The 57,671-nt window shown below is 43.4% G+C and carries 50 protein-coding genes, 1 tRNA gene and 1 pseudogene (1 of these 52 running past the window's edge); 36 read left to right on the forward strand and 16 right to left on the reverse strand.

Annotation, left to right across the window (positions count from 1 at the left end; genetic code table 11):
• A partial coding sequence (locus AB6E54_RS16355) for an aldo/keto reductase family oxidoreductase (protein WP_372168958.1) occupies positions 1 to 738 on the forward strand: 738 nt, incomplete at its 5' end.
• 3 nt (positions 739 to 741) lie between these two features.
• Positions 742 to 1,139 (forward strand): annotated as a pseudogene (locus AB6E54_RS16360) (GlcG/HbpS family heme-binding protein).
• A 111-nt stretch (positions 1,140 to 1,250) separates the two neighbouring features.
• Here the strand turns inward: AB6E54_RS16360 and AB6E54_RS16365 are convergent.
• Together AB6E54_RS16365 and AB6E54_RS16370 are read right to left on the reverse strand one after the other, a co-directional pair.
• Positions 1,251 to 2,624: an L-cystine transporter gene (locus AB6E54_RS16365; protein WP_102333253.1), complete on the reverse strand. Its 1,374-nt coding sequence runs from the start codon at positions 2,622 to 2,624 to the stop codon at positions 1,251 to 1,253.
• 184 nt (positions 2,625 to 2,808) lie between these two features.
• Positions 2,809 to 3,504: an NAD-dependent epimerase/dehydratase family protein gene (locus AB6E54_RS16370; protein WP_102333254.1), complete on the reverse strand. Its 696-nt coding sequence runs from the start codon at positions 3,502 to 3,504 to the stop codon at positions 2,809 to 2,811.
• A 703-nt stretch (positions 3,505 to 4,207) separates the two neighbouring features.
• Between AB6E54_RS16370 and AB6E54_RS16375 the strand changes: the two genes are divergently transcribed.
• From AB6E54_RS16375 to AB6E54_RS16425, 11 genes are all read left to right on the forward strand, one after another.
• Entirely contained in the window at positions 4,208 to 4,819 is a 612-nt protein-coding gene (locus tag AB6E54_RS16375) for a flavin reductase family protein (protein WP_017065519.1), read from the forward strand.
• A 43-nt stretch (positions 4,820 to 4,862) separates the two neighbouring features.
• Positions 4,863 to 5,927, forward strand: a complete 1,065-nt coding sequence (cobT, locus tag AB6E54_RS16380; RefSeq protein ID WP_108194207.1) for a nicotinate-nucleotide--dimethylbenzimidazole phosphoribosyltransferase — start codon at positions 4,863 to 4,865, stop codon at positions 5,925 to 5,927.
• Positions 5,927 to 6,733, forward strand: coding sequence for an adenosylcobinamide-GDP ribazoletransferase (locus AB6E54_RS16385; protein WP_108194206.1), 807 nt, complete (start codon positions 5,927 to 5,929; stop codon positions 6,731 to 6,733). Before cobT ends, AB6E54_RS16385 begins: the two co-directional genes overlap by 1 nt.
• A gap of 9 nt (positions 6,734 to 6,742) precedes the next feature.
• The gene (gene cobU, locus AB6E54_RS16390) at positions 6,743 to 7,363 is read left to right on the forward strand and encodes a bifunctional adenosylcobinamide kinase/adenosylcobinamide-phosphate guanylyltransferase (protein ID WP_017059154.1); all 621 of its coding nucleotides are present in this window, start codon (positions 6,743 to 6,745) and stop codon (positions 7,361 to 7,363) included.
• Positions 7,364 to 7,372: 9 nt separating this feature from the next.
• Positions 7,373 to 7,990, forward strand: a complete 618-nt coding sequence (gene cobC, locus AB6E54_RS16395; RefSeq protein WP_017059155.1) for an alpha-ribazole phosphatase family protein — start codon at positions 7,373 to 7,375, stop codon at positions 7,988 to 7,990.
• Positions 7,991 to 8,129: 139 nt separating this feature from the next.
• Positions 8,130 to 9,926 carry a M3 family oligoendopeptidase gene (locus tag AB6E54_RS16400; protein WP_372106245.1) on the forward strand — a complete coding sequence of 599 codons (1,797 nt, stop codon included), beginning with the start codon at positions 8,130 to 8,132 and terminating at the stop codon, positions 9,924 to 9,926.
• Between the two features lie 278 nt (positions 9,927 to 10,204).
• The gene (locus AB6E54_RS16405; protein ID WP_017059157.1) at positions 10,205 to 11,233 is read left to right on the forward strand and encodes a succinylglutamate desuccinylase; all 1,029 of its coding nucleotides are present in this window, start codon (positions 10,205 to 10,207) and stop codon (positions 11,231 to 11,233) included.
• 133 nt (positions 11,234 to 11,366) lie between these two features.
• Entirely contained in the window at positions 11,367 to 12,362 is a 996-nt protein-coding gene (gene btuC, locus AB6E54_RS16410; RefSeq protein WP_017070911.1) for a vitamin B12 ABC transporter permease BtuC, read from the forward strand.
• Positions 12,349 to 13,107, forward strand: coding sequence for a vitamin B12 ABC transporter ATP-binding protein BtuD (btuD, locus tag AB6E54_RS16415; RefSeq protein WP_136974865.1), 759 nt, complete (start codon positions 12,349 to 12,351; stop codon positions 13,105 to 13,107). Before btuC ends, btuD begins: the two co-directional genes overlap by 14 nt.
• A gap of 58 nt (positions 13,108 to 13,165) precedes the next feature.
• Positions 13,166 to 13,525, forward strand: a complete 360-nt coding sequence (locus AB6E54_RS16420; protein ID WP_017066163.1) for a DUF6559 family protein — start codon at positions 13,166 to 13,168, stop codon at positions 13,523 to 13,525.
• A 375-nt stretch (positions 13,526 to 13,900) separates the two neighbouring features.
• The gene (locus tag AB6E54_RS16425) at positions 13,901 to 15,367 is read left to right on the forward strand and encodes a lytic polysaccharide monooxygenase (protein WP_372058528.1); all 1,467 of its coding nucleotides are present in this window, start codon (positions 13,901 to 13,903) and stop codon (positions 15,365 to 15,367) included.
• A gap of 224 nt (positions 15,368 to 15,591) precedes the next feature.
• Here the strand turns inward: AB6E54_RS16425 and AB6E54_RS16430 are convergent, their stop codons facing one another.
• The 3 genes from AB6E54_RS16430 to AB6E54_RS16440 all read right to left on the reverse strand — a co-directional run bounded on the left by AB6E54_RS16430 (position 15,592) and on the right by AB6E54_RS16440 (position 17,542).
• Positions 15,592 to 15,825 (reverse strand): hypothetical protein, encoded by a 234-nt coding sequence (locus tag AB6E54_RS16430; protein ID WP_171733535.1) that lies wholly within the window; start codon positions 15,823 to 15,825, stop codon positions 15,592 to 15,594.
• 59 nt (positions 15,826 to 15,884) lie between these two features.
• Positions 15,885 to 16,604, reverse strand: coding sequence for a hypothetical protein (locus AB6E54_RS16435; RefSeq protein ID WP_372079384.1), 720 nt, complete (start codon positions 16,602 to 16,604; stop codon positions 15,885 to 15,887).
• 98 nt (positions 16,605 to 16,702) lie between these two features.
• Positions 16,703 to 17,542 carry a LysR family transcriptional regulator gene (locus AB6E54_RS16440; RefSeq protein ID WP_017068280.1) on the reverse strand — a complete coding sequence of 280 codons (840 nt, stop codon included), beginning with the start codon at positions 17,540 to 17,542 and terminating at the stop codon, positions 16,703 to 16,705.
• A gap of 193 nt (positions 17,543 to 17,735) precedes the next feature.
• On the opposite strand from AB6E54_RS16440, the gene gntH reads away from it, so the two are divergent.
• From gntH to AB6E54_RS16460, 4 genes are all read left to right on the forward strand, one after another.
• Positions 17,736 to 19,361 carry a guanitoxin biosynthesis MBL fold metallo-hydrolase GntH gene (gene gntH / locus AB6E54_RS16445; protein WP_017068281.1) on the forward strand — a complete coding sequence of 542 codons (1,626 nt, stop codon included), beginning with the start codon at positions 17,736 to 17,738 and terminating at the stop codon, positions 19,359 to 19,361.
• A gap of 125 nt (positions 19,362 to 19,486) precedes the next feature.
• The gene (locus tag AB6E54_RS16450) at positions 19,487 to 20,002 is read left to right on the forward strand and encodes a hypothetical protein (RefSeq protein ID WP_017068282.1); all 516 of its coding nucleotides are present in this window, start codon (positions 19,487 to 19,489) and stop codon (positions 20,000 to 20,002) included.
• Positions 20,003 to 20,187: 185 nt separating this feature from the next.
• Positions 20,188 to 20,697, forward strand: a complete 510-nt coding sequence (locus AB6E54_RS16455; RefSeq protein ID WP_017070904.1) for a hypothetical protein — start codon at positions 20,188 to 20,190, stop codon at positions 20,695 to 20,697.
• Positions 20,698 to 20,812: 115 nt separating this feature from the next.
• A complete protein-coding gene (locus tag AB6E54_RS16460) occupies positions 20,813 to 21,301 on the forward strand; it encodes a GNAT family N-acetyltransferase (RefSeq protein WP_102333262.1) in 489 nt (162 codons plus the stop codon).
• Between the two features lie 156 nt (positions 21,302 to 21,457).
• Here AB6E54_RS16460 and AB6E54_RS16465 read toward each other — a convergent pair whose 3' ends face one another.
• Positions 21,458 to 22,033, reverse strand: a complete 576-nt coding sequence (locus AB6E54_RS16465) for a nucleoside triphosphate pyrophosphohydrolase family protein (RefSeq protein WP_017059167.1) — start codon at positions 22,031 to 22,033, stop codon at positions 21,458 to 21,460.
• 213 nt (positions 22,034 to 22,246) lie between these two features.
• Between AB6E54_RS16465 and AB6E54_RS16470 the strand changes: the two genes are divergently transcribed.
• Complete coding sequence (locus tag AB6E54_RS16470) at positions 22,247 to 23,317, forward strand: diguanylate cyclase domain-containing protein (protein ID WP_372106246.1); 1,071 nt, start codon at positions 22,247 to 22,249, stop codon at positions 23,315 to 23,317.
• 28 nt (positions 23,318 to 23,345) lie between these two features.
• Here AB6E54_RS16470 and AB6E54_RS16475 read toward each other — a convergent pair whose 3' ends face one another.
• Both AB6E54_RS16475 and AB6E54_RS16480 read right to left on the reverse strand, forming a co-directional pair.
• Positions 23,346 to 23,912: a DUF1415 domain-containing protein gene (locus AB6E54_RS16475; RefSeq protein ID WP_372106247.1), complete on the reverse strand. Its 567-nt coding sequence runs from the start codon at positions 23,910 to 23,912 to the stop codon at positions 23,346 to 23,348.
• Positions 23,913 to 23,997: 85 nt separating this feature from the next.
• On the reverse strand, positions 23,998 to 25,197 hold the full coding sequence (locus AB6E54_RS16480; RefSeq protein WP_372106248.1) for an MFS transporter: 1,200 nt from the start codon (positions 25,195 to 25,197) through the stop codon (positions 23,998 to 24,000).
• A gap of 110 nt (positions 25,198 to 25,307) precedes the next feature.
• Here AB6E54_RS16480 and AB6E54_RS16485 point away from each other — a divergent pair, with 110 nt between their 5' ends.
• A complete protein-coding gene (locus AB6E54_RS16485; protein WP_017065533.1) occupies positions 25,308 to 26,180 on the forward strand; it encodes a LysR family transcriptional regulator in 873 nt (290 codons plus the stop codon).
• Between the two features lie 88 nt (positions 26,181 to 26,268).
• Here the strand turns inward: AB6E54_RS16485 and AB6E54_RS16490 are convergent, their stop codons facing one another.
• Complete coding sequence (locus AB6E54_RS16490; protein ID WP_016786183.1) at positions 26,269 to 26,505, reverse strand: glutaredoxin family protein; 237 nt, start codon at positions 26,503 to 26,505, stop codon at positions 26,269 to 26,271.
• Positions 26,506 to 26,642: 137 nt separating this feature from the next.
• Here AB6E54_RS16490 and AB6E54_RS16495 point away from each other — a divergent pair, with 137 nt between their 5' ends.
• On the forward strand, positions 26,643 to 27,140 hold the full coding sequence (locus tag AB6E54_RS16495) for a YgjP-like metallopeptidase domain-containing protein (RefSeq protein WP_102569356.1): 498 nt from the start codon (positions 26,643 to 26,645) through the stop codon (positions 27,138 to 27,140).
• Positions 27,141 to 27,144: 4 nt separating this feature from the next.
• Positions 27,145 to 28,467, forward strand: a complete 1,323-nt coding sequence (gene rlmF / locus AB6E54_RS16500; RefSeq protein WP_017068287.1) for a 23S rRNA (adenine(1618)-N(6))-methyltransferase RlmF — start codon at positions 27,145 to 27,147, stop codon at positions 28,465 to 28,467.
• A gap of 90 nt (positions 28,468 to 28,557) precedes the next feature.
• Here rlmF and pilW read toward each other — a convergent pair whose 3' ends face one another.
• Positions 28,558 to 29,325: a type IV pilus biogenesis/stability protein PilW gene (gene pilW / locus AB6E54_RS16505; protein WP_017065536.1), complete on the reverse strand. Its 768-nt coding sequence runs from the start codon at positions 29,323 to 29,325 to the stop codon at positions 28,558 to 28,560.
• A gap of 168 nt (positions 29,326 to 29,493) precedes the next feature.
• Positions 29,494 to 30,435 carry a homoserine O-succinyltransferase gene (metA, locus tag AB6E54_RS16510; protein ID WP_017059174.1) on the reverse strand — a complete coding sequence of 314 codons (942 nt, stop codon included), beginning with the start codon at positions 30,433 to 30,435 and terminating at the stop codon, positions 29,494 to 29,496.
• Positions 30,436 to 30,710: 275 nt separating this feature from the next.
• On the opposite strand from metA, the gene AB6E54_RS16515 reads away from it, so the two are divergent.
• Both AB6E54_RS16515 and AB6E54_RS16520 read left to right on the forward strand, forming a co-directional pair.
• The gene (locus AB6E54_RS16515; protein WP_017070899.1) at positions 30,711 to 31,079 is read left to right on the forward strand and encodes an ATP-binding protein; all 369 of its coding nucleotides are present in this window, start codon (positions 30,711 to 30,713) and stop codon (positions 31,077 to 31,079) included.
• Positions 31,080 to 31,157: 78 nt separating this feature from the next.
• Complete coding sequence (locus AB6E54_RS16520; protein WP_372106249.1) at positions 31,158 to 31,580, forward strand: DUF3859 domain-containing protein; 423 nt, start codon at positions 31,158 to 31,160, stop codon at positions 31,578 to 31,580.
• A 108-nt stretch (positions 31,581 to 31,688) separates the two neighbouring features.
• Here the strand turns inward: AB6E54_RS16520 and AB6E54_RS16525 are convergent, their stop codons facing one another.
• The gene (locus AB6E54_RS16525) at positions 31,689 to 32,795 is read right to left on the reverse strand and encodes a M20/M25/M40 family metallo-hydrolase (protein WP_017059177.1); all 1,107 of its coding nucleotides are present in this window, start codon (positions 32,793 to 32,795) and stop codon (positions 31,689 to 31,691) included.
• Between the two features lie 261 nt (positions 32,796 to 33,056).
• Here AB6E54_RS16525 and AB6E54_RS16530 point away from each other — a divergent pair, with 261 nt between their 5' ends.
• Positions 33,057 to 35,021 (forward strand): diguanylate cyclase domain-containing protein, encoded by a 1,965-nt coding sequence (locus AB6E54_RS16530; RefSeq protein ID WP_372106250.1) that lies wholly within the window; start codon positions 33,057 to 33,059, stop codon positions 35,019 to 35,021.
• A gap of 153 nt (positions 35,022 to 35,174) precedes the next feature.
• On the opposite strand, the gene AB6E54_RS16535 is transcribed toward AB6E54_RS16530, so the two are convergent.
• Positions 35,175 to 35,360: a hypothetical protein gene (locus AB6E54_RS16535; protein ID WP_017059179.1), complete on the reverse strand. Its 186-nt coding sequence runs from the start codon at positions 35,358 to 35,360 to the stop codon at positions 35,175 to 35,177.
• A gap of 273 nt (positions 35,361 to 35,633) precedes the next feature.
• On the opposite strand from AB6E54_RS16535, the gene AB6E54_RS16540 reads away from it, so the two are divergent.
• Both AB6E54_RS16540 and AB6E54_RS16545 read left to right on the forward strand, forming a co-directional pair.
• The gene (locus AB6E54_RS16540; protein WP_372106251.1) at positions 35,634 to 36,302 is read left to right on the forward strand and encodes a DUF2726 domain-containing protein; all 669 of its coding nucleotides are present in this window, start codon (positions 35,634 to 35,636) and stop codon (positions 36,300 to 36,302) included.
• A gap of 264 nt (positions 36,303 to 36,566) precedes the next feature.
• Positions 36,567 to 36,643 (forward strand) — tRNA-Val (locus AB6E54_RS16545).
• A 200-nt stretch (positions 36,644 to 36,843) separates the two neighbouring features.
• On the opposite strand, the gene AB6E54_RS16550 is transcribed toward AB6E54_RS16545, so the two are convergent.
• The 3 genes from AB6E54_RS16550 to AB6E54_RS16560 form a co-directional block, all read right to left on the reverse strand.
• Positions 36,844 to 38,871: a hypothetical protein gene (locus AB6E54_RS16550; RefSeq protein ID WP_372106252.1), complete on the reverse strand. Its 2,028-nt coding sequence runs from the start codon at positions 38,869 to 38,871 to the stop codon at positions 36,844 to 36,846.
• Positions 38,872 to 39,027: 156 nt separating this feature from the next.
• Entirely contained in the window at positions 39,028 to 39,855 is an 828-nt protein-coding gene (locus AB6E54_RS16555) for an HNH endonuclease (protein ID WP_372106253.1), read from the reverse strand.
• A 323-nt stretch (positions 39,856 to 40,178) separates the two neighbouring features.
• Positions 40,179 to 41,033, reverse strand: a complete 855-nt coding sequence (locus tag AB6E54_RS16560) for a WYL domain-containing protein (RefSeq protein WP_372106254.1) — start codon at positions 41,031 to 41,033, stop codon at positions 40,179 to 40,181.
• Between the two features lie 221 nt (positions 41,034 to 41,254).
• Here AB6E54_RS16560 and AB6E54_RS16565 point away from each other — a divergent pair, with 221 nt between their 5' ends.
• The 10 genes from AB6E54_RS16565 to AB6E54_RS16610 all read left to right on the forward strand — a co-directional run.
• The gene (locus tag AB6E54_RS16565; protein ID WP_372106304.1) at positions 41,255 to 44,914 is read left to right on the forward strand and encodes an ATP-binding protein; all 3,660 of its coding nucleotides are present in this window, start codon (positions 41,255 to 41,257) and stop codon (positions 44,912 to 44,914) included.
• Positions 44,911 to 45,549 (forward strand): hypothetical protein, encoded by a 639-nt coding sequence (locus tag AB6E54_RS16570; protein WP_136974917.1) that lies wholly within the window; start codon positions 44,911 to 44,913, stop codon positions 45,547 to 45,549. Before AB6E54_RS16565 ends, AB6E54_RS16570 begins: the two co-directional genes overlap by 4 nt.
• Positions 45,549 to 46,847: a hypothetical protein gene (locus tag AB6E54_RS16575; protein WP_372106255.1), complete on the forward strand. Its 1,299-nt coding sequence runs from the start codon at positions 45,549 to 45,551 to the stop codon at positions 46,845 to 46,847. Before AB6E54_RS16570 ends, AB6E54_RS16575 begins: the two co-directional genes overlap by 1 nt.
• Complete coding sequence (locus tag AB6E54_RS16580; RefSeq protein ID WP_372106256.1) at positions 46,844 to 47,689, forward strand: hypothetical protein; 846 nt, start codon at positions 46,844 to 46,846, stop codon at positions 47,687 to 47,689. The genes AB6E54_RS16575 and AB6E54_RS16580 overlap by 4 nt, the downstream gene beginning before the upstream one ends.
• Positions 47,690 to 48,014: 325 nt before the next feature.
• Positions 48,015 to 49,661 (forward strand): N-6 DNA methylase, encoded by a 1,647-nt coding sequence (locus tag AB6E54_RS16585; RefSeq protein ID WP_372106257.1) that lies wholly within the window; start codon positions 48,015 to 48,017, stop codon positions 49,659 to 49,661.
• Complete coding sequence (locus tag AB6E54_RS16590; protein ID WP_372106258.1) at positions 49,651 to 50,976, forward strand: restriction endonuclease subunit S; 1,326 nt, start codon at positions 49,651 to 49,653, stop codon at positions 50,974 to 50,976. The genes AB6E54_RS16585 and AB6E54_RS16590 overlap by 11 nt, the downstream gene beginning before the upstream one ends.
• A gap of 169 nt (positions 50,977 to 51,145) precedes the next feature.
• Positions 51,146 to 52,828 carry an SWIM zinc finger domain-containing protein gene (locus AB6E54_RS16595; protein WP_102398486.1) on the forward strand — a complete coding sequence of 561 codons (1,683 nt, stop codon included), beginning with the start codon at positions 51,146 to 51,148 and terminating at the stop codon, positions 52,826 to 52,828.
• Between the two features lie 132 nt (positions 52,829 to 52,960).
• On the forward strand, positions 52,961 to 56,257 hold the full coding sequence (locus AB6E54_RS16600) for a type I restriction endonuclease subunit R (protein ID WP_372106259.1): 3,297 nt from the start codon (positions 52,961 to 52,963) through the stop codon (positions 56,255 to 56,257).
• Between the two features lie 11 nt (positions 56,258 to 56,268).
• Complete coding sequence (locus tag AB6E54_RS16605) at positions 56,269 to 56,664, forward strand: (deoxy)nucleoside triphosphate pyrophosphohydrolase (RefSeq protein ID WP_372106260.1); 396 nt, start codon at positions 56,269 to 56,271, stop codon at positions 56,662 to 56,664.
• A 12-nt stretch (positions 56,665 to 56,676) separates the two neighbouring features.
• Positions 56,677 to 57,671, forward strand: the 5' portion of a protein-coding gene (locus tag AB6E54_RS16610; RefSeq protein ID WP_372106261.1) for a DNA/RNA helicase domain-containing protein. Its footprint extends 799 nt past the window's final position; the window shows 995 of its 1,794 coding nt (coding positions 1-995); the start codon lies at positions 56,677 to 56,679; its stop codon lies off the right edge, out of view.

Genomic DNA, 57,671 nt, shown 5'->3' on the forward strand with positions numbered 1-57,671 from the left:
GATCTGCGTGAACAGATGTTCATTCAATCTAAGTGTGGGATTCGTTTTGAAGGCGAGGGCAATGTTGGTCGTTATGATTTCTCGGCTGATTGGGTAGGCCAATCGGTAGACGGTATTCTCAATCGATTGAATACTGAAAAGCTTGATGTGCTGTTATTGCACCGCCCTGATCCTTTGATGGAACTCGATGAGCTAGCAAGAACGTTAGAGAACTTAAAAGCGAAAGGTAAGGTCGATTATTTTGGTGTGTCGAACATGAACAGCCATCAAATTCAGTACCTGCAATCTGCGCTTGGGCAACCCATCGTCGCGAATCAAGTTGAGATGAGCTTAGCCAAATTGGATTGGTTGAATGATGGGGTGATGATTAACTCGCAAGGGCACCATCAATCAGACTTCGCCGCAGGCACTCTTGAACATTGCCAATTGAATAACATCCAACTGCAAGCTTGGGGCTGTTTGGCACAAGGCCGATTTGCTGAGCAAGGTTTGTATTCAGAACATGAAAACGTGAAAAAGACAGCGCACTACGTGGCTCAGTTAGCGAACCAATATGGCGTAGAAAGTGAAGCGATTGTGTTGGCATTTTTGCTTCGTCACCCTGCTCGTATCCAACCTGTAATTGGCACCACAAATCTAGAGCGAATCAAAGCTTCGGCAGTCGCGACTCAGATAAACCTGTCTCGTGAAGAGTGGTACAACCTATACGTGTACTCACGTGGTCAAGCACTGCCATAAGGAATGAATATGTTGAATCAAAAGATCGCGCAACAACTGGTGTCTAACGCTCTAGACATTGCTGAGCGTAATCAACAAGCAATCGCGGTGAGCGTGTGTGATACGCACGGTGAGTTACTGGCGTTTATTCGCATGGATAATGTGAGTGTTCAAGCCGGATTGTTAGCACAGAACAAAGCTATACATCTGCAAGAGATAGACAGCCAAGCGGTAACTTAGGTGCTTGGGCGAGAGAAACTGGTAAAGACTTAAGTTACTGGACTGACCCAAAGATCACTGGCTTTAAAGGCGGTGTTCCCATTGAATTAAATGGGCAGGTGATTGGCGCTATTGGTGTCAGCGGATTAAGTGAAGACGACGATGAAGCACTTGCCGAAAAAGTCATTCAACTTGTGTTCTAAGCTGTTGCTCGTGAAGTAATGGAAGTTAGAAGTAACAGATAATAAAAAACCGATGCATGTGCATCGGTTTTTTGCTTAACGAGACCCAAGTGATTGAATCAATCGAACCCATTAAGCGTTCGCTTGTTCCAGATCTTGTTGCTTGTCTTTCTTACCCAATAGGCGGCTTGTGATCGTACCGGCTGTCATTGCACCAGATACGTTAAGCGCCGTACGTGCCATATCGATAAGTGGCTCGATAGAGATAAGCAGTGCTGCGATAGTTACAGGAAGACCCATAGCTGGAAGTACGATAAGCGCCGCGAACGTTGCACCGCCACCTACGCCAGCAATACCGAATGAGCTCACTGTGATAATAGCAATCAGAGACAGAATGAAGTTGATGTCCATTGGGTCGATGCCCACTGTAGGCGCAACCATGACTGCTAGCATTGCAGGGTAGATACCCGCACAACCGTTTTGACCAATCGTCGCACCGAAAGAGGCAGACAGGTTAGCAATCGCTGGTGGCACGTTTAGCTTAGTGATTTGAGCTTCAACGTTCAGTGGAATTGTTGCTGCAGAACTACGAGACGTGAAAGCGAACGTCAGTACAGGCCAGATCTTTTGGAAATACTCTTTCGGGTTTACACCAACAAAAGAAACCAACACACCGTGTACAACGAACATCAGTAGAATCGCAACGTAAGATGCAACGATGAAACCTAGTAGGCTGAGGATGTCAGAAGCACTTGATGTTGCAACTACCTTCGCCATTAACGCTGCGATGCCGTATGGCGTTAGTGCCATGATCATCTTAACTAAGCGCATAACGATAGATTGTGCCGCTTCAACAAACGTACGGATCGGAGATTCTAGTTCTTCTTTCTCTGCCATCACTTTACGAGCAGCGATGCCCGTTAGCACACCAAAGATAACCACAGCGATGATAGACGTAGAGCGAGCGCCCGTTAGGTCTGCAAATGGGTTAGTCGGAATAAAGCTAATCAGCATTTGTGGAATTGTTAAGTCTGAAACGCTACCGATGCGGCTTTCAAGTGTTGCGATACGTGCTGTTTCGCGAGCGCCTTCTGTTAAACCTTCAGCAGACAGGCCGAATGCTTGCGTTACAACAATACCAACAATCGCAGAAATCGCGGTTGTTGCTAGCAGTACAGAAATAGTGATACCAGAAATCTTGCCCAGTGAACCGCCTTTTTCAAGCTTCACTACAGCCGCAATCATTGAAACCAAGACTAATGGCATGATTACCATTTTAAGCAATCCAACGTAACCACGACCAACGATGTTTACCCAGTCTAGTGTCTCTTTGATGATGGGATTGCCTTCACCAAATAGCAGCTGTAGACCAAGGCCAAATGCACTACCAAAAACTAAACCGAGTAAAACGAGGCGAGAAAGTGTGTTTTCTTTTTTCTGCTGTCCGTAGAGAAAAAAGAGGATACCAGTGAATACCGCTAAGGCAGCGATAGCTGAAAGTGACATTTGTTTTCCTTATGAATAACTCTAAATCAATTAGGCACCTAGATGTATAGGTGTCAGTACTGCTGCTAAAATAACGTTCTGTTACAAAACGTAAAATAAGGAAAAGTAATTTATTAGAACGATTAGTAATATCCACTCAATGGGATGGGGGGATATTCAACATTGTGATGAATAGGTGAGCTTTTTAGCGATATTTTGCCAATAAATTGAGCATGTCACTTGACGAGTAAATTTCGGTATTTTTGAAATTATTTTCGAATAATCGGAACAACATTGCCTTCGCGACGTCTTCCGCTTGAATAGGGCGTAGGTTTTTGAACTGACCAAACATAAAGGGAGAGACTAAAGGAAAGATGCTTTGCAGGAGTTTTTCATCAGCTCTAGGTTCATCACGCTCACCCACCAGAGGCCCAGGGCGTGCGATGAAAAGCTGCTTGAAGCCAATACGTTTTAAATTTTGTTCCATTTGTCCTTTACAGCGAAGGTAGTGCGAATAGGAATCTGGTGAAGCGCCATAGCTAGAAACGACCGCTACGCGTTGAACCCCAAGAAACTTCATCGACTGTGCGACTTGGCTAACCAGTTCCACATCGATTTTGCGAAGCGCTTCTTTTGATCCTGCCTTTTTCTTAGTCGTACCTAAGCAGATAACGCCAAGATTAGGCGTCGCATACGTGTCATCCCAACTGGTAACTTGCAGGTCGCTGTGAATGAGTGTGTGGAGCTTGTTGGAATCAAACTGTGAATCTAACGCTCGGCGAGATAGGGCATAGATATGATCAACGGCGGGTTCATCGATGAGCAACTTCATCACATGATGACCAATTAACCCGGTTGCACCAGCCACCACGACCGATGTTTTGTCTCCAGAAATGCTCATTTTAATCCCTTCTTCACTCCACAAGTGCTTGTTTAATATAAACAGTGTTTGAATTTTAAGCGAATAAAAGTTTGTTAAACGAGTGGTCAGTAGTATGTGGGGAGTCGCCTGTTTATGGAAAAAGAGATGATTTAGTTTGGCTCGACGCATAAGTACGGTCTGAAGCATAAGTACGATATGAAACATAATGGCGGTGGGAAAGATAAATGCGGTTTGAAACTTAAGTTAGGCGTTAAACATAACAAAGCCCGCTGGGCGACGGGCTTTGTTACTTTTCTTGCTTCTTACTAGGTAAAGGACAGTGGGATTTTCCTTACCTTTTTGCTAGCTTTCTTACTTGATTTATTTGGTTTTCTTTTACTTGAATTTGGAATCATTACACCTCCTAAATCGTTGTTCTGTTTTGTCTTTCTTCGTGTAGCGTCAGTGTTGTGGGCATTCACTGTATGGGTACTTATCAATGGAGAGATTAATAAGTAATTTAGATAAGGCATAAACGATGCCAAAATGTAAGTTATTGATAAATCTATTATCAGTATTGTTTGTGTTTTAGGGTTCGTCAATTTGACTGTCAATCTGAGAAAAAACCAGTGTGATCTGTTTAAATTAAGAACACTCTCTGCGGTTTCTGCCACATAGCCATAGATACAGCCTTGCTTAACACGTAAACTGAGTCGTAATTCACATAGACCAAGGACGTGCTATGAACCTCAAGCTTGATACTCTTGCTCCCACTCAGATTTATCACCTGATGACACAAACCGTTGTTCCTCGCCCGATTGCGTGGGCATTGACGGAATCTTCTGACCAAGAGTACAACCTCGCGCCTTTCTCTTATTTCACGCCTGTTTCTAGTAATCCGCCGTTACTGATGTTATCGGTTGGGAAGAAGCCGTCCGGCGAAATCAAAGATACCACTCGTAATGCCCTAGAAACGGGTAAGCTAGTGATTCACATTGCTTCTTCAAGTTCTGCCGAAACCATGACGGCGACAGCAGCTACCCTTGAACATGGTGATTCGGAAGTCACCGCGAATAACATTGATCTGGTTGAATTTGAAGGCTTCTCTTTACCGAGATTGAAAGAGTGCGCGGTCGCTTTTGGATGCACCTTGTACGAAGTAAAAGAGGTTGGAGAAGTGCCACAAAGCCTTATCTTTGCTCAAGTCGAAACCGTGTACATTTCCGAAGACGTGATCGACAAAGACAGTGAGCGTCTTAAGATCGACGCGTTAGCACTTGATCCTTTATCTCGATTGGGTGGCGGTGAATACGCCACGCTTTCCAATGTGTTTTCTGTCGCACGCCCTAAGTAGCAGCCCTATATCAACGTACCCAGAATAAGCGTTTTTAAAAACTATGTTAGATACCCAATACTCGCAGTACATCCAACACCGAATTGACCAAAAAACCAAGCCACTTGGCGCACTTGGCTTACTAGAAAAAGTCGCACATCAACTGGCTTTGATTCAGAGCCAAGGCAAAGAAGCTGCGGTTGAACACATCGAATTGAATAAGCCAAGTATCATCATTTTTGCTGGCGACCATGGCATTGCTGACGAAGGCGTGAGTATTGCTCCAAGCGCGGTAACACAACAGATGGTGTTGAACTTCTTAAGCGATGGCGCGGCGATCAATTGCTTCTGTGCGGTGAATAATATCGATATCACGGTAGTCGACACGGGGATATTGTTGCCTGTGGAATCAGACAGTGACATGTTGATCTCTCAGCGTTTGGGTACGCGAACCAATAACTTTGCCAATGAAGCGGCAATGAGTTTAGAAACGGTTGAACGTGGGATTGAACTGGGTACAGATCTTGTCTCTAGAACCATTTCGAATGGCACCAATATCATCATGTTTGGTGAAATGGGTATCGGAAATACCAGCAGCGCATCAGCGATCTTAAGTGCATTAGCGAATCGTGCTGCAGCGGAGTGTGTTGGCCTAGGCACTGGCATCAACAATGAACAGCTTGCACGTAAAGTGGCTGTGGTTGAGCAAGGTGTCGCGCGTTGCAAAGATTTAGATGCGAAAGAAGTTAAAGAGCTTACAGATCTTAAAGATATTAAAGAGGTACTCGCACAAGTCGGTGGCTATGAAATCGTTCAAATGGTCGGTGGCTTCCTTGGCGCTTACCAAAACAGAACACCAGTGTTGGTCGATGGCTTTATCGTGTCGGTTGCGGCGTATGTCGCGACTTTAATTGAACCAAACTGCCGAGACTATATGATCTTCGCACATCGCTCTGAAGAGTCGGGGCACAAAATTCTTTTAGAACTGCTCGACGCTGAGCCACTGCTCGATCTTGGATTGAGATTAGGTGAAGGCACAGGTGCTGCGCTAGCTATGCCAATCATTCGTGCGGCAGCCGAGTTCTATAACAATATGGCGAGCTTCGAAAGTGCTGGAGTCACGGTTTAATGAGTGATGTACCAGAAAGATCGTTGAAAGATCGAGTCACCCATCAGTGGGAGCTTTTTGCGCTGGCGATGGGTTTCTTTTCTCGCTTGCCAATGCCGAAAAACACGCCCTATTCATCAGAGCGAATGAACCGTTCTGGTCGCTACTTTTCAACGGTTGGTTTGTTGCTTGGTGTTCTGTGTGGCGGTGTGTTCTTGCTACTTGATGTGGTACTGCCGAGTGCAGTAGCGATCTTTTTGATGATGAGTTTTAGCCTGATGCTCACTGGCGCATTCCATGAAGATGGTTTGACTGATATGGCCGATGGCATTGGTGGCGGCATGACCCTAGAACGCCGTTTGACCATCATGAAAGACAGTCGAATCGGTACTTATGGTGCGTCTGCTCTGATTATGGCTCTGCTTGGCAAGTGGGTGCTGTTGAATGAACTCATAAGCATGACGGGACTGTTTATGGTAATCGTGACCAGTTATACCTTTAGCCGCGCGATTGCTGCATCGCTAATTTACGACATGCCTTATGTCAGTGATTTAGATACCAGTAAAAGTAAACCATTGGCCAACAAGCAAACCAAAGGCGAACTTGTCTTCTTGTTGCTGGTAGGCGTGCTGCCTAGCCTGTGGTTTGGTCTTGAATTCGCTTTGGTTTTATCTGTCGTCGCCTATCTGTTCAGAACAGGTTTTAAAACGTGGTTAACGGCTCGAATTGGCGGCTTTACTGGGGACTGCTTGGGTGCGGCTCAACAGTTAATGGAGTTGCTGACTTACCTTGTATTCATTACTGCATTTTACAATGGCTTTCTATAACGGCTTCCTATGACCAACACGAATGAAACTATTCAAGCTAATCAAATTAATCAAGCAAGTCAGCGAAACAGCCATTTGGTATTGGGCGGGGCTCGTTCTGGTAAGTCTAGTTTTGCAGAGCAACAAGCATTATGTGCGCTTGAAGCATGTTCAAATGGACGCCTCAATTATATTGCGACAGCGACATATCTTGATGATGAAATGCGAGAACGAATCGCGCACCATCAACAACGTCGTGGCGAGCAGTGGATCGAGCATGAAGTACCCGTCGAATTAGCCGAAAAACTGCAGTCTTTTGAGAAAGAAGATGTGGTATTGATTGATTGCCTAACCTTGTGGTTGAACAACATCATCTTTGAACTGGGTGATGACGCAACTAATGAACAGGTTGAAGCCGTGGTTGAAGTATTGGTCAAAAGCGTCGAGCAAAGTCCGGCGCAAATTATCATGGTCTCTAACGAAGTCGGTTTAGGTGTGGTGCCGCTGGGTAAAGTGTCTCGCTTGTTTGTGGACAATGCAGGACGAATGAACCAAGCGCTAGCTCGCGTCGTTGAGCGCGTCACGCTGGTTGCTGCCGGATTGCCGCTGCACTTAAAACCATCTAATCACTTGCTTGATATTCAAGGCTAGGTCGCACACATGGTCAATGGAACAACCAAAAACATCTATTTGTTAAGACATGGCAAAGTCGAAGGAAAAGCTGCGCTCAATGGTTTATCTGATGTGCTGGTCAACTCTGATCTTCAAGAACAGATATGTGAGGCACTAACTACACAAGACATTACCTTTGATAGCGTGGTTAGCTCTCCACTAAGACGATGTGGTGATCTCGCGAGCTTGTTTGCAGAGCGTATGTCTGTGCCTTTATCAGTTGCATCGGGTTTTCAGGAAATGAACTTCGGTGAAGTAGATGGTGTCCCATTTGATGAACTTGAAGACAAGTGGGGAATGTTAGAAACCTTTTGGAAAGACCCTGCTAATCATCAATTAACTGGCGCAGAAAGTTTACAGAGCTTCCACGACAGAGTAACTCAAGCTTGGTCGCAACTTTTGAATGATTCAAGTGACAACATATTGTTGGTTACTCATGGTGGTGTGATTCGCATACTGCTAGCGCACTGCCTTAATATTGATTGGAAAAACCCGAGTTTGTACTCGAAGTTATCGATAGAAAACGCATCGATAACGCATATTCAAATCACTCAGTTTGCGCAGAGCTTTATCAGCGTTAAATCGATAGGGATACCTGTTCTCTGAGTGTTCAAAAAACACAGTTTAAGAATTAACAATCTTTTAGATCTGTAAATAGAAACAGAAATATAAATAGAAGTATAAAGCGGCGTTCACAGCCGCTATACCTGATTGGTATTACTACCTACGTGAAAGGAATTTAGTCATGACAACACCAAGTTGGGATCTAAGCATTGCTTATAGCGATCTTAATGATGCAAAAATCGAACAGGACATTGAACTCATTCAGCAGTGCATTGAGCTGTTGAACCTACACGTTGAAAAGCGTCATATCATTCTAGCGATGCAAAACGCGATTCAGACTTCAGAAGCGGCAGGCACATTACTGAGTACAATCAACACCTTCGCTAATTGCCACGCATCGGTCGACGCGACACACACAGAAGCGAAAGTATTGCTTGGTCGTGTAGCGAAGCTGAACTCTGAAATGTCTCAAGCGTTCAGCCCTTACGAAGATACGCTAATTCACGCAGAACCAGAATTTATTGATGCAGTATTAGAGCATGATAGTGCGGACGTAGCAGGGCAGCGCTTTGCGATTGAAAGCTCTCGTAAGTTATCAAGCAGCCGACTCAGTGTTGCTGAAGAGCAGTTATTGGCAGCGATGAAGGTTGATGGTCGTGACGGATGGGGTCGTTTATACGATAACCTAACCGGATCTTTAAAACTGTCGCTAAAGCTGGACGGTGAAGAGGAAGCCCTAGGCTTTTCACAAGCCGCGAGCCTGTTGTACGGCAGCGAATTCGACAAACAAGAACCAGCATGGCGCGCGGTTCAAGGTGCGATGAAAACGCACCAAGAGTCTTTTGCTTCGATTCTAAATGCATTGGCGGGTTGGCGACTGACTGAAAACAAAAAGCGTTCGAAGATTAGCGATGTGCATTTCCTAGCTCCAAGCCTACACGGCAGCCGCATTGTGCCAGAAACGCTAGACACCATGATGTCAGTAGCGAAAGCTAATCGAGCTGTTGGTCAGAAAGCAGGTTTGTTAATGGCAAGAGTTCACGGGCTAGATGAAATGAAGCCTTGGAATCACTTAGCTGCGATGCCGCCGCTGGGTGACGCTGAATCTAAGGTTTACCCATTTGATGAGGCGATCGACGTGATCAAAACTGCGTTCGCTGAAGTAAATCCAGAGATGGCTGATTTTGTCGCTTTGATGGTTGATAATGGTTGGATTGATGCCGCACCAGCAGCCAACAAACGTTTAGGCGCTTACTGCACCAAGTTTGCTGCTACACGCACTCCGCTTGTGTTCATGACATGGAGCGGTAGCCGCTCAGATTTAATGACATTGGCACACGAGTTAGGCCACGCGTTCCACAACTGGGTGATGAAAGACATGCCGTTGTGTCAAACACGCTACCCAATGACGCTGGCAGAAACCGCTTCGATCTTTGCTGAAAATATCGTTCGAGACCATTTGTTAAAACAAGCACAAACACGTAATGAGAAACTTGAAATGCTGTGGGAAGAGCTTTCTTCTTCTTTGGCATTAATGGTGAACATTCCCGTTCGTTTTGAGTTTGAAAAAGCCTTCTACGAGCAGCGTGAAAAAGGCGAGCTAACGGCTCAGCAGCTGTGTGACTTGATGGAAACGACTTGGAAAGAGTGGTATGGCGATGCAATGACAGAAGCTGACCCTTACTTCTGGGCGAGCAAACTGCATTTCAGCATCTCTCAAGTAAGCTTCTACAACTACCCATACTTGTTCGGTTACCTGTTCAGTAAAGGTGTTTACGCTCAGCGCGATGCGAAAGGTGAGCAATTCTACGGCGATTACGTTTCGTTGCTTCGTGATACGGGCAGCATGATGGCGGAAGAAGTCGTTCAAAAGCACTTAGGAATGGACCTGACTCAAGCTGATTTTTGGCAACAAAGCATCGACATGGTCAAAGTTCAAATCGATGAATTTGAAAGATTGCTCGATCAGGAAGATTAATTGATCTCAATCTGTTCATAGCAGGTAAGAGCTGTGTTAGCTTACGTGGCTCTTATCTTGCTGGCATAACCTGAGATAAGCCGAAACAACCAAAAGTCTCTTTAAATAGAGAAAGTTATTTGGAACAGATGTCGGTTAGTAAAGTCAGCAGGTAATATAAAAATATATGGGTAGTATTTGTGAGTGATAACGGAGTTTCTGTTGATAAGTGCGATCCTAGCAACACAATTTCTATGTACAATTTATTAACATACGGCCGTGCAATTAAGGAGTAGCGCATGACGAAGACCCTCTTTCGCCAATCATTTCTTTTTGACAGCCTAGATCTTGAGCAAGAAGTGTTTGCAGGACAGACCGTACTGAGTAACGGTGTTCAAATTAAGCTTCATCAACGCGGTGTCTTGGAAGTGATTCCCGCGGATTTTAATTCTGAAACCAAGAACATCATTTTTTCAACCGGTGTTCATGGCGACGAAACTTCACCAATGGAGCTGATCGATAAGCTCATTGAGGATATTGAAACAGGTTTCCAAGTAGTAAACGCGAGATGCTTGTTTATCATAGCTCACCCAGAAGCCACTAACGCGCATACTCGTTTTCTTGATGTGAACATGAATCGTCTGTTTGATGAAAAGCAGTACGAGAGCAATCGAGAAGTGGATATCGCGAAGAACTTGAAGTTCTTGGTGACTGAGTTTTACAAAGAAACGGAACCTGCCACTCGTTGGCATCTAGATTTGCACTGTGCAATCCGTTTATCTAAGCATTACTCGTTTGCAGTGAGCCCTAAAGTTCGCCACGAAGTACGCAGTAAAGAGCTGTTTGATTTCATTAACAGTGCGCACGTGGAAGCAGTGTTGTTGTCAAATGCGCCAACCAGTACATTCAGTTGGTACAGTGCTGAAAACTTCGAAGCGCAAGCACTGACAATGGAACTAGGGCAGGTCGCGAGAATTGGTGAGAACCAACTTGATAAGCTAACGGCTTTTGACTTGGCGATGCGTAACTTGATTGCTGAAGTTGAGCCAGAGCATTTACCTAAGCGAACCATCACTTATCGCGTGAGCAGAACCATTGTTCGTTTACATGATGACTTCGATTTCATGTTCTCAGATTCTGTAGAGAACTTTACCGCGTTCAAGCACGGTGAAGTATTCGGTCATGATGGTGATAAACCGTTAATGGCTAAGAATGAAAACGAAGCGGTGGTGTTCCCTAATCGTAATGTTGCTATCGGTCAACGAGCAGCCTTAATGGTGTGTGAAGTTGAAACGCGATTCGACCATGGTCAGCTTGTGTACGATTAATATCGACTCGGGTTTAAACGACGAAAACAACCGCTCAACTGGTTGAAATATCAAGGTTCACATTACGGTGTGAGCCTTGAGTTTATTTGGGGATACAGGTAAGGTTACGCGAACATTTTCAAAGTAGCTTGATATGGATTTCCAACAACTTCTTCACCAAAAACAGCGCAAATGGACTAGAGCCATTTATCTGATGGCAGCACTGCTTGTCGCGCTGAGTGCTATTTACCTAATGGTTGGCGATCTCTTCATTTCCCCTCTGGACACCTTGTCCACGTTAGAACAAAAACTACTGATTGATTTACGCTTACCTCGATTATTAGCAGCTATTGCTATCGGGGCAGGGCTAGCAGTATCTGGCGCAAGCTTACAAGTCTTATTGGGTAACGTATTAGCAGAGCCCGGTGTGCTCGGCATTTCTGGTGGTGCAAGTTTGGCGATGGTTATCGTGCTGTTCTTCTTGCCGTTTGCTCCCACACCAGAACTGTTCATGATTGCCGCCGTTTTAGGCTCGCTCTGTTTCACCGTGATACTGGTGAGCATGGTAAAAACGATGCGACTCACCACGGCTAAATTACTGCTAGTGGGTGTCGCGTTAGGCATTCTTTCTGGCGCGATGGTGACATGGGCGTTCTATTTTAGTGATGACTTAAGTCTACGCTTATTGATGTATTGGCTGATGGGCAGCTTAGGTGGCGTCACTTGGTATCAACACTCGCTCACGTTGGTGATGATCCCCGTGATTATTTGGCTGTGCCTGCAAGGTAGTAAGCTAGATAAGTTAATGATTGGCGAAACGCATGCCGCACAGTTAGGCGTAAACGTACCGAGATTGCGCTGGCGTCTAATTTTCGCCGTGTCTATTTTAGTCGGCTGCGCGGTAGCTTTAGGTGGCGTGATCAGCTTTGTTGGCTTGGTTGTGCCACACTTATTGCGTTTAGCGATTGGTACTGATAACAAATACCTTCTTCCTTTGTCTGCCGTTGCTGGCGCTGCGTTGTTGGTGTTTGCTGATATCTGTGCAAGAACCTTATTAGATTCCGCAGAGCTACCTTTGGGTGTGATGACCACCAGTATCGGTGCGCCTATCTTCATTTGGATGTTAATTAAAAATCATGATTCAAATTAAGAGCCTGAGCGTTGGCGCTCGTTTATTACCACTATCATTTGAGCTCAAGCAAGGGCAGGTGACTCACGTTATCGGCCCGAATGGCAGCGGTAAAAGTACCTTACTCGAATCGATATCTGGCATTGGTGATGGTTACAAAGGTGATATCAAGATCGACGGGCAGGATTTGTCGGAGCTGTCTTTACAAGATTTATCATTGCATCGTGCTTACTTGTGCCAAAGCGCAAGGCCAGCCTTCAACTTAGAAGTGTTCCAATATCTTGCATTGTCACTGCCAAGCTCCTCACACGGCCTTGATGCTGAAATCAACGCAGCTTTGGAAGAAATCAGCCAGATGCTAGACATTGCAGACAAACTTCATCGCTCAATTCAGACACTGTCTGGTGGTGAATGGCAACGCGTACGTTTGGCGGGAATGTGCCTGCAAATTTGGCCGACACTTAACCCATACGCGAAGCTGCTGATCCTCGACGAACCCGCAGCTCCGTTGGATATTGCTCAAGAAGCCTTGTTGTACAAGCTCATTGAACGAGTGGCAGAGAAGGGCATTGCTGTGATCATGGCTAACCATGATTTGAACAGAACACTAAGACACGCAGACCAAGTGTTGTTGCTCGATAAAGGTGTACTTCAAGCATCAGGCTCAGCTGATCAAGTGCTTACCCCTGAGCAGCTAGAGTCCGTGTTCAACACCGAAGTCAAAAGTATCTCAGTCGACAATCAGACCTATCTTTTGTTTGGTTAAAAGACTAATTAGTTAAGCTGCTCATTGGGTTTAAGGCGAGTTAGTACAGGAAGCAAATATGTTTAGATACATCCAAAGAAGAAGAATCAAAAAGGTGATTAAGTCATTGTCTGCAAAGATGGTGAAGAGCTACGGAAGCCGTGATTTCTTCTCTATTGGGCAGGTTGAAACAAGTTCTCGTGAGTTGAGTAAACGCCAACAACAGATTGCTTTAGCCTTGTTTGCGGATCCACAAGATCTTGCTGTTGAATTAGCTCCAACTATTCAGTTGCTGCGTAATGATGTGTCTAATGACTTCTTTGGCGGAGAAGACTACACAGCGCGAGATGTACTTAATCTATTGGGTGGCGGCGGTTGGAAGGGCGGTCGTATGGACGATGACATGTCACATCGCATGGGCATGCATAGCCGTTATTAAATATCTTCTTACTACCTAACGCCTTTATATCCCCAAAGCGGCTTAATCATAAAGCCGCTTTTTTATTCATTCCGAATAATGTTCCCTCAATCAACATAGAATACTGAAACGTCATAATTCGAAGCAACATCATCTATCTACAACGCATTTGTTTGAGTTGTGTGATGCTGATTCCTATCAATATAAAACCCGCTGTTATTGATAAAATTGACGTATATATTTTTCGTTGTTCTTTAAGTCAGAAACTATAAACCTTCGAATTACAGTGCTGGTTGGTTAGTAACCAATTGGTTTTGTGTTTAGGGTGAAATAATAGAGAGTGGGAAAGTGACAACAATAAATAATAATATTCTAAAAATAGCAGTGGGTATGGCTATGCTATCGAGTGTGCCGTCAGTGGCAAATGCTCATGGTTGGTCTGAGTTTCCAAGCGCGCGTCAGAACACGTGTTACGAGCAAGGCGGGATTTGGTCGGGTACACCACCTAATGCTGCGTGTGCTCAAGCAAAAGACATTTCGGGTTCATACCCGTTTGTTCAACGTAACGAGTACGCGAAAAATATCCAAGATTTCAACAACATCAATGCTGTAAAAGCGGCGATTCCTGACGGCACGTTATGTTATGCCAACGATTCGCAAAAACGCGGCATGGGTGCGCCTCATACTGGTTGGACTCGTACCGAGCTAAATACTGGTACGTTTGAATATGTATTCAATGCGACAGCGCCACACAACCCTTCTTTCTGGGAGTTCTACCTAACGAAACCAAACGCGGACCTAAGCAAAGGCCTAGCGTGGGGAGACTTAGATCTTATCCAAGAAGAGGGTAACGTTCCGGTTAATGGCGGCAAGTACCGCATTAATGTCACTATTCCTTCAGACCGTTCTGGCGATGCGATTCTATTCGTTCGTTGGCAACGTGATGATGCTGCGGGCGAAGGCTTCTACAACTGTTCAGACATAACTATCGCGGGTGGCACAACCCCTCCACCAGAGCCGGGTCCAGAGCCTGATCTAGTGCGTGGTGACCTGTTTGTTTCTGACCAGTTTGGCACGCCAGAAATTGGTGATACGGTTAAATACGACATCATCAACAAGTACGGTGAAGTAGCGCGTAGCTTCACCATCGTCATCGACGCTTCAAACGTTAACGATTGGGCTCGTTTGTTAGCTTCAGAAATTAATGGCTGGCACGAAGAGTTTAAAGATGGCGCGATCTTCATTGGTGACTGGCATGCTGAAATGCAGCACTACATGTACTTCCAAAACGATCCTTCACGTAACTTCTTCAACTCAAAAGATAGCCGTGCTTCTGGTCAGTTAACGTTGATTGATGGTGGCGACGGTGGTGTTGAACCATTGAAAGGTGACATCTACGAGCTAGTGAAGAGTGACAATGTAGTCAATGCTGGCGATAAGGTTGTGATTGCAACAAGCGAAGCCGCGACATTGACTCAAACTCAAGGTTCTTCAGTAAGCATCCAAAATAACGGCACGGCTTCTATCGTAGTTGATACCACTGGCATCACTGCAAACGAAACTTTATCGTTTATGGCTAGCTCGATTGAAAGCGACAGTGTTGAAACCTTCACTTTTGAAGTAATTGCCGATGACGGTGGCGTGACACCAGACCCAGATCCAACGCCGGATCCTGATCCGACTCCTGACCCAGACCCTACGCCAGATCCAGGTACGTGGGACTCATCAGCGACTTACCTTGGTGGCGAAGTCGTGACTTACTCGAACCAGTCATGGAAAGCACAATGGTGGGTTCAAGGTGGTACTAACCCTAAAGCGACTTACGAAAATGACAAATGGGGCGTTTGGCGTCCAGCCAACTAATCTTAACTATTGTTAGTTAATTAGCCTTGCAATAATAACCAAGACACCACACTTTTTGACGAGTGTGGTGTCTTTTTTAGCGTCTGCATTTGCGGTTTTGAATGTCATCAGCCTAGAAAAAGTGATTCAGGAACGGAGTCTTAATCACTCAGCACGGCTCTATAAGAAGATGAGAGTTATATAGAAAACAAGAGCTATATAACGTTTTGTAATGTGTTGACGAATTATTTCAGAATAAGGTTTTCTTTAATCTCATCGTTAAGATACCCCTGATCAAAATCTGGTGTCATAAATTCGACGGAGGAGGAGTCTAGATAGCTGGTTTCTAGATAACTCGGCTCTAGATAATGGGGGTCTAAGTGATCAGCACTTACGTAGGTGGGAATCGCAGAAAACAAAACGATACTGATCGCTGCAGCGATATTAATGGCTTTGTTGCGTTGAGGAGTCATTTTCATAGTAGTGCCCTCGAAAGGTGGGCAAATCCATCTGCCTATGAGAATTGAATCTGAGATGTTTAGAAGTCGTAAGACAAACCAAGCGTAATGATATTGTCGTTGTCGATCGGGCCCATCGATTGGCCGTTCAAGTAAAGGTCACCTTCGTTGGTATTGAAGTAGGTGTATTTCACGTAGGGTGTCCAGTCGTCGATGCTTTTAGAGAGAACGACTTCGTGCTCATTGGTACGGTAGTCGCCTTGATGAAAGATTACGTTGTCATCGTTGTGGGTAAACCCGCCATTGGATCCATCACTGTTTTCGTGAGTGTATTGATAAGCTAAATCCCAGCCTGCGAGTGAGTACCCCGCACCGGCGATGAACTTATTGGTGTTGATCGTGGTGTCGCTTACATTCTCGAGTACTTGCCCTGACTGGTTATATCCCAATCCACTGAATACATTGAAGTTGTCGTTCACTTGATAATCGATAATACCTTCGATTAATAACTCTTCACCGTTGTCCCATTTACCAAGTTCACCGTATAAGTTGAACGTGAAAGATTCGCTGATGTGAAAATCGTGCCCGTAACCCGCTGCCAACCAACCCTGGTCATCAAAACCTATATAGACTTGTCCATTTTCTGAGGTATCGATTAATGCGCCAGCTTCTGTGGTGTAGACACCGTTATCAGCAGCATTAGAGGCAACGTTTTGTTCGATGTAAACTTGAGTCGAAGTCGCAAACGCTGCGCTGCTGAGTAACGTAAGTGGTAGAGCAATAAGGTTAAGTTTTTTCATGGATTCTCCAGTGTCGTTCTATTGAATTAACTTGCTGGAGAGTATGTGATTAAACTGAATTTATATTAATAGGGTTAACTTTAGTTAAAACCTCAGTTTCATTTATGTTTTCTTAATGCTGATTTGATTGCTTCACGGGTTTTGATGTGCTGTTCGTCTTTAGCGTAGCGGCGGTGATAGAGCATTCGAAACGTGATCGGTCTTAATTTGATGGGGATAGGGTGAACGCGTAAGCCAAGCGCTGGTGCAAGCATTTCTGCAAAAGAGCGAGTAGAAGCGGCGATATAATCTGTCGTGCTTGCCAAAATCAGCATGCTTGAAATTGAGCTGGTTTCAATTCTGACTTTTCTCGGCTCGATATCGCTCTCTGATAAAAACTCGACTGTGTTCATGTTGGCGCGTTTGATCTTGAGTGCAATATGCTCCTCTTGGAAATACTCTTCTTTACTTAGTGTCTCACCAATTCGAGGGTGGTTGATTCGAGTCAGACACACGGGCTCCTCATCGACGATGGTTTCTTCAATCAATGAGTGTTTCTTACTCGAAAGTACATCAATGACGATATCCACTTTTTGTGCAGTAAGCGCATCAAACAGTTCTTCCTCTTCGAGCGGCGCTTCCGTAAAGCTTACGCCTTCAACCTGGCTAACGAAATGAAGCAAGCTCTCTGTGCAATAGACTTTAAGGTCATTCTTTTGCTGCTCAACCGTTCCAATGATGTTCAATGGGTCTTCTATCTTGTTAGCGAGTGATACCGCAGCTCCAGTGGGCGCGATACCTCGTCCTTCTCTCACAAATAAAGCTTTGCCCACGACCCCTTCGAGTCTCTTAATAGCCGCGCTTACCGCGGGTTGAGAAATATCGAGCTGCTCTGATGCCACGGTGATAGAGCTGTGTTTGTAAACGGCCAAGAATGTCGTCAGTAGATTAAGGTCCAAATTCAGTTCCCTCTATTCTTATTGCCACTCATTCAAATCATTGTGGAGTCACTATTAACTCATAAATGAAATGGAGGTTTTAAGTAAAGTTTACACTATATATCAAGGTTCTGTTTATTAATAAACTTGTTTGCATCGGAGTGAGGAAGGAACTTCATTCATTTACTAAATACTCAGACCGATAGGTGAAACTATGAGAACTTTCGCAAAATTATCAATCATCTCTACAGCAATGATCATCACGACCACCGCTTTTGCTGCTGACCCAATGATGCAATACAACACCAAGCAAACTAACTCTGATATTCAAAAACTCGAGAAATTTGAATATCACGAGGGTGAAACCCTTGAAGAGTATCTGAGCACTCAACCTAAGGGGAACTTGTATTCTTCAGAAGAAGAAGTGCTTTCAGTGTTAATGGGCGGTGTAAACAATGGTGACTATCGCAAAGAAACCAATTCAGGTTGGAAAGAAGGCCTGATGTTTGAGGGCATTGCACCTTATGGGGATCACATGGTGTCTGGCGCCAACTGGTTCCCACGCACTGAAGAAGTCCAACCGGATGAAATGCGTGTCACGTTCATGGGGACATCACCAATGATTCGCCCGGGGCAGGCAAACACCTCGATATACGTCGAATTGGGTAACGGCTCTAACTTTGTCTTTGATTTAGGTGAAGGATCAATTGCGAACTACGTAGCGGCGGGTGTCGCGATGAATGAACTCGACCATATCTTCATTACTCACTTACACGTAGATCACTACGGATCATTACCTTACCTGTATCAATTTGGTGGTTGGAATGGTCGCTGGGAAAAGCCGCTTAACATTTATGGCCCGAGTGGTGCGACTCCAGAATATGGCACTCGTCATATGATTGAAGGCATGCAGCAAATGTTGAACTGGCACACCGATGCATTTGATGTGTTCCCATCAGGCAACGACATTGTGGTTCACGAGTTTGATTTCCGCGACGACGGTGGCGTTATCTATGACCAAGACAATGTGGAAGTGATTCACTGGCGACGCAGTCACGCAAAAGATGGCGCGTCTGGTTACCGCTTAAATTGGACTCAAGATGACGGTCGAGTGCTTTCATTTGTTTGGACAGGAGACGGTCGCCCAACGGAGTTGGATTTGAAATACGCAAAAGGTGCAGACTTGTTCATTACTGAACTGCAAACCGAAACGTTTGGTGTGTCTTCGATTATTCAAGGTGTGCCGCCATTCTTAGCTCGTTACACCGTTGATACTCACCATACGCCAGCGTACGCGGCGGGTTATGTGGCCAATGAAGTACAACCGCGCTTGTTCATGACAACGCACATGACATTCGACCCATATCTCAATGAGGAAACCGTTGCAGAGGTTCGCCACCATTGGCAAGGGCCTTACCACTTCGGTGCGCCAGATGGCATTGTCGTTAACATGACCAAAGATAATGCGTGGGTTCGTGAAGGTATTTTACCTGATTTCCCGAATGCGCGAGCGCCACAATTTGATATGGCAGATGGGTCTGATTTTAGAATTCCATTACCGAAAAATAGCCGTGAAGACATACAAGAACAAGAGATTCGTGATTTAGAGTTAGATCCTAAACTGTACTACCCAGAAGGCTACCATCCAGAGCTGTTAACTGAGTGGCCAGTCGACCGTGACATCGTGATCCCAGCTGAACAAGTACCAGAAGCAATGAAGCAAGGTATGAACACCAAGCAAGAATACATGGATAGAGTGCGTGCTCACCACAACCTTGAGCGCAAGTCGGTAAGTCGTCCAACTGAGCCTGGTGAAGGAGCAGGAACCGATAACAAATAGGGTATTTGCAGTGAGGGCTGATATTGCCCTCACATCCTAAAAAGTTAGGTAAATAAACCCATTCTCTTACTCAATCATAAAACTATTGCTTACCACTTCTTTGCTTAGAATATCTGGAGTTCATTATGAAAAAATCAATTTTAGCGGTCGTCATTCTATCTTTAGTGTCAGCGTCTGTTTTCGCTAACGGACAATCCAATGCTCACAACTATCAACCTGGTGCGACGAATAACTCAGAACGTTTAGCGGATATTGATCCTAACTACGAACTGACCTTACCTTCAGAAAAAGAAGGCTACACCATGTATGACAACCAATCCATGTCAGATGGCGGGACCTACACAACGTATGTCAAACCGAATCCTTCCGATGCAATGCATGTCGCCGATGAAGGCTCGCTAAAAATAACGCATGGAGAAGGTGGTGTCATTATGACGGAATACACCACAAAGAATGGGCAACACACGTTTTCAGTGATGTGCGGCTACACTTCGGGTCCATCATACTGGGCTGACGGAAAACCAGCGAAGGTATGTGAAGAGGCGCAAGCACTAGCGGTTGCATTGGAAGCAAAAGGTGAATGGGAGGTGAAGCCAATGACTTACACCATCGCACCAGCAAGAATCGTAGTTGATAAGTGATTTTTGTCTATAGAACGCTCGTTATATCGAGCCTCGTTATCCAATCATATTGATTATTTGTAGTGAGACAGAGGGGTACTCAGGCTGAAATGGTCTTGAAGTTCCCCTTAACTTAGCTCATCTCACAAGAAGCTAAGTCAGCCAACTAATCAAATTTGTATTCGAAAATACAGAAGGTCTATCCCATGAAAAATACCATTAAGCTACTGGCTATCGCATGTGTTTTACTTACTCCAATGCTTGTCGCCGCTGCCGAACATAATCATAGTCACAATCATTTTAACCCTGAATTAGAGAAACTTGGCGACGATATTATTGGTCTAACCGTGTGTTACAAAAATGGTCATCTATCAGATGAGAATCAAGAGCCTGCGTTTATGAACCTTATCAACCACGCCAATGTAGAAGGTGAGGAGCTGGGGATGTTCTACATGGACAAATTGGGCCCTAAAGCCGAGCAAATCATGAGTGATGATGAGGCTCGACGTTTATGGACCGAAGAATATTGTGCTGATTTAACTGATACCTATTTGGACTCACACAAGTTAGCTCAAAGAGCAAATGAACACAAAGGTTATTCCCACGGACACGATCATGGTCATCACCATAATCATGACCACCATGGACATGGCGATTTAACGCCGGAGGTACTTGAGCAAGATATTGAGAGAGGGCGTTTACTCAGTATCAATTAAGCCCAATAAGATAAGTTCATCTAACCTATTGTTAAATATTCACTATTTGATAGTGTGTCTAGGTGCACATTAAGGATGTGTTTCATATTTAGCGATGAAAATAGTAGGAGTTGCGATGAGTATTATAGTGAGACGGTCTGAACCGTCAGATGCAAAGGGAATAAAAGAAGTTTACGAATGCACTAATGCTTATACCGGTACGCTGCAACTCCCAAATCCATCTCTGGAAAGCTGGCAAAAACGAATCTCTAATATGCCTGATAACGTGTACTCGTATGTCGCGATGATCGACGATGAGATTGTTGGCAACTTGGGAATGGAAGTGTGCGTGAATCCAAGAAGACGACATGTGGCTTCATTTGGTATGGGTGTTAAAGACGATGCGCTAGGCAAAGGTGTGGGTAGTCAGCTGCTCGCGACCGCGATCGACTTGTGTGATAACTGGATTAACATCAAGCGAATGGAGTTAACGGTATACACCGATAATGAAAGAGCGATCAGCCTGTATAAGAAGTTCGGTTTCGTGATTGAAGGAGAGTCCGCAGGGTTCGCTTTCAGAAATGGCGAATATGTGGCGGCTTATCATATGGCTCGACTGGTATAGCATTTAGCTACGATTAACACACAGCTACGATTAACACAGTTAGAATTAACTGACAGATAATAAAACGCCACGTTATTTAAACGTGGCGTTTGCTATTTTGGTGCGCTGGTGCTTTAAAGAGCTACAGCCATAACCTTAGTTCAGTCGTAAACTTAGTTAAGCCGTTAGTGGCTCAAGGTTCGCAGGACGGTAGTGTACAGATTTTAGTACTTTACCTTGGCGAACTGTCTTGCCTTCCGATACGAAATCTTCCGCACACTTAGCGATGATGTATTCGCCTTTTTGAACCGCCATCAGCTTGATGTTCTGCTCAGCATAGAAAGCTTCTGTTTCAGCATATTCAGTTTCGTTGCGACATACTTTGCTCATGTTGCTTGAGTGTACTTCGTCCCAGCAAGGTAAGAAGTCAATTGAGCGGTTTTTAGAAACATTCAACAGTAGGTCGATCAGGTAGCTGATTGCTAGGTTGTCTTCAACCTTAGCTTGGCCAAGGTGAACCAGACGTCCCATCAAAACATAAACGCTGTCTACGATAGCGTCCGCTTGTTCGATTTTAGAGTCAGCTTCTGCAAGTTCTGTTAGTTCTTCGATCGCTAGAGAGGTATGTAGCGTATCGCCTTTTTCGTCCATTGTTTCAGGAGCAGCAACAGGCAGATCAAAAGTACTGCGGAACTCTTCAATGTCGCGGTAAAGGTGATCGTAGATTTCTTGGCTTAGTTGAGAAAGGTTCATTTTCCTATCCATTCTGTTTCGTTAATGGATTATTTTACCAAAGCTAGGAATAGGGTGCTAACGCAAAGTCGAAGAAGTCGACTTTTATTCATTGGACCAATGAGGTATTTTGCATACAAACCAATTGATTATTATGTTTTTTTACACTTTACTCTTCTTAATATACCAAATATTAATGTTGCCATTAACTTCGGCTGCAGTGGGATCCCAGTTATGAACCAAGCCAGTGAAAGCGAAATTGTTATACGTCGCTTGTATCAAATCACCAATGATTACCGGAAGGGCTTCGATATTCAGATCGCTCAGCTGCTTATCATGGGGCTTGAACGCTTCAACCTTGATATCGGTATTTTATCTAAAGTCGAGGGTAATTCTTATTTAGTCGAGCACTGTGTTACGCCAGAAGGGGTTGAACTCAATAGCGGTGACACCTTCGATTATCGTTCAACCTATTGCGAAATTACATGTAAATCGATTGGTCCTATCTGCATTGAGCATTGTGGCAAACACGATAAGTATGCGACGCATCCCGCTTACCAGTCTTTTGGTTTAGAGTCTTATATTGGCATCCCGATTTTCGTTAATGATGAGCTTTATGGCACTTTAAACTTTTCAAGCCCAGCACCCTATCATCGCGAGTTCAAAGAGTTCGATGTCGACGTGATGAGACTAATGGCATCATGGATTGAAGTGGAGCTGGTTAGAAGGCAGCAAGAAAGAAAGCTAAAAGAACTGAATGAGAAATTGGAGTATCAAGCTCTGTATGATCCTCTGACACACTTGCCAAATAGACGTTGCTTGTTTAAAACGTTGAATGCGGAAGTCGAGCAGTTAAAAGGCTCTTTAGGAAAGGGAACCTTGGCGGTTGTCGACATCGACTTCTTTAAACAGGTTAACGACATTTACGGTCACCAAATGGGCGATGTTGTATTAAAGAAAGTGGCGAGCGTGCTGAACAATAACACTCAAGAGGGTGAGTTTGTGGCGCGTTTTGGTGGTGAAGAGTTCATTCTTTGGTATCCAAATAAAACACCAAATTATGTTGAAGATAAGTTCATGACTCTTTTGCAAGAGATGAAGAAAATCACACTGGATCGAAAGCCTGTCACTATATCAATTGGTGCGTGTCATTTTGAGTTGAGTACAGGGGATACCAAAGGGGAAAGGATGTCGGCGTTAGATAAGCTCATCAAAGTTGCCGATGAGTGTCTGTACATTGCGAAACAAAATGGACGAGATCAGTTCATTTCTCGTCCATATCATCAAGAGCGCTCAGGAATATGAGCCATCATGTTAGCGATTAACTGAACTATTAGCTAAACAAGTAAGGGAACAGTTGACGGCGTTCTTCTGGCGTTAAAGACTCGACTCTCGCGATGTTGGTATCAGGAATCGCTTCAGGGTTAGGGTAGTGCTTCAACACTTTTTCCATACTCGCTTCACGAATCAAATGGTAAACCGGGTACGGAGAACGGTTCGTTAGGTTTTCATCTTCTTCTGGATCCGCACCACCAAAACAATAGTCTGGGTGGAAGGTTGCCACTTGGTAAACACCTTCCCAATCTTCTTGCTTGATCAACGCTTCAACCCAATCAATGAACATGTTGTAGTCGAAGAAGTCTTGCAGCATGTTAGGAACCACCACTAAAGTCGTCTCTAATTCAGCGACTGGCGTGTTATCTAACTCTACGAAATGCGTCATGATGTCTTGCAACAACGCTTCTTCCGTATTTGCTTCACTCACAAAGATCTTAATCTGTTTATTACGTTGTGGCTTGGCTGCGAATGGGCACAGGTTTAGGCCAATAACGACATCGTCTAACCATTGTTTTACTTGGTCGTGGATGGTTTGAAGATCTGTGCTTTGAGTGTTCGACATAACAGGTTCCGAAATGAAATTTTGCGTAGGATATCAGAACGGACGTCAATCAAAAGCAATAATTGAGTTACAACCTCAGTCGTACTTATGCTTGTGCGAGTTTAGAGGTCGATACTTGAAGTTGTTTTAATTGGTAGACCCAAGCAAATATCGCAACATAGAAGATTGAACCGCCCGCAATCACGCCATTCCAACCGAACAGTTGCCAGCAATACAAGAGTAAGAAACCACCTAAGCTCCCGCCTATGTAATAGTGTACTAAGTAAAGAGCGGTTGCCGTTGCCTTAGCGCTCGGTGCTTTTTGACTTACCCAAGAGTAGGCAAGGGTATGGGCGAAGAACGCGCCGCCACTAATCAATAACAAGCCTGCTAGCATGAACGGAACTTTGTCGACTGCAGAAATTAGCATTCCGATTAAGCTAATACACACGCCCATCAATATTCCGCTTAACGGGTCAAAGCGAAGTGTCCATTTGTTGGAGAGCTTAGAGCTTACCGTACCGGCCAAGTAACATAGGAATATCAGTGAAGCTAAACCAACGGGTACCGAGTGAGGTTCGGATACTAGCCTAAAGCCCATTACAGAGTACAGGTTAACAAACAGCGCGAAGTTAGCACCACCAATCAACATGGCAAGCCACAAGGTACGGTTTCTTAAGTGCATTACAACGGAGCGGTTGTGATGAAAGAACAGCCCTTTTTGAGGTTTGAAGTTCTGTTGGTCAGGTAGGCGATAGGCAATAAAGAGTGCACCAAGCAATGAACCGACAACGAAAAACAGTACAGTTGCATGCCAATCGAAATAGTCTGTAATTAAGCCGCCTAATACACGTCCGAAGATTCCACCCAATGAGTTGGCCGCAATATAACCTCCAATCGCGACAGCAAAGGCTTTGGGTGTTAACTCCTCAACCATATAGGCAACCGCCACACCAGCAAACGCCGCCACAGCGATGCCCATAAATGCGCGGGCAATAACGAGTTGCAACAAGGTAGTCGTGAACACCATGCTTAACCCTATTAATGGGATAGCGAACAGACTGAACAGAATAATGGGTTTACGACCAAAGGTTTCAGAGGCAATTGCCCAAGGTACCAAGCTAATCGAAAGGCCGAGTGTTGTAGCAGCAAATAACCAGTTGATCTGAGTTTCAGATACTTGGAAGTGCTCCGCCATGTGCGGCAAGATAGGCTGAAAGAGGTAAAGGTTACAGAAAATGATAAATGAACCAATCGCCAATGATTGAGTGATGCGTTTGTATTGAGGACTGCCTTTATCAAACATTTACGTTGTGCCTGCGCGAGTTAGTAAGCTATTTGTGAACAAGTTATCAGTACAGGTGTGATTAAAGAAATATATTAAAAATATCACCTCTATATATTAAATATATCGCCATGCTTGAATCAAAACCACTTCGACATTTTCTGGCTGTTGCTCAGTTTGGTAACTTCACCCAGGCGGCCAAAGCGCTGCATATCGCACAGCCTGCATTGAGTATCTCCATTAAAAAACTAGAACAGACACTAGAGTTGATTCTATTTCGTCGAGGCGATAAATCCGTCACTTTAACGGAGGAGGGCAAAGTACTGTTTGAGCATGCAAAGCGAATCGCCCAGCAGTTTGATGATGCTCAGCTCGCGATGAATGAACTAAAGGGGCTAGAAAAAGGCGAGGTTCGATTAGGCGCTCCAAGTATGATGGGCAGTTACTTTTTCCCCCAAGTAGTGATGGCATTTAAAAGCCAATACCCAAACCTAAAGTTGACCTTGATTGATGCTGGCACCGCATCGATTCGTGAAATGCTGTTAAACGGCGAACTCGATATTGGCGTAATTAATCATGAGAACGTTCCAGATGATTTGGAAACGGATCATCTGTTAAGCTCAGAAATGTTAGCTGTAGTTGGCAAAGATCACCCACTGGCAACGCAACCATCCATCACCTTTGAAGAATTTTTTGCTCAAGAGCTGATCATGTTCAAATCGGGCTACTTCCACCGCGATTTTATCGATGCGACTTGTAAGAAGTACAATCTCGATATGACCATTGCGTTCGAAACCAATTTATTGCCAATGATTCTTTCTATCGTGAAGCGAGAGTTTGCCATCACCGCGTTGCTTAGCTTGGTGACAGAATACGAGGAAGATGTCGTAGGCGTGCCATTTAAAGACCCTGTGAAACTGAACCTATCTTTGGCGTGGAGAAAGGAAGGGTATCTGTCAAAAGCAGACCGAACCTTTATTGATTTCGTTAAGCGGTATGTGTGATTTAGTAAGATTTAAATAAACAAAGCCCGAACATCCTAGGTTGGACATTCGGGCTTTGTTTGTAGAAATATAAGTCTCTTAAATCACGTTAAGTGTTCTTTGAGTTATACATCTTATCGAAGTTCTTCTGATTCCAACCGACCATCACTTGATCGCCGATCTTAAGCACGGGGATAGAACGAGCACCCATCGCTTGCAATTCTTTACGACCACGCTGCATCTTTGCATTCGTTAGGCGGTAAACAATTTTCTTAGAGTCTAAATACCTTTGGGCATCTTTACAGTGCGGGCATTTGTCTGCGACGTACAATACAACACGTTTCATTTTTTCATTCTCTTGGTGAATCTCGCTAAAGTGTAACGAATCCTAGGTGATTAGAAAAGTGTGATCAGTTACACTATGCGGCTCAATTTTCAAGACCACAACGTATTGTCGTGGTGTAACTTGTACGGTCTTTCAGCATGCATCCTTCTTTACGCTATATTCAAGGCTATCCTAAGCACATTCTTGATCCTGTTACTCAATTTGTAGAGTCGGGTAAATTGGTGCCTTGGTTTGAAGCTCGCTACCCAAAGAATCATGAAATAAAAAGCGAGAAAGCCCTGTTTGACTATGCGATTGAGATAAAAAATCGCTACATGAAAAAAACACCACCGATCAGCAAAGTGATTTACGACGGCAAGATACACCTAATCAATAATGCGTTAGGTCTGCATTCTTACGTTGCTAAGAATCACGGTGGAAAGATCAAATCAAAGAATGAAATTCGTATCGCCAGTGTTTTTAAAAATGCACCAGAACCTTTGCTAAGAATGCTGGTGGTACACGAACTGGCGCATATCAAAGAGAAAGAGCACGACAAAGCCTTTTACCAACTATGCTGTCACATGGAACCGGAATATCATCAACTTGAGTTGGATGCCCGTTTATTCATGATGTATTTAGATTTAAAGAAGTAGCCCAATGAGCCAATCACAAAATAGAACGACGCTAAGCCTGTCGAAAAACAGCACTTCATCAGCAAAAACAAAAGACAACCAAGCTGATGTTAAGCCAAGTACAGCTAAGCCAAGCAGCGACAAGCGTATTTCTACAAAGAACACATCTGATAAAAGCCGCAAGAATAGCGCACCTAAAGGCGCGGGCAATAACAAAGCAAAGCGACCTTTTGCAAAAGACAGTAAAGGGAAGCAGGGTGCAAATAAAGGATCATCGAATAAGGGTTCTTTCAATAAAACGGCTTTTAACAAGAACGCAGCTCAGAAAAGACGCTCGGCTGAAAAACCTCAAGGTGGATTACACCCAAGAAACCAGCACACTGGCCGCTATAACTTCGAGTTACTAGTTGCAGCCTTGCCTGAGCTAAAAGAGCATCTGATCAAGAATCCGGTTGGCGAAGACACCATTAATTTCTCTGATCCATTGGCCGTTAAGCTACTCAACAAAGCTTTGTTGGCGCATCACTATGGCGTTAAACATTGGGATATTCCTGCTGGTTACTTGTGCCCGCCAATTCCTGGTCGTGCAGACTACATTCACAGAGTGGCCGACATCCTTAATAGCGATGGCCAAGGTGAACCCTATAACCACGCGTCTGTGAAAGCATTAGATATTGGTGTCGGTGCAAACTGTATCTACCCAATCATTGGTGCGACAGAGTATAAGTGGCGTTGTACAGGGACAGATGTTGATTCAGTCTCCATCAAAACAGCGAACTTCATAGCGGAAAGCAACCCTAATCTAAAAGGTAAGATCCGCGCTCGCCTACAAGCTGACTCTGAATCTATCTTTAAGGGCGTGATTAAGGATAATGAACGTTACGATGTCACTATTTGTAATCCTCCATTCCACAGCTCTCTTGAAGAGGCTGAAAAGGGGTCACAACGTAAACTGGATAATCTAGCGGCGAACCGTGCTAAGAAAGCCGGTCAGTCATTCAAGCCTGAAACGAACAAGAAGCCAGTTAAGTTAGATAAATCAACTAAGCAAGCTAAACCAACCTTAAACTTTGGTGGTCAAAAAGCCGAGCTTTGGTGCCCAGGTGGTGAAGCCGCTTTCATTATGAAGATGGCAAGAGAGAGTCAACTTTTTGCTACTCAAGTTTTGTGGTTTACGACATTGATTTCTAAGAAAGATAACGTCGATATGGTTCGTTCAGAGCTTGGCAAGCTTAGAGCTAAACAAGTGAAAGTCGTCGAGATGTCACAAGGCCAGAAGGTAAGTCGCTTTATCGCATGGACCTTTATGGACGATGAGCAAAGACAAGAGTGGATCGCGCTAAAATAGCGGCTGCACTTAGTTAAGATATTAAGCTGAAATACGGACGGGCTTGTTGTTAACGCAACAAGCCCGTTTTTTTTGTGTTTTGCATATAACCTAAGCAGAAAGCAACTCATCTAACTTACTCTGATATTTCTGCTCTAGAGCTTTATTACCTGCTTTGTTTTCGAGATCGACCAAGATTTTAAGCGATGGAATTTGATAGCCATAACGCTGGTGGAATTTGAATAAACGGATTCGAGCGTCATTGTAATCGGCGTCACTCACTTCAATTTTTGATAACTGTAGTATCGATTTTACGCGGTTTGGATCGTGGTCAATCGCTCTGCTGAAGTAGTACTTCGCTTGGTCGGTATTGCCAGCCTTAAATGCGCAAAACGCGGCGTTTTCATAACTTGCAGACACCAAGTAGTAGTAGGGTTGGTCGATGGCGCGATTGAAGTAATTATCGGCTTGTTCGTATTCGCCCTGTTTACACAAGAAGGTACCGTAGTTGTTCAATACATTGCCATTTCTTGAATCAAGACTGAGTGCTTTGCGGTAAGTGCTTCTCGCTTCATCTACTTCACCCACTTGTTCGTAGTAATGCGCCATTGAAAGCCGAGCACGGTAGTAGCTAGGTGCGTGTTTAATCGCGAGCTCAAGGTTTTCACGCGCTCTCACCATATTGCCTTGTCCCATATAGCCCAAACCTAATTCGATTCGAGATTCAGACATCGCGATAGGATCACTTTCAATCTTTGGCGGTCCTTCAGTGACAGAGACACAACCGGCCAAGGAAAGCGAGGCAAGTAGTACCACACTTGATAACGAAAGAGGGCGGGACAACGAAATCGGATTTGAAAATGATGGCTTGGCAGGCATGTGAAGCTCCTTATGAACACCAACCCATCATATGAAATCAAACCCATTGAAGTCGTAAATCTATCATGGAATGCGACCCACACACCATAAAAAAACCGCGTCCAATTCGTCGTTTTATCAACAACATACTGAACACGGTTTATGTGTTTGTGAATCGGAAGAAAGAACTTAATCGTCTTTGGTAAAGTTGTCTTCGCTGAAATGATCCAGATCGTAAGGCGTTTGTTGGTAAACGCAGTAGTTTAGCCAGTTTGAGAACAACAAGTGTCCGTGGCTGCGCCAGCTTGCAACCGGTTTGTTGTCTGGATTGTTATTCGGGTAGTAGTTGATTGGTATCACAGGCTCCATGCCTTCACCCAAATCACGAATGTACTCATTGTGAAGTGTGTGAGAGTCGTACTCAGGGTGACCCGTTACAAACACGTTTCGTTTATCTTTGGTCGCCGCTAGGTATACGCCCGCAACATCAGAAGTCGCAAGAACATCAAGGTCAGTATGTTCCGCTAAGTACTCTTGAGAGAAGTCCGCATAGCGAGAGTGCGGAGCCAAGAATGTATCGTCGAAGCCACGTAAAATAGGGTGGTATGGGTTATGTATCTCGTGGTTGTAAACACCAGACAGCTTCTCTTTTCGAGTGCGTTTTGGCAAATCATAGAGTAATTTCAAACCAGCCTGAGCTGCCCAACACACGTATAGAGTTGAAGTAACGTGCTTGTTTGCCCATTCCATGATGGTTTTCAGATGGTCCCAGTAGATCACATCTTCAAATTGAACCAAGCCAAGCGGCGCACCAGTGATGATCAATCCATCAAAGTTTCTGCCTTTGACCATTTCAAATTGGCGATAAAAGTTATCAAGGTGTTCAGTCGGTGTGTTTTTACTTGGTCGGTCATCAATGCGCAGCAGCTCTACATCCACTTGCAATGGGCTGTTCGATAGTAGGCGTAAAAATTGAGTTTCAGTTTCAATCTTCTTCGGCATTAGGTTGAGGATCAAGACTCGAAGTGGACGAATTTCCTGTGTCGATGCTCTTGATAACGGCATAACGAAGATGTTTTCTTCACGAAGAACATCGGATGCTGGCAATTGGTCTGGAATGCGAATAGGCACAGCTTTCTCCCTAAGCTAGATATGTAGACGTCTATACATCTAAATCTATAGTAGTTTGATACGCTTGTCGATATGCAAAATGGATAGATGTAAATTATTTGTGTTTTCTATCAGAAGCAATCCACGCGCTTCGAGGGGAGTCTCATTGTATTCAGTGATTGTCTGAGTCGTGTGTAAGTACTTGGTTTTCGTATGCTGAGCAGAGGCAGTTATCAGAGCAACTCGTTACTATTTACGATAAACTCATGTTTTCAAATTAGCCTGTAAAGTGACAGATGAAGTTAATACTCATTCGAGGGTTGCCCGGCTCTGGCAAATCAACAAAAGCAAAAACCTACGATGTATTGCATGTCGAAGCCGATATGTATTATGTGAATGAGCAAGGTGAGTACCATTTTGATCCTAGGCAGCTGCAACAAGCTCATGAGTGGTGTCAAAACACAGCTGAAAACGGCTTAAAGCAAGGGCTTGATGTGGTTGTTTCAAATACCTTTATTAAGCATTGGGAAATGAGAGCCTACCGCCAACTTGCACGCAAATATAAAGCAGAATTAATTATCGAAGTCTGCCGAGAGCAATATGGCACTATTCACGACATTGAACCTTCAGTAATTAAGCGTATGGCGAAAGACTGGCAAGAATAGCCTCGTTCTTCTTCTGCTTGCGTGGCTGAATGGCAAATAGAATTAAATTAATAGAACAACTTCAAGGTAACGATTGAAATGGCAAAGCGCTCTGTTGTGGTCGACATGACTTCTTATGGTATCTATTCCACATGGGATTCAAAATCTAAAGATCTTCCAAAAATTCAAGAGTTCACCACCACCGTTGATGCTGAAATCGACGTAGAGTTTGGCTATATCCTGAATATCAAAAAAGCCAAAGGTGAGAAGATCCGTTACTGCATTTATCACCCAAACATCACCACAGACAAAGGTGAAGTGCTCGAACCGTTTGGTGGTGAGGAGTATGTCGGTAACAATGACTGGGATTTCTACTTAGGTCACACTATCTGGGCTCCTGTCTCGAACAAGCTAGGAAAGTGGCGCATGACGGTTGAGCTAAAAGGCAACATCATCGCCGACAAGACATTCGACCTAGTAGCAAAAGACGAAGGCCAATTCTGGAAGCGTAGAGGGTTTTAGGTTCGACCTTCTATGTTCACCTAAACAACAAAAAGCCGAGCATCGTGATGATGTCTCGGCTTTTTTCATTGTGCTAGATAGAAGTGACTACCCAACTAATGGATTCGATTATTGCGTTACGTAAGCCACAACAAACTCAGTGATTGCGACCATGTCTTTCACTGCAATGTACTCTTCAGTGGTGTGAACTTTCGCCATACCAGTAGAAAGGTTAACTGTTGTCAGGCCTTTTGCGTTGAAGTTGTTTGCATCGCTACCGCCGCCAGTGCGTTTAGTGTTCGCTGTGACGCCAAGCTTCTCAAACGCCGATTTGATAGAAAGAATGTGCGGATGATCGTCTGCAATAACGAATGCATCGTAAGCACGAGTTGATTCGATTTCTACTTCAGCGCCGAACTGCTTAGCACTTTCTTGGAATGTAGAGATCATGTGCTCAACTTGAGCCGTTAGCTTTTCGCCGTTTAGAGAACGTGCTTCAGCCACGACTTTAAGCTCTGGCATTACGATGTTAGTTGCTTGACCACCTTCAACAATACCAACGTTTGCTGTCGTTTCTTCATCGATACGAAGTAGGTTCATCTTAGTGATTGCGTCTGCAGCAACCTGAATTGCGCTGATGCCTTCTTCTGGTGCTAAACCAGCGTGAGCAGGGCGACCTTTGATTTTAGCAACAATCTTCTGCTGGCCAGGCGCTGCGTTTACGATAGTGCCAATTGGACCGCCTGTATCAAGTACGATTGCGTGCTCAGATTGAATGTAAGACATATCGAAGTTCAAAGAGCCGAACAGACCGCCTTCTTCGAATACAGTAAATGCAATCTCGATAGTTTTGTGCTCTTGTCCTTCAGCTTTAATGCAACGAACCGCTTCCATGATAGCTGCGATACCAGACTTGTCGTCACCACCTAGAATTGTGTTGCCTTTTGAACGGATGATACCGTCTTCGATGATTGGCTCAATGCCGATGCCTGGCGTTACTGTGTCCATGTGGCAGCTGAACACTGTGCTACCTGGAAGAGTGCCATCTAGACGAGCGTAGATGTTGAAACCATTAGACACTTCTTCAGGAACCGCCAGTTTGTGAACTTCAAAACCTAGTTCACCGAGTTGCTCAGCCAAAGCTTCAGCAATCGCTTTTTCGTTACGAGATTCACTATCAATTTTCACTAGATCGCAGAAATGTTCTACAAGACGTTGTTCATTAATTTGGGTCATTGTTAATTCTCATTATGCTTCCGCTTGTTCAAAAAGAAGCCGCGGAGGTAGGAACAGGAAAATCACTATAACGCCAATGAGGTAGATGATTGTCTGAGTTAAATCAAGAAAGTTGCCTGATTATTCTAATTAATGAGAAAAACCCAATTCAGATCCACCAGTGCGCAGGATTTTAATCTGTATATCTGTCGGGTATAATGTTTGACCGCTCTTAAAAAAACGTCAATAAAATTGGAATTCAATCAATAATGGCCCTGATAAATGAATAGAAACAATGTGTTAGGTTCATTCCTTTTCGTGGTGCTGATGAGTATTGTGCTGGGGCTGTATTTGCTCTATCCAACTTATGACGACGATTTAAAGCATATTCGCCCTGAAAACCCGAGTGTTTATAGTCCAGAGAAAGAGTTATCACTCTCTCAATATGGATCTGCGTTGATCGATATTCTCGATGTATCTCGCGGTGACCCTAATTTAGCTTCCCAACAACTTGAGGCTCTCCAAGCCAAGTTCCCAGACCAAGATAAAGCCATCTATCGTGCTTACGAATTGATGATTTTGTCCAACCTCGCGCAACATAAGTTGGATACCGAAGCGGTTTCCGAATACGTCAGGCAGATTAAAGCACTCGCACAACACGAACATATGGGTTGGCTAAAGGCCCAATCTCTCGTTGAATTGGCGATTGAATACATCAGTAAGGGTGAGCTAGCGGAATCTGAAATCCAAATCAGAGCAGCGATAGATATCGCAGAATCGCTTCACTATGAAGAGTTGTTGATTAAGGCCTATAACACGGCTGGTGTCATCAATAACATCCGCAATGACTTTCCTGAAGCTCAATACTTTTTCCATAAAGGTTTAGACCTTGGTAAGAAGTACCCTCATCACATCTACAACAGCAAGTTAGTGTCAAATATGGCACTGCTTTATATCTATTTGGAAGACTGGCCTAAAGCGCTCAAGCTGATTAAAAGAGCCAAAAAGCTCTATTACAAGAGTGGACTACTCGAAGCGTCTACCATCGGCGTGCTGCATGTGAATGAGTCTTTTGCTTATCTGCGCAGTGGTGATTTAGTCAAAGGCCGAGAAGCATATCAAAGTGCGGCTAAGCTAAATGGCGATAACGTGAGTGAACGATACAAAATCATCCTATTAAAAGCAGAGAGTGATGTGTTGTTGGCGGAAAAGAACTTTGAGTCAGCACGACAAGTCGCAAACTTGTGTCTTAGATACCCAGGCGTGGACAAATACACACTTCAATTGGGGCAGTGTTACCTAAATAGAGCCTTAGCGAACATTGGTTTGAACCGAGATAATTTTGTTTTTGCTGATCTAAAGCGATCGTCTGCAATGTTCGATGTTGTGGGGACTCGCAGCTGGAAGGTCCTCGGCTTAAGAACACTTGCTGAATACTATGATTCAAGAGGCGACAGCGAGAACGCACTTCGCTACTTCAAGCTCTATTACAAGGGTAATAAAGCGCTGCTATTTGATAAGCGCCAGAGTGATATCTTTTTACTCGAGCAAGATTTCGCTACGGCATCATTAGCTCAAGAAAACGAACTGCTTAACGCAGAAAAAGAGTTGGGTGAGCTGACATTAGATAAGCAGCAATTACGGAATCGAATCGTCGTCGCTTTGGGTATCATGGTGATGATAAGCGCCACGTTACTATTGATAAGGTTACGCTCGATCCAGAAGACCAACAAAGAACTACTTAAGCAATCAACAAGATGCGAACTGACAGGCTTATACAATAGGCGTTACTTAGAGCAACGGTTAACTCAGCCGATGCCACATCATTTGTCGTCGTTTGGGTATACGCTCGCTATTCTAGATTTAGACCGCTTCAAACAAGTTAATGACACTTATGGGCATGATATTGGTGACCAAGTGCTGGTGGAAGTCGCTAAGCGTTTAGAGAAAATCTTATCAACAAACGATGTAGTGGCAAGATGGGGTGGGGAAGAGTTTGTTTTGTTGCTGGCTGGTTCCATTGATCCTGAGCAACAGTTGAACGTTATCCGTTTAGCTATTTCTGAAACACCCATTGATACGCACTCCGGCTCTTTAGACCTCACCACATCGATAGGAGCGTCGATTGGTATTGTTCATGAGCAACTCAATCAAGATACTTACAAGAAGTACCTCAAAGCCGCGGATGATGCACTATATCAAGCGAAAGAGTCGGGTAGGAATCAAGTCATCATTGCTGAAAGTTAATCGCTAATCTGGAAACAAAAAGCCATTCTGATCTTCGTGAGATAAGAATGGCTTCTGGAACACTCTGAGATCGCTAATATCAAAATTTGAGTGAGAAGTGGGGTTTACTTAGCGATATGTCGAGTTTATCTATATCAACATTTTCTAAATGAGTTACTTAGCGACACCTTGAAGCATTTCAACCAATTCGCCTTCTGTCGCTGGTTCGCTAGCGAGTTCAATCACAGCCGAAGCTCCTCCCTTTAACATGTAGGCTTGGGTTCCGCAGTGGTCATAGTGGAACCATTTACCATCTACACATACGTCGGTATAACATCTTGGGTCTTGTTTAAGTTCCATATCAATTTCCTTATTAACATTTGCCTAACGTTTTTCAGACTAGTTGATCACAAATCTAGGTAAATTGATCTAAATCAATCTAGAGTGTAATTGATGATTTAATTATCAAAATAAGAGAGGTGTGTCTAGCGAAGGAGCGACCTCTCGTTGGGCACTGCGCTCAAAGGTCGTGATTCTGGTTGGCAACTCTCGCTCTTTTGCTTGCCAGGTGATGCTTTTCTACATACGCTAGCTACTCTCTTAATCCCTATACAGACTTGATTGTGTTGGAAAATGACTAATATCTTTATCGTTGTATTTGTTCTGGTTGTGTTCTTTTACTTTATTCAAAAGTATGTGGTGAAACACGATGACACCAAAGACCACGCTTATCAGAAGAAAGGCGCGTTGATGTCGGCGCAACAGGCGACATTCTATAATGCGCTAAAATCAGCTGTGGGCAACCATGGGGAAGTGTTTGCTAAAGTCAGCATGTCGAACGTACTTGTTCCTGCTAAGACGAACAATAAGAAGAATTGGTTTATCGCCAACAACAAGATCTCACGTAGTTACTTCGACTTTGTTGTTTGCGACCCGCGAACGCTAGAGCCCCGCGTTATTATCGAACTTGATAACGGCAAAGAGCTCAATAAAGGGAAAGTCGATCGCGAAAAGCTACTAATTCACGTGTGTAAATCGGCAGGTTTACCTCTGATTGGTGCATCTATTAAACACAGCTACCAAGTGAGCCGTTTGAAGAGGTTACTGGCAGCACACATCGATTTAATCGAGCCATCAAAAGAAGTGCGATTTTGTAAGAAGTGTGGTAGCCCAATGATCATCAAACTGGCAAGCCAAGGCGATTACAAAGGCCGACGCTTCTTCACTTGTAGCCGCCAGCCAAACTGCACCTATACCGAAAACTACAACGTTGTATTCGATGTGGATGAAGATTCTAACTAATATCTTGAGTTAAAATGCTTTATTAGAGGGGTAAGACACGAAACAGGCAGAGGTATATAGCTATTGAACTAGAGGCGAAATGTGATCTACTTCAAGCCATTGATCTGCTTTGTGTTTAAAATTTATTCTGATTGTTGTTTTTAAAAGCAAACGAACCGTTTTGTGCAAATTTATCCTTGCACGCTACCCATTCACTCGTTATTATCGATCTCGTTCTGAAGCGTTAGCCACTTAGTAAAGCGGTTAGTTAAGTTTCAAAGCATTGCCCGCTTAGCTCAGTTGGTTAGAGTACTTGCATGACATGCAAGGTGTCACTGGTTCGAGTCCAGTAGCGGGCACCACATTATACGAAAGAGCCCACCTAGTGTGGGCTTTTTTGTGCCTGTAATTCCTTGCATTATCAGGCTCTTAACCATTTCTTGGTCCCAAGAGATTCCATAGCTCGTTGTAAAGTCCACCATTCTAGAAGCAGCCGTTAATTTATTGTGTTCGAGAACGATTAACTTAATTTTCAAACCCGAGAGTAGTTACTCGAGAACATTTATACGGTGACTATCAATGATTCATAACTTTGGATGGGGAGTGATACAGCATTTTCATTTTCTAAGCATTTAACGACACCGTCGACATCCACATCATCGAATATTGTTTTATTGGTGCTAGATATATCAATAACAAGGTGCCCGTTGTCATTTTCTGTTTTGCCTTTAAACAACAGTATTCGTTCCAGAGATATGTCGTTCAATCTTTCTTGATTACCAACTAACTCCAGTATATCGCAGTAGCCGTTAAACTTAGGAAATAAGACGATAGATCCGAACACGTATTCGTCAAAGTGGTTACTATGACTGGCTTTTTCAACTCTTCTATTGCTACGAAGACGGTGCCTTAATTCACTGGGAGAGCAGCTTGGACTGTCTTGGCTCTTTTCTTCTGACATCAAATCAATACGAGATTTAAACCCAGCAATTATCATTTCGTCTTCAGTAGACTTAGGCTGACGAACTTCCCAGTTTTTGACATAACTCTTTTTCATTAATTGATTACGATATTGATGAGTTTTATACGATATATTTTTGCAACTATATGAAGAAAATGAATCGGTTAGGAAGTGACCGTATTCAGCAGAAGCGATAAATTGTGAAAATAGCCCCTCAGCTGAGGTGTTGAGTTCAATTTGATGTTCCTCATTTCCTAAATCTATATCGTCTAGAAGCTCATCTTGTAGAACGGGTACGAAAACCTGATTGGTAAGAAAAATGTTTTTTATATCAAAAGATAAGTCCTGCTTAATCCAAGACTGAGAGCGGGGTGATAGCGTAAATTGTTGTTTTGACCAATTTAATACATCATCTTCGTTTGGCATCATTCGTACTATATCTTTGAAAAACAAAAGCCCCGTAGAGTGCCAATGTTCAACTCGAACTATAGTGTTTGTTTCTAACTCGTCCCAAAATAGACTAGGTGTTGAAGATGTACAGATATCTTCAGAAACAGGCAACCCGCAAAAGTGAGATGATGTACGATTTTTCTTCTTGATGGGGATAAAATCTAGTAGAGATAAGTAATTATTATGGTAGTTGGCTTCTGGATGAATGTTTGAAGTTAAGAGAAAAATCTTCATTGAGTAAGAAGGCGTTTGTAGGTTTCGTTTGTATTCTCTAACCTTTTCGAGTGCTTTTAATGGGGTTTGATAAACTTCGCTATTAAACTTTAGACGATCAGAAGAATTCGATAACTGGCAATTCAAGGCGTCATAATGTTTGAGGGCATTGTTGAGCATAAAACTATTGTTAGCCAAGTGCTGACGGTATTTTTCTTTCCATAGCTCTGCAGTAAAACCACATTTATTAATAGCTATGAGTGCGAGTTCTACCTTATGCAGCGATGTTATCACTTGCTCTTCGACTTCCTCATAGAAGGACTTGTTGTGCTCAAATGCAAGCTCTTTGTTTTTATCTTCGTCGAACACTAGCTTGTTGTTGGATATTGAGAGAGAAGGGCAGTCAAAGCAATTAAAGCCAACTATTATCTTTGTTTGTAATTTCTCTGCCGAAGTTTCGTCGGTCTGATAATTATCGAATGCTAATTGAATATTTTTTGTTGTAGAAGAAGATAGCTCGGCTCCATATATGGATAAGTGACTCTTAGGTTTCTGGTGCCAATATTTTAGCTTACTCAAGCTATCGGTTAACGCTTGAATCCCTTCGTTCAACTCTACGTAATGGTGTACGGACTCTTCCCATTTCAAGGTCAGGCTTTGTTTAAATTCGTATTCTGCTAGCTTCGAGTTGAGTTGAAGACTTTGTTCTTCTAAGTGCTCTTGTGTTTTACTGATGTCGATAGACTTTTGCGCCAGCATAATGGCAATGATTGCTCCTGCCGCTGTAATTGGAAGCCCAAGTAGGAGGTTCCACAGTCCAGTTATACTGGATAATTTCTCCTCTATTGTTGCCGTCGAATAGGAGCTACTAATATAAAGAGTAAATAAAACAGCTATCACTGAAACCAAAAAGAACAGTGAAAAACCTCGGAACAGATTGTTGGTTATCTTTCTATTACTAGCCATAGCTCTACTTTTCCAATATCTAAGATATCTATTTATTGTTTGACCTACCTTAGAAAGAAAGCGTAATGATATAAATTGCGGCGCATTTCACTAAATGCTAGTTATGGCTTGAGCATTGGCCGTCAGGAGAGTGATTCAAAAAGTACTAACCACTAATTAGGAGTCTTTCCTAAAGATGTGTTTTCGATGATACTGCAAAAAATGATCATGCTGGGGCAAGCACCAACGAAGCTTCATGGTGGGTGAAATATTCAGTTTTTCGACGTCATTTGATGTTAATTGTGGTGATAACATAATCAGACCATCACGATCAAAAGATATGTAGCCTTTATCAAAAGCAGTATCTAAGTTTGGGGTAAGCAATAATCCATTTGTCATATCTATCGCTTCGGATGCGGAGCAGTCACGCCAAGGTTTGATGTGGGATGCAACAAGAAAATCCGTGTTATCGAATCCTGTCACCGAACAACTTGTCCAATGATGAATGAGCTGATCTCGAAATAGTCCTTGCCCGATCCGTGCTTGAATGGTTGTCTCTCTATCTTTTTCTGACAAAGTATCGAGCTGAGTCTGCATCATTTCTAAATCTGTTATTACGTTGTTTGGAGCGATAGGAGTGACCCATTTTAACTCTTCTAGAGCTTCTGCCACCTGATCTTTTAATACCCACGTGAAGTGACCATTGATACTTGTTTCATCAGCCGCTGTACAAATGGTATATGTCCAAATAGGTACTCCATTTTTTTGCTGTTCAGGTGTGTACTGGAGGATAAGGCTTAGCTCATGAGCAAAGCTGCCGTACTGCTCATTACCCGTCATGTAATTTTCGTACCCTGCAGCTTTAGCTAATTGAATAGCTGTTATTTTCCTGTCTTCGGCTCGATAGTTTGCCTTCAGCATTTTAATACCGTTCTGTATTTTTTTTGAGGAGCTTGTAGAAAGCTCCTTAAGCGCTTGTGCAATTCTTGTTGAGTTGTGTGTCATGGTCGACCTCTTTGTTTTATTCGTTATCGATATCATGGTCAATGCCCCCCCCCCCTAAATTGGATGATTTATCAACATGGCCTGTAGAGTCATTTGAGATACTCATTGGGGTCTATATAGAGGTTAGTATGCTTGTCCTCATTAGCTTAGAAAATGACAGGTTTTATGACATCAGCGAGGGCGACCGGGAGAAGGGTGAGTGAGTTAGTGTGTTCTTATTGAAAGTGATACCAAAAAGTCGGGTTCTAATTGCTAGCACAGACAGGTGATGTTCCATCTAGAACATCACCAATCTTATCGGGCTGTCTCGAACGAACCTTGATTTATCTAGGTAGACTTTCGTCAAAGTGAGCAGTCAATTGATAGGCTTCTGGTTGTTCTTTTAGCAGCTTTTGGTCTTGTATGACGCCCATACGTCGCAAGTAATAACTGACTAAAGCTCCACGAGTTACTATTTCCATCTTCTTGTTTTTCATAGCGTAGTCGTCAGCAACAACAACTTGTTGTTGCTCAGACAAGTAAGGGTTAGGTGTAATCATTAACTTAACTTGATGGTTCCAGTTGTCATCATGTTCTCGCATTTTTGGTGACTTATCCATTAAGTCAGGTTCGTTCCTAAAGCGACTTAACACGAAATCTCGAAATTCATTTTTCTCTTCACAATATGCTCTTACATGCCACCTGATCCCATCATAGACTAAGCTGTGAGGCGCAATAATTCGACCTCGAACCTCAGGTGTAGAGAGCGATACATAGTCAATATCGACGCGAAGGTTAGCCCTTGCTGCCGCAATTAATCCTCGAACAATGCTTGGTGATATAGCCCTTTCAGGAACGTTCAATACGGTCGATTGAGCTTCCCCCCAATTAAAGAACTCGAAGGTCTCTTCTTGGTTATATTGCTGATGAAGTATAAGTAGATACTCATGAGCAGTGCCTTGAGTAAATAAAGGCTTAAAGTTGTCTGCTGGCCTATAGCCTTTAATTGTTCTATCCAGTATCAATTGACCTTGGTCAGTTAAGCTAATGTACTTGTTGATATCCCTAGAAGCTTGTTGTCTCCCTATGTGAAAAGCATCACATAGGTGATTTGTCGTCAGTCGACCCTCCCAAAGAGCAATGATCTCAATTAGTCGAAATCGTACTTGTTGGTCCCATTTGATATCTGCTTGACTCATGTTCGTGCTCATAAATGTTACATGTTGATGTATACAGTATATACATGTAGTGAAAAAGTACATATATTTATTGTGGATATTGGCAAGGGCAAGAAAAGTCAGGAATCTTTACTGTGAGAGAGTCGATGGTATTGAAAGCTGTAACCTGATTTAGTGGCCACAAATTCAAACTGGTTGATTTTCAGTCAAGAAAAACAACATAACTCGAGATAGATACGATGATGTATGCCGGATTGACCAAAGTTATCGCAATAAATTCTTATCAGAAAAACAAGATGTTTTCTGAGTATTCTTTTGACGCTCCCACTCAGATCACTGGCGGTAACGGAGAAGGCAAAACATCACTTTTAAGGCTCATTCCGTTCTTTTATGGAGCGACTGGCACGCAGATCGTCAGGAAATCGAATGTCAATAAGCCCTTTGCAGAATGGTATTTACCACACAACAACAGTTATATTGTTTTCGAGTACATTACTGCTCGTGGTCAAGTTGCTCATGTCATTTGTTATCGAAACCTTAGTACTAAAGGTGGCATTGTTTACCTTTTCGTTAAAGGTCAGTTTGAGCAGTCAGTGATCATTAATCAAGACAGCGAAGATAAGCCTTACGCTATCGGCTGTACAAAGCTGGCCGCGGAGCTGAACGCTAACGGCTTAGAATACGAGTCGCGTATTACTAGCGTCAAAGAGTACCGCGAAATTATCCAAAATATTAATGCAGGGAATTTGAGCAATCAGTTCCTGAGCTACTCTTTGTGCTCTGGTCGTCATGATGTCCGTCACATTGAAAAAATCACAGCGGCGTTGATTCAAGGTGAATTCAATATGGCCGACACAAAGGCGCTTTTCCTGGATATCCTCGAGCAAGGAAATAGCACATTAGAGTTTGGTGTGGATGCAAACAGAATTGAACAATGGTGTGATGACTATAACGGCCTAACAGCGTTCCTAGCCAAAAAAGAAGCGTTCATTGAAGCTATTGCGAACAATAAGCAGATTGCCTATCTAACCACTCAGCTCGCCAATGCCTTAACAATCATTCGTGAAGCCTCTGAAAGCCTTGATGAATCTCTTAAGAAAACCGAAATCGAGCGCTCAGATTTTCTTGAAAACAGTGACAAGCAGATTGGTGAAATTAATCAAGATAAGCTTGATAAAGAGGTTCAAAAGAGCGCTCTTCAACGCTCTATCACAAGTATTAACTCTGAGATCGAAGTACATCACAGCAAGCTTATAACATACGAAAATAGTGGTTATCCAGAACTGTCCGTTAAGCTAAAGCAATTGCCAGAAATGGAAGACAGGGTGGCACAACAAAGACAAAGTTACGCCGATCTTGAAACTAAGGTAAATGATGCGAAAGCAAAGTATGAGAAAGACAAACAAAACCTTGTTAGTAAGTTCAATAAAGAAAAGTCTGACCTAACAGAGCAAAAACTTGATGCCGAAAAAGAGTGCAAGGTTAAAAAAGACAAGATAGACGATGTATATCAGCCACAGTTAAAGGTACTGACCCAAACCCATACGATTTTTACAGCGGATAAATCTCAGGCTCTTATGGAGCATAGGGCTGAACTCGCTACTCAAAAGCAGCGACTAAAGAACCCAGATATTGATGAGTTTCTCATTGAGCAGAGAGAGCAGTTGGAGTCTGAGAAGGACAGATTACAAGAACAAGTAGACACGTTAAAACACACGACAACTTTGAGTGAGAAGGAAGGAGTCAACTTACAAACTAAACGTGAAAAGCTACTCGAAAGATTAGAGGCCACTCGTCGAAATATGCGCGATGCCGAAACCAGGCTAAAAGTAGTCAGTAACCGATTAGACCCAGATTCAGGAACCTTGTTCTCGTTCCTGGAGGCTAATCGACAGGGGTGGCAAAGCTCTCCACTTGGTCGTGTTCTCACCGATGAGCTTTTGATGGACACGACACTCACACCATCAATGACTGAAGATTCAGGTTCAATGTACGATTTATATATCGATACGAGCAACCTAGCAGATTGTAGTGTCACCAACAAAGCTGATGTGGAAGAGCAGGCTCACTTGATGGACCGTATCGTTGAGCTTGAAGACGCAGAGGCTGATTTCAATAAGCAAATTTTGAAAAATGATTTTGCTGTTAAGCAGTCAACGCTTGAGTTATCACGATTACGCAATGAACTGCGAAACGCTGAGGGTGACCTATCACAAACTAAGGTTAACCTTAAAAACAAGAAAATAGAGATTGCCCGTGCAAAAGAGGGCTTAGTCGAAAAAATTAATATAAACATCAAATCGATTGAGAAAGCTATAGCCCTGATTGATAGGGAAATCTCAGTAACGCTTGAACGTTTTGAAGAAGCAAAATTAGAGCTAAACAACGACAGGCTTACTCAAATTAGCAATGTTGAATCATCACTTGATCTCACGATCGGAGCTATAGATGAACTACTGGAAAAAAGTACTCTGACGTTGGGCGAGAACAAACAGCGCATCAAAACGGAGTATGAACAGCGGTTGAGTGATCAAGGTATTAGCGGTGAAATCTATCAACGCTACAAAGAAGAAATTGAATTGCTTGATAATGAGATCAAAAACTTAAAAGTGAAGTCTCATAAAATCAAAGAATACGAGATATGGCTTGCTGTTTATGAAGTGGATGATCCTAAGAGACGTGACGATCGAAATACTAAGGTCAAAGAACTTGAAACGGTGCATCAAGAGTTTGAATCTTTTGAAACTAAACTGAAAGAGTTGAGAGCCAAAGCTCATCGAACCAAAAAAGAGTTTGATGAGAAGCTCTCTATCTTGAGAAACCACAAACAGCGAGCTGACAGTGCAATCTCTCGCCTAACTAACTATGTGATGTTTGAGGGCGAAGAAGGCAGCCAAGAAGCGCTCGATTATAACGGCGATTTAAATTCACTCTTGAGCTATATAGAGAGCAAACTCCCGGAGTTAGAGAGGCTTACTAAGCTACGTAAAAAAGATATACAACAGATGGAAACTATCACTCTCAACCTTGGTGACGGGGAGCTGTATCGTTTCTGGAATGAAAGCAGCCGAAACGCCATTACAGAGGATATTGTTGCTAGTGACTCTAAGCGAATAGATATTCTAGAAATCATCATGAATGACATTATTCCTCAGGTGACCAGCATAACAATTGAAAGCGCGGTCAACATGGGGCGTATGCTCGTTGACTTCAAGCATCGGCTACTCGGCTTCGACCGTGACATTAAGAAACTTGGTCGTAATATCTCTGAACAAGTAAAGCTCAATAACACGTTCTCGGTGGTTGGTTCTATTGACATTAACGTTGAAAGTTCACTTTCCAAACTACAAGGTTGGCAAGATATTATTAACTTCTCTGAGATTTACGAAGAGTGGGATAAAACGGGATCGGCTGAGCTACCAACCAAAGAGTTTTTCAACGCTTTAAGTACACTGACATACCATATTAGTGCCGAGAAAGTTAAAAAGCCTACTGAGCTGTTTGACATCAAATTTGAAGTCATCGAGAACAACCAGCGTAAAACGGCCAAAACAGATAAAGATATGCGTGATTTGGCCAGTAATGGTACGAACTTGCTCATTCAATCCATGTTGTATTTAGCACTTCTGACACAACAACGTGGAGCAAGTCGACTATCAATAACTTACCCAACCGATGAGATTGGTAAGCTGACGGCAGAAAACCAAGCCAAACTGCTCAAAATGATGGGGGCACATAACTTCAATGTTATCGCGGCTCAACCCGATGGCAATAATCGTACGGCCAACTTATTTAAGTATCTGTATCACTTAACGCCTTACAAGAACATTTTCAACAAACCTAAAGTAAGCAAACTTGCGTTAGCTAAAGCCGCTGAAACTAGCACAGGAGTAGAAGCATGAAGCCAGTATCACAAGTCTTAGAATCTCTACTTAGTGGTAGCTTTATCTGCCCAGCAACGGATCGTGAAGCTTACAAGACGCTTAAAGAGGATCGTACACGCCGAGAAATCAATCAAGCGTTGACTCTTATGGGGCGCGAGCTCCAATGTACGAGCAGAACCAGCGCCTATTATGTTACCTATAAAAGTATCGACGACCACAATCGTCGTCAGGTGACCGCGTTGATGAGTAATGTACACGGTATCATTCGACCTGTGGTTAAGTTCGTAGCGACAGTCAGTGAGGCTGCTCAAGTTGAAGCAGTGATGGTTGGTGGTGATGAGTTAAATGTGCCTATGCTGAGTGCGCAAATCCAATCGTCTCCTAGCTTGATGGAGAAACTCGATAGTATTTATCGACTTCCAAAAGTGAGTCGAAAAAAAGTGCGTGACAGTGCAGCGGATAAACTCAATGTAGTTGTCGAATTTCTGGTTAAAGAAGGGGTGGCTCATTTAGTAAACAAAGAGCGCCAACTCTATGTGATGACGGGAAAATTAGACTTTGTCTACGAGGTGCTCGATTTCATCGATACGCATGAAAAGATCGTTGAGACAGTTAACAAAGCAAACGAGAACCAAGGGGAGTTCGACTTTTGATGAGCCCTCAAAACAATGGGAAACATGGTGGTGTTAACCACATGCTTCGCTTAATCAGCCAAGCAAAGGACACACTAACGCATGTTTTTGAAAATGGCACGATACGTGAAACTCATGAAAACGCCAATGACCTACGTAAATTAAAAGAAGCCCGTGTTGTTATCGTGACAAGCCGCGGCTACCGCGTGCACCCTAAGATGGAAGCATTGATGAACTACTTCCTTGAAACGGAAGCGAGTTCATTTCTTGGGACTCAACATGCTGAGCGCATTCCAGAAATTCAGAGCTTAGCGCAAGAATACCTGGAAGCTAAATTAAATGGCAAAAGAGAACAAGAGGCGGATAGGTTTAATAGCCTTGAAGGTGTCGTTTATGAAATCACAATGGACTTGCAAGAGTCTTGTCGTCGTCTAAGAAACCGTATCAGTTATGACTTTGGCTATGGCCATACGCTCGCTCAAAAACAAAAAGAGAACCAAGTTGCTATAGAGCAAGCTGAAAAGCTTGTTAGTGGCATGAAAGCTTTCTCTTTTAAGTTGTTGAGTGAAATGGCTGGAGATAACTCCGAGCTCAACACCTTGTTTTGTGCTGAAATGCACAGTGCGATTCGTAGTTGCCAACAAGAGCTCGGGTCTATTCTAATTCAACTTCGAGCCTTGATGCTGAAGTATCGTAACCGCGAACGCGATAAGGACCTGATCAATGCCTTTGATCGGTTTATTGATCAAGAGCCACACTGGACACCAAGTGACGATTTAATTTTGCCTGATGAGGTAGCAAAGCACGACGGCATTCCGATGTTTTGGCTTTCAGAACCTATTCAATTTGCACATCACCCAAATCCTGATGATATGGACCAAGAGCCGGAATTGGCTGATATTGTTGAAAAAATTACGGCACAGCCCGCCGAACAAGAAGAGCTTCCGGTTGTTGAAGAAGCTGAGCGCCGAGAATTGACTCTTGATGTTGAAATACAAGAGCTGATTGAAGCGGACATTGATTCTCATTGCGATACCTTTTTTGCTGAAGCCTTTGTTGGCAAAGGAAAAACCAGCATTTCCGCTTTGGAGTATTACGAGCAAATTAATAATGATTTGCCGGAAGATCTTGAACAGCTCACTTGCGCTAAAGATGTGTGGCTATTTAGCGTGCTTAATTTCCATAGTTCAATGCTTCCCGAAGATAGCAAAGGCTTTACCGTTGAGTCTATCGGGTCTTATACCTATTTAGCAAAAGGTAGCAATATAGGTTACGGCAACCTTCACTTAGAAGATGTGTCTATAGCGAGGAAACTGTGAGTAAAATCATTGATGATATAACGGGTAGTGATTTAAATCGGCTAAAGCAACTCTTCTCTCCTGCGAAGGTTAATGCAGGCGCCAGTGTAGCGCTGAGTGGCGTGTTTGATACTTTTCATCGTGACTTTAGTGTTGGGAGCGCTAGAGGAGAAAATTTGCAGCTGACGCCTAGAGATATACGTCAAATCAGGAAGGTGATCAAAGAGCAATCAGGCTTTGATCTTCTAACCGACTCTATCCCGGATTCTCGAACGGATATGGCTCAGTTCTTTCCAAACGAGAAGCTAAGCTCAAGGCCTGTCAAAGACAAGGTCATTAAAGTTTATGGGATTTTGTCCACGAACATAAATGGCAAATCGTATGAATTACAAGAAGGTATGAACATTGAGGTAGCTCTAAGCCATTTGACGAGCATTGAGCACAGCCAAGTTGTGATTGTTGAAAACTATGAAGCATTTTCTAAGTTTAGATTAGTACAAGCCGACATAGGGCCTAACCCTCTTATCGTTTACCGGGGGGATAAGGACACGGGAGTAATCTCAAAAGAAATTGCGTTGGCTTTTCCAGACGTAGAGCTTATAGCTTGGTTTGATACCGATCCTAAAGGTATTTCTTTAGCTTTATCATCGGGAGCGACTTATATGCTACTACCTAATTTATCAACAGATACTCTCAAAGAACATGGCCGATCAGAGCTATTTTCGGACCAATACCAAAACTGGGTTCGTGTCTCAAAACTTATCCCCCCTAAGTTAGAGTCCATAATGTCTGAATTGGAAAAAGGGATAACCCAAGAGTCAATCATGGCAAATCAAATAGCCGTAAGGTTACATCAAATTTAGTCACGTAAATGTTGAGCTCCCCTGTAAGTGCGGAGATAGGCACGTTTACCTTGGGGTAATCAATCAAATGTTGTGAAGCTCATGCAGAGTGCCTACAAGACTGTTAAGTGCTGCTAATCTAGCCACTGAATTATTTATAAAGATTAAACGAATTTTGTGGCTTTTTTAAAATGCTCGATCATTTGGATATTTCCTTATCTTAAGGCACGTAAAAAGCGCCTAAAATTGGAGCTTTATCAATTCAACTCATTCAATTTCATATATAATCGCCCTCAATAGTCTGCGCTTGAAAGCAGAGTCCTACATTATTCGAGTAATTAACAACATGGCAAAAGCACCCGCTAACAAGAAACCCGCCTCAAAAGCTAAGCCTGCGTCAAAAGCTAAAAAAGCGACCAAAGGCTTTGAAGAGACCCTTTGGGATACCGCTAATCAGTTGCGTGGTAGTGTTGAGTCATCTGAATACAAACACGTGGTATTAAGCCTTGTGTTCTTAAAGTTCATCAGCGACAAGTTTGAAGCACGCCGCCAGAAGATGATAGACGACGGGCAAGAAGCGTTTGTTGAGATGAAAGAGTTCTACCAACAAGACAACATCTTCTTTTTACCAGAAGATGCGCGTTGGTCATTTGTTAAAGCGCGCGCTAAGCAAGATGATATCGCTATCATCATCGATACCGCTTTATCGACTATCGAAAAAAACAACCCTAGCTTAAAAGACGCCCTGCCAGACAATTACTTCTCGCGCCAAGGTTTGGAAGTGAAAAAGCTGGCGTCACTTATCGACAGCATTGAAAACATCGACACGCTGGCAAACGAATGTGACATGAGCGAAGAAGACTTAGTCGGTCGTGTGTACGAATACTTCCTAGGCAAGTTTGCAGCAACCGAAGGCAAAGGCGGGGGCGAGTTCTATACGCCTAAGTCAGTGGTAACACTGTTAGCTGAAATGCTAGAACCTTTCCAAGGTAAGATCTACGACCCGGCTTGTGGCTCGGGCGGTATGTTTGTTCAGTCTTTAAAATTCATTAAAGAGCACGAAGGGCGCACCAAAGATATTGCTATTTATGGTCAAGAGTTGACCTCGACCACTTATAAACTGGCGAAGATGAACTTAGCCATTCGCGGTTTATCTGGCAACTTAGGTGAACGTGCAGCCGATACCTTCTTTGCTGACCAGCATAAAGACTTGAAAGCCGATTACATCATGGCGAATCCACCATTTAACCTTAAAGGTTGGCGTAATGAAGCCGAGCTAACCGATGATGCGCGCTTTGCTGGTTATCGTACACCGCCAACAGGCAATGCCAACTACGGTTGGATTTTGCACATGCTGTCTAAGTTAAGTGAAACAGGCACGGCAGGCTTTGTTTTGGCGAATGGGTCTATGAGTTCAAACACGTCCGGCGAAGGTGAGATCCGACAGCAGCTAATCGAGAATGACCGTGTTGAATGTATGATTGCTCTGCCGGGGCAACTGTTCTTCACGACGCAAATCCCAGTGTGTATTTGGTTTATCACTAAAGACAAAACCGAGAACACCACTAAAGGTTTCCGTAACCGCCAAAAAGAGACGCTGTTCATTGATGCCCGTGAAATGGGCACCATGATTAGCCGCACCAATAAAGAACTGACTAAAGACGATATCGCGCTAATTGCTGATACATACCATGCATGGCGCTGCGATGAAGCAGAACTAAAAGCGCGTATTGAACGTGGTGATGGCAAAGTAGATAAGTACCAAGACAAAGCAGGTTTTAGCAAATCCGCAACCATTGCTGATATCAAGGCTAATGATTTTGTACTGACTCCAGGGCGCTATGTAGGCGCAGCTGACATGGAAGATGATGGCATTCCGTTTGAAACCAAGATGAGCGAGCTTTCACAAACCCTATACAGCCAAATGAATCAATCTCAAGAGTTGGATAAATCGATTCGCCAGAACTTAGAGGTGTTAGGTTATGGGGAGTGAGTGGGTAGCTACTACATTAGGTGATATAGCTCTAGGTCGAGACGGTGCTGTAGACGGTCCCTTTGGCTCTAACCTTCCTGCATCTTGTTATCAAGACGTAGGAATTCCTGTAGTGAGAGGAAGCAATTTGTCGGTTGGACTCGGAGAATTTAAAGATGATGGTTTTGTTTATGTATCTGATAGTACGTTTGACAAATTGTCTCGAAGTGAATGCAAAGCAGGGGATATTGTTTTTACGAAGAAGGGAACACTTGGTCAGACGGGTTTGATAACTAGTGAGCATAAATTTGACCGGTATTTGCTTTCGTCCAATCAGATGAGATTACGTGTTGACCCAACTAAAGCCATTCCTGAGTATGTTTACTTTTGCGTATCCTCGAAGAAGACCATTCTAAAGTTAATCAAAGACTCTGAAAGTACAGGGGTTCCCAAAATTAACCTAGCTTATTTGAAGAGTATTCAAATCGAGCTACCAAGTATTGAGATACAGAAAGAAATAATAGGGCATCTCGGTGCACTAAATTCCAAAATCACTCTCAACAACCAAATCAACCAAACCTTAGAGCAAATGGCGCAAGCCATTTTCAAGTCATGGTTTGTCGATTTTGATCCGGTTAAAGCCAAGATGAATGGCGAACAGCCAAAAGGGATGGATGCTGTCACTGCCTCGCTTTTCCCAGAAAAGCTCGTTGAGTCTGAGCTAGGGTTGATCCCAGAAGGTTGGGATGTAGGCACACTGAGCGACGTAGCAAAATACTGTTCAGCAAGAACCAACACCGACACAATTTCACTTGAAAATTACATCTCTACAGAGAATATGCTCGCTGAAAAGAAAGGTGTAACCGCTGCATCTAAGCTTCCAACAGCTAAAACTGTCGCAGCATATAAGTCGGGAGATATCTTAGTTTCAAACATCCGCCCTTACTTTAAGAAGATCTGGCTTGCTGAGGGAAGTGGTGGTCGCTCCAATGATGTTCTTGGTTTTGAATCAGTTAGTGAAAATACTGACTCATACCTGATGAACTTGCTCTATCAAGATACATTCTTCGAGTACATGACTAGAACCTCGAAAGGCGCAAAAATGCCGCGAGGTGATAAGACTGCAATCATGAACTGGGAAATGGCTGTACCACCAGTTGAGCTACGTGAAGCTTTCTCCGCTATCGTCGATAAGTTTTATCAGTTGATTCCTCAAAATAGAGCACAGAATGCAACTTTGGAATCGTTACGCGATACGTTACTTCCTAAATTGCTTTCCGGCGAAGTCGACTTAGAAAGTGTACAAGTAGAACAAGCTAAAGCGCTGACGGAGTAACCTTTCGTCATTCCAGAAAGTGAGGGACGAACTTATCAGGAATCTCGTTTTTGACGGTGGTGAAAAGCGAGATCTCAGATACCTCGCGCCTCGGTTCTGAGATAACGAAGGTGGGAATTAGATGAATCCGAAATAGAACAAAGCAAAGCGTAGGTGGAACCATAATATAATGAACGCAACTAATACTCGTGAAATCGACATTTCTGAATTGACGACACTGTGTGAAACAAGCACTTTGCAAAAAGGCATCTTGCTTTCACGCAGTGGTGCAGTACGCAAGCTTAACCTTGTTGGCAACACCGCGACCGCACAGGTCAAAGGCAGCCTCAATTATCAAGTGAGCCTCGATTTCACTGGCGATCTGGTTGGCACTTGTACTTGCCCTGCGGCGCAATATCAAATGTTGTGCAAGCACGGCGTGGCGGTTGCCCTTTGCCTACAAGACCAAGAACAAGCTTTAAACCAAAGTAGTGAACGAGATACCATAAAAAATCACCTGCAAAGCCTTGGTGAAGAGGCCATGGTAGAGATGCTACTCGAATACCTAGAAGAAGATGAGTACACATGGAATGCACTGCTGACAAAAATTGAAATACGCGAAAAGCCAGCCGTATATGGCGAGCTGAAAAAGTTGGTTACCCAAGCCTTACCGCGAGAACAGCTCTGGGATTGGCGAGAAAGCCATGATTATTTCAACTCAGCAGAAATTCAATTGAACATGATCATTGAATCAATGCAAAGCCTTAACGCCGATCATCAATGGAAATTAATCAACTACCTTGTTGAACGGTTGAATAAGGTGCTAGAGCAAATTGATGACTCCAATGGCGATCGTTATGGCATTGAAAGCATGATTAACGAACACATGCCAAAGACGCTGGCAAAGCTTAATTGGAGTGAGCAAGAGAAAGCGCAGTGGATGTTTGAGCGTTTGACCCATTATGAATTTGACGTATTTCCTTCGATTGAAGAGAGTTTTGGAGCGATTTGGCAATCTAACACCCACTTTCTAACCTTATGCCGCCAAGCGATAGATCAAGCATCGCAAGATGAGAGTAGCTGGAACTTACGCTCATGGGCAGTTCCGTTAATGAAACACAGCTCCGATTGGCGTGAAGTGGCGGAAATTAAACAAAAAATAGCACGAACGTGTCGAGATTATCTTGAAGTTGTTGATATGTTCATTGATGAGCAAGAGCCGTTAGAAGCTGAGTTTTGGTTAGCTAAGGCGAAAAAAATGGCGAGTGATTATGAACTTCGTGCGTGCGAACAAGCTCAATTCCGTCTTTATGTTGAACTAGGTGAAATCCATTCTGCATGGGTATTAGCTAACCGTTTGTTAGAACAATCACCAAGCTTTCAATATTATCAACAGTTAGCGAAGTTTAAAGCCAATTACCAAATTGATGATGTTGAATTTTTCTCCCGCACTGAACTGCTACTTGCCAATGCCTATCAACAACCAGACCGCTATAATCAAGCTTCTGATCGTACGGATGCCTTGGTTCTGTTCTATATCGATAACCAGCAATTAGACAAAGCGTGCGAATGGGTTGCCGAACATAAAATATCAATACAAGGACTTATTTCGCTTGCCGATCATATTGTGGATGATAAACCTGAAAATACGCTGGATTATTATCTGCGAGCAGTCTCATCTTATATCGAACAGACCAATAATACGGCTTACGATCAAGCTTTAGAGTTACTTCGACGTTTAGAGAATATGCTGAAATCGCATCCTACTCAATTGGCGACATTTTATAGTCAGGTGGCGCAACTCGCTACCACGTACAAGCGTAAGCGTAATATGTTCGCTTTAATTCAGAAATATTATTCAAAATATATCTGATTCTGCGGAGGTGACAAGATCTGCGGTGTTGAGAAAATGGAACAAAGCCCGAAACCGAGTTACTACAAAACAAATTTAAATAACTCAATTTAGAAAACAACAAACAACGTCAAACAGCAGTAGGAAAAGGCGATGAGCTTAAAATTTACTGAAGCCAAACTCGAACAGGCCATTATTGAGCTATTGGGTGAGCAAGGCTACCCACACGTAGTGGGTGAACAAATAGCGCGTGAAGACAAAGAACAAGTACTCATCTTAGATGACTTACGCCGCTACCTTGCCAAGCAGTACCGAGGCGATGCTATAACCGAGAGCGAAATTGACACCATTGTTCGTATGATATCAACGTTGCCTGCCAGTGATTTATACCATAGCAATAAAACCTTCTGCCAATGGCTAACCAATGGCTTTCTGTTTAAGCGTGAAGATCGCTCAAAGAAAGACCTCTATATTGAGTTAATCGATACAAGACATTTGGCACAAGCCTTACGCTTGATGTTTGTCCCGCTGCTAGAGAATAAATCTAAAGCAGACAACTCTGATAGAAAAGTTGCTGAAGGTAAGGTTACGTACCTAGAAACAAATCGGTTAGAAGCGACTGACACCAATATCTATAAAATCGTTAGCCAGCTAGAGATTGAGGGGGTCGATGAACAAATTCGAATCCCTGATTGCATCCTTTATGTGAACGGCTTACCGCTGGTGGTGTTTGAATTTAAAAGTGCCGTGCGAGAGAAAGACGCGACCATTTTTGATGCATGGAAGCAAATCTGTGTGCGTTATCGCCGTGATATTCCTAAGCTGTTCGTCTACAACGCGATGTGCATCATCAGTGATGGTGTGAACAACAAAATGGGTAACCTGTTTGCGCCGTATGAGTTCTTCTACGCATGGCGCAAAGTAACGGGTAATGAGTCTACCGAAAAAGAGGGTATTAACTCTCTCTACACCATGATTGCTGGGTTATTTAACCAAACCAGATTACTTGATGTGGTGAAGAACTTTGTCTTCTTCCCTGATACTTCAAAGAAAGAGATAAAAATCTGTTGCCGTTACCCGCAGTACTACGCAGCGCGTAAGCTTTACTACAACATCGACAAAGAACGTAAGCCATACGGAAGTGGTAAAGGCGGCACTTACTTTGGTGCAACAGGGTGTGGTAAGAGCTTCACCATGCAATTTCTATCTCGCCTATTGATGAAAAGCATCGATTTTGAAAGCCCGACCATTGTACTTATTACCGACCGCAACGATCTCGATGACCAGCTTTCTAAACAGTTCTGTAATGCCTCTGATTACATTGGTGATGAGATGGTGGTGCCAGTTAAAAGCCGTCAAGATTTAAGAGATAAGCTACAAGGCATCAAGAGTGGTGGTGTGTTCCTGACTACCATTCATAAGTTCACCGAAGACATCGAATTGCTTTCAGAGCGTACAAACATCATCTGTATTTCTGATGAAGCGCACCGTTCACAGGTCAACCTCGATAAGAAAGTGGTGATCAAATATCAAGATGGTGTAGCCGTCGATGTGAAAGAGACATACGGCTTTGCTAAGTATCTACACGACTCTCTGCCAAGCGCGACTTACGTTGGCTTCACCGGAACGCCGATCGATGCCACCCTTGATGTATTCGGTGATGCAGTAGACAGCTACACCATGACAGAATCTGTTAATGATGAAATTACGGTTCGTATTGTTTATGAAGGCCGAGCCGCTAAAGTCATTCTTGATAACAGCAAGCTTGAAGAGGTCGAGAAATACTACCAAGCGTGCGCAGAAGCGGGCACCAATGAACATCAGATAGAAGAGAGCAAGAAAGCTTCTGCCAATATGAACGCGATTCTTGGCGACCCTGACCGTATTGAAGCTTTGGCGAAAGACTTTGTTGAACATTATGAAGGGCGAGTTAAAGAAGGTTCCACGATAAAGGGCAAGGCGATGTTTGTCTGTGCGAGTCGTGAAATTGCGTTTGATTTCTATAAGCAAGTCAAAATCTTAAGGCCAGAATGGTTCGAGGAAAAGCTATCGATTGATGGCGTCGAGCTGACTGAAAAAGAGAAAGAAAAGTTAAAGCCACTTGCGATGGTGCAAATGGTGATGACGCGCGGTAAAGACGATGACTCTGACCAATACAGCCTGCTAGGGACAAAGGAATATCGAAAATCGCTCGACCAGCAGTTTAAGAGCCCCAAGTCGAATTTCAAAATAGCTATTGTAGTCGACATGTGGCTAACAGGTTTTGACGTTCCTGAATTGGATACTATCTACATCGATAAGCCGTTGCAGAAACACAATCTGATTCAAACCATCTCACGTGTTAACCGTAAGTTTGAAGGCAAGGCCAAAGGGCTGGTTGTCGATTACATTGGTATCAAGTCGCGAATGAATCAAGCCTTAGCGATGTATTCAAAGGCTGATGAGACTAACTTTGAAGATATTCGCTTTTCCGTTATTGAGGTGAAGAACCATCTCGATCTGTTAAGGCAGATGTTCCACAAGTTTGATACGTCCGGTTATTACACAGGAGAGCCGTGTAAGCAGCTAGAGTGCCTTAATCAGTCGGCAGAATACATTCTTCAAACCAAGAAAGGCGAAACCCGATTCATGGCTTTAGTCGGCCGTATGAAGGCGGCTTATGATGTTTGCTGTGGTAGTGAATTGTTATCTCAGCAAGAGCGTGACCAAATTCACTTCTATATCGCAGTGCGCTCTATCATCTTTAAGCTAACCAAAGGTGATGCACCAGACACGGCACAAATGAATAGACGTGTTCGTGAGTTAGTGGCAGAAGCACTTCGTGCCGATGGAGTAGAAGAGATCTTTACGATTGGTGATGAGCACGCCGAAGCTATCGATATTTTTGACGAAGATTACCTAGCTCGTATCAACAAGATTAAGCTGCCAAACACCAAGATTCAGTTGCTTCAAAAGCTGTTAGAGAAGGCGATAAGTGATTTTAAAAAGGTCAACCAGCTGCAAGGCATGAACTTCTCTAAGCGCTTCCAATCGCTGGTGGAGCAGTATAACGAACGCCGTGAAAATGATGTGTTGAATGGCGAGGAGTTCGATACCTTCTCTCAAGAAATGACGGACATTATCTTTGATATCGTGAAAGAAATGGGCTCGTTTGAAGACCTAGGCATCGACCTAGAAGAGAAAGCGTTCCTCGATATCTTGAACCACATGCGCAAGAAGTACGATTTCACTTACGACGATGACAAGATGCTCGAACTGGCGAAGGAGATGAAAACCACAGTAGACAATGTCGCTCAATACCCAGACTGGGCAGGCCGCGATGACATCAAAGCCAAGTTGAAAGTGGATTTAATCTTACTGCTACACAAATACGGCTTCCCACCAGTTGCCAATGATGATGTTTACAAAGGCGTTCTAGAGCAGGCTGAGAATTATAAGAAGAATAGTTAGGGGCAGTGAATATGGTTAAAAAAATAGAAGTAGTAGCGGCCATTATTCAACATGAAGATAAAACTTTGTGTGTTCAGCGCGGTCCTTCAAAGTTAGCTTATATCCATGAGAAGTTTGAATTTCCCGGCGGGAAAGTGGAAGTAGATGAGCAGAGAGAAGAAGCCATTAAAAGAGAGTTGAATGAAGAGCTGCATCTGAATATCGAACATGTAGATTATTTCATGACGGTTGAGCATGCTTACCCTGACTTTCATATCACGATGCACGCTTACTTATGTCCTGTCGAAAACCGAAAGATAGTACTTACTGAGCATATTGAAGCATTGTGGTTAAATCTCGATGAGCTAACTTCTTTAGATTGGGCCGAAGCTGATGTCCCCATTGTTAGAAAGTTGCAAGCAAACTGAAGAGGACCGTGAATGACTTATTGCTATGCAAATAGGATTGATGTCTTTCTTCAAGAACAAGAAGAAAACTGGTTGGCCAACATGTGTTCTGAGTTTTGTATCAACTTCCCTGGCTTAGAGCTCGGTGAACTTCAGAAACGAGCTTGGGTTGATTGTTTTCATCATCTTCAGAAAGAACTCTCCAAGCGTGCCCAATCTGATGGCTATATTATTTTTGAGTACGCTCTACCAATGGAAGGAGGGCGTAGACCCGATGTTCTGCTTCTTGTCGAAAATAAGCTATTCATTTTAGAATTCAAAATGAAGGATCGCTATCAGCGAGCGGATTATGATCAGCTGTGCGGCTATTATCGAGATCTCTGCAATTACCATCATGAAAGCGCTGCGCTAGAGGTGATTGCCGGTTTGGTTTTGACTCAATCCACCGGTAAATTAACGGATATCGAAAGTAATATCTCAATCCTATCTAGCGATAAGCTCAAAGCCTTTCTTGATAAGTACTTAACGGGCGCTCCAACTAACACTGATTTAAAACAGTGGCTTGAATCGCCTTATGCGCCATTACCAAATTTAGTGGATGCGGCAGTAGAGATATTTCAAAACAACCCAATAGAAGAACTAAAGAGCGCTAAAAGCGCAGGGATTTATGAAGCGCTTGATGAGTTGGATAAAGTAACTGCTTGGGTTGAGAGTGAAGGAAATAGAAATCGGGCGAGTGTATTGACCCTGGTTACTGGTGTTCCTGGAGCAGGGAAAACGTTGCTGGGTTTGGAGTTTGTACATCGGAACAAAAGAGGTCAGTTTCTATCTGGGAATGGCCCGCTGGTAGATGTCTTGCAATATGCTCTTGATGACAAAACGTTTGTTCGCGCGTTGAAAGACTTTAAACGCGAATACATGAAGCCACGTACAACCCCTCATACTAATTTGGTTGTTTTTGATGAAGCTCAGAGGATGTGGGACGAAAATAAAAACAAGAATTACCAAATGTCGGAGCCTTCTTGCAT

The organism is Vibrio sp. 10N.247.311.49 (assembly GCF_041467655.1).
Taxonomy (GTDB): Bacteria; Pseudomonadota; Gammaproteobacteria; order Enterobacterales; family Vibrionaceae; genus Vibrio; species Vibrio crassostreae_C.

What these genes read in the sequence shown, in the direction of transcription:
- AB6E54_RS16430 (WP_171733535.1), bottom strand. Translation starts at nt 15,825, where the DNA reads ATGAAAATGACTCCTCAACGCAACAAAGCCATTAATATCGCTGCAGCG.
- AB6E54_RS16515 (WP_017070899.1), top strand. Translation starts at nt 30,711, where the DNA reads ATGAAGTTAATACTCATTCGAGGGTTGCCCGGCTCTGGCAAATCAACA.
- AB6E54_RS16550 (WP_372106252.1), bottom strand. Translation starts at nt 38,871, where the DNA reads ATGGCTAGTAATAGAAAGATAACCAACAATCTGTTCCGAGGTTTTTCA.
- cobU (WP_017059154.1), top strand. Translation starts at nt 6,743, where the DNA reads ATGACCAACACGAATGAAACTATTCAAGCTAATCAAATTAATCAAGCA.
- btuC (WP_017070911.1), top strand. Translation starts at nt 11,367, where the DNA reads ATGGATTTCCAACAACTTCTTCACCAAAAACAGCGCAAATGGACTAGA.
- AB6E54_RS16555 (WP_372106253.1), bottom strand. Translation starts at nt 39,855, where the DNA reads ATGACACACAACTCAACAAGAATTGCACAAGCGCTTAAGGAGCTTTCT.
- AB6E54_RS16600 (WP_372106259.1), top strand. Translation starts at nt 52,961, where the DNA reads ATGAGCTTAAAATTTACTGAAGCCAAACTCGAACAGGCCATTATTGAG.
- AB6E54_RS16520 (WP_372106249.1), top strand. Translation starts at nt 31,158, where the DNA reads ATGGCAAAGCGCTCTGTTGTGGTCGACATGACTTCTTATGGTATCTAT.
- AB6E54_RS16475 (WP_372106247.1), bottom strand. Translation starts at nt 23,912, where the DNA reads ATGTCGAACACTCAAAGCACAGATCTTCAAACCATCCACGACCAAGTA.
- cobT (WP_108194207.1), top strand. Translation starts at nt 4,863, where the DNA reads ATGTTAGATACCCAATACTCGCAGTACATCCAACACCGAATTGACCAA.
- AB6E54_RS16435 (WP_372079384.1), bottom strand. Translation starts at nt 16,604, where the DNA reads ATGAAAAAACTTAACCTTATTGCTCTACCACTTACGTTACTCAGCAGC.
- btuD (WP_136974865.1), top strand. Translation starts at nt 12,349, where the DNA reads ATGATTCAAATTAAGAGCCTGAGCGTTGGCGCTCGTTTATTACCACTA.
- AB6E54_RS16420 (WP_017066163.1), top strand. Translation starts at nt 13,166, where the DNA reads ATGTTTAGATACATCCAAAGAAGAAGAATCAAAAAGGTGATTAAGTCA.
- AB6E54_RS16370 (WP_102333254.1), bottom strand. Translation starts at nt 3,504, where the DNA reads ATGAGCATTTCTGGAGACAAAACATCGGTCGTGGTGGCTGGTGCAACC.
- cobC (WP_017059155.1), top strand. Translation starts at nt 7,373, where the DNA reads ATGGTCAATGGAACAACCAAAAACATCTATTTGTTAAGACATGGCAAA.
- AB6E54_RS16570 (WP_136974917.1), top strand. Translation starts at nt 44,911, where the DNA reads ATGAAGCCAGTATCACAAGTCTTAGAATCTCTACTTAGTGGTAGCTTT.
- gntH (WP_017068281.1), top strand. Translation starts at nt 17,736, where the DNA reads ATGAGAACTTTCGCAAAATTATCAATCATCTCTACAGCAATGATCATC.
- pilW (WP_017065536.1), bottom strand. Translation starts at nt 29,325, where the DNA reads ATGCCTGCCAAGCCATCATTTTCAAATCCGATTTCGTTGTCCCGCCCT.
- AB6E54_RS16525 (WP_017059177.1), bottom strand. Translation starts at nt 32,795, where the DNA reads ATGACCCAAATTAATGAACAACGTCTTGTAGAACATTTCTGCGATCTA.
- AB6E54_RS16455 (WP_017070904.1), top strand. Translation starts at nt 20,188, where the DNA reads ATGAAAAATACCATTAAGCTACTGGCTATCGCATGTGTTTTACTTACT.
- AB6E54_RS16530 (WP_372106250.1), top strand. Translation starts at nt 33,057, where the DNA reads ATGAATAGAAACAATGTGTTAGGTTCATTCCTTTTCGTGGTGCTGATG.
- AB6E54_RS16565 (WP_372106304.1), top strand. Translation starts at nt 41,255, where the DNA reads ATGTATGCCGGATTGACCAAAGTTATCGCAATAAATTCTTATCAGAAA.
- AB6E54_RS16425 (WP_372058528.1), top strand. Translation starts at nt 13,901, where the DNA reads ATGCTATCGAGTGTGCCGTCAGTGGCAAATGCTCATGGTTGGTCTGAG.
- AB6E54_RS16465 (WP_017059167.1), bottom strand. Translation starts at nt 22,033, where the DNA reads ATGAACCTTTCTCAACTAAGCCAAGAAATCTACGATCACCTTTACCGC.
- AB6E54_RS16535 (WP_017059179.1), bottom strand. Translation starts at nt 35,360, where the DNA reads ATGGAACTTAAACAAGACCCAAGATGTTATACCGACGTATGTGTAGAT.
- rlmF (WP_017068287.1), top strand. Translation starts at nt 27,145, where the DNA reads ATGAGCCAATCACAAAATAGAACGACGCTAAGCCTGTCGAAAAACAGC.
- AB6E54_RS16400 (WP_372106245.1), top strand. Translation starts at nt 8,130, where the DNA reads ATGACAACACCAAGTTGGGATCTAAGCATTGCTTATAGCGATCTTAAT.
- AB6E54_RS16495 (WP_102569356.1), top strand. Translation starts at nt 26,643, where the DNA reads ATGCATCCTTCTTTACGCTATATTCAAGGCTATCCTAAGCACATTCTT.
- AB6E54_RS16575 (WP_372106255.1), top strand. Translation starts at nt 45,549, where the DNA reads ATGAGCCCTCAAAACAATGGGAAACATGGTGGTGTTAACCACATGCTT.
- AB6E54_RS16385 (WP_108194206.1), top strand. Translation starts at nt 5,927, where the DNA reads ATGAGTGATGTACCAGAAAGATCGTTGAAAGATCGAGTCACCCATCAG.
- AB6E54_RS16480 (WP_372106248.1), bottom strand. Translation starts at nt 25,197, where the DNA reads ATGTTTGATAAAGGCAGTCCTCAATACAAACGCATCACTCAATCATTG.
- AB6E54_RS16470 (WP_372106246.1), top strand. Translation starts at nt 22,247, where the DNA reads ATGAACCAAGCCAGTGAAAGCGAAATTGTTATACGTCGCTTGTATCAA.
- AB6E54_RS16590 (WP_372106258.1), top strand. Translation starts at nt 49,651, where the DNA reads ATGGGGAGTGAGTGGGTAGCTACTACATTAGGTGATATAGCTCTAGGT.
- AB6E54_RS16605 (WP_372106260.1), top strand. Translation starts at nt 56,269, where the DNA reads ATGGTTAAAAAAATAGAAGTAGTAGCGGCCATTATTCAACATGAAGAT.
- AB6E54_RS16595 (WP_102398486.1), top strand. Translation starts at nt 51,146, where the DNA reads ATGAACGCAACTAATACTCGTGAAATCGACATTTCTGAATTGACGACA.
- AB6E54_RS16485 (WP_017065533.1), top strand. Translation starts at nt 25,308, where the DNA reads ATGCTTGAATCAAAACCACTTCGACATTTTCTGGCTGTTGCTCAGTTT.
- AB6E54_RS16405 (WP_017059157.1), top strand. Translation starts at nt 10,205, where the DNA reads ATGACGAAGACCCTCTTTCGCCAATCATTTCTTTTTGACAGCCTAGAT.
- AB6E54_RS16375 (WP_017065519.1), top strand. Translation starts at nt 4,208, where the DNA reads ATGAACCTCAAGCTTGATACTCTTGCTCCCACTCAGATTTATCACCTG.
- AB6E54_RS16560 (WP_372106254.1), bottom strand. Translation starts at nt 41,033, where the DNA reads ATGAGTCAAGCAGATATCAAATGGGACCAACAAGTACGATTTCGACTA.
- AB6E54_RS16490 (WP_016786183.1), bottom strand. Translation starts at nt 26,505, where the DNA reads ATGAAACGTGTTGTATTGTACGTCGCAGACAAATGCCCGCACTGTAAA.
- AB6E54_RS16460 (WP_102333262.1), top strand. Translation starts at nt 20,813, where the DNA reads ATGAGTATTATAGTGAGACGGTCTGAACCGTCAGATGCAAAGGGAATA.
- AB6E54_RS16365 (WP_102333253.1), bottom strand. Translation starts at nt 2,624, where the DNA reads ATGTCACTTTCAGCTATCGCTGCCTTAGCGGTATTCACTGGTATCCTC.
- AB6E54_RS16540 (WP_372106251.1), top strand. Translation starts at nt 35,634, where the DNA reads ATGACTAATATCTTTATCGTTGTATTTGTTCTGGTTGTGTTCTTTTAC.
- AB6E54_RS16585 (WP_372106257.1), top strand. Translation starts at nt 48,015, where the DNA reads ATGGCAAAAGCACCCGCTAACAAGAAACCCGCCTCAAAAGCTAAGCCT.
- AB6E54_RS16450 (WP_017068282.1), top strand. Translation starts at nt 19,487, where the DNA reads ATGAAAAAATCAATTTTAGCGGTCGTCATTCTATCTTTAGTGTCAGCG.